Origin of the sequence: Actinomadura sp. DC4 (assembly GCF_030406325.1) — a bacterium.
Lineage (GTDB): Bacteria > Actinomycetota > Actinomycetes > Streptosporangiales > Streptosporangiaceae > Actinoallomurus.
The window spans coordinates 1-56,740 of the sequence record NZ_JAUEQY010000045.1 but is presented as its reverse complement, the minus strand read 5'-3'; the positions used below and the strand labels follow the sequence as shown (position 1 = coordinate 56,740).

Below are 56,740 nucleotides of genomic sequence, written 5' to 3'. Positions count from 1 at the left end.
CCCGGTCTGTTCCATCGGAAGACCCCCATCGTCGAGCGTGTGACGGCCAGTCCATCGCCTCCTCCTTGACGGCGCGTGCAGGCAGGCTGGAAGTTCGCTGTGAACCGGCCTCATGGCGCCGGCCGCGGGCGCGTGGTTCGGCGCGGTGCCGCGGGCTTGCCACAATGGGGCGGATGAGCGAACAGGGAGCACCGCGGCGCTGGGACCGGCCGGACGCCTCCATGTCGCTGCTCGCCGACCTGCTGTCCGGCTCCGGGCTCGACCCCGACTATGAGGCCGCCGCGGCCCGGCGCGCCGCCTCGGGCGAGCGGAGCAGCCGTTCGGGGCGTGTCTCCCGGCTGCTCGCCGCGACGGTGCTCCTCGGGTTGCTGGGCGCGATCGCGGTCGTCCAGGTACGCCGGGGCGCGCCGGTCGCCGAACGGCAGCGCAACGCCCTCATCGCCCAGATCCACCAGCGCACCCAGGAGACCGACACGCTGCAGCGGCAGGCCGACGCGCTGCGCGGGCAGACCGAGGCGCTCCGGAGGTCCGCCCTGGCCCGCAGCGACGCCGGGCAGGACGCCCGGCAGGAGCTCGACCGGGCCGCCGACGTGGCCGCGGCCACGCCGGTCAGCGGCTCCGGGACGGTCGTCACCGTGGACGACTCCCGTACGGCGCGCGGCCGGGAGGCCCAGCAGGACGGCCGGATCTACGACCAGGACCTGCAGCGGCTCGTCAACGGGCTCTGGGCGGCCGGCGCCACGGCGGTCGCCATCAACGGTCAGCGGATGACCTCGACGACCGCGATCCGGTCGGCCGGTGACGCCATCCTCGTGGACTACCGGCCGCTGTCGCCCCCGTACACCGTCTCGGCGATCGGCGGCGACGACCTCGGAGACGACTTCGCCGACTCGGCGGCGAGCCACGCCTTCCGCACCCTCAAGGCCACGTTCGGCATCCGCTACGACATCCGCCAGGATGGCAGCGTGCGACTACCCGCGGCCCCCGCCCTCGACCTCCGCTACGCACGGACGGAGACGCCCAAGTGATCGCGTTGATCGGCCTCGTCGCCGGGGTCGTCCTCGGCTTCGTGCTCCATCCCGGGGTGCCGCTGTGGCTGCAGCCGTACCTCCCGATCGCGATCGTGGCCGCGCTCGACGCGATGTTCGGCGGCCTGCGGGCCCGGCTCGACGGCCTCTTCGACGACAAGGTCTTCGTCGTGTCGTTCCTCAGCAACACGATCATCGCCGCGCTCATCGTGTTCTTCGGCGACCAGCTCGGCGTCGGCTCGCAGCTGTCCACCGGGGTCGTCGTCGTGCTCGGCATCCGCATCTTCTCCAACGTCGCGGCGATCCGGCGGAAGCTCTTCCAGGCATGAGCGAACCCGCGGAGGAGGAGAAGGAACGCGCCGGCCTGCTGCGCCCGCGCGTCAACCGGGGGCAGCTCATCGTGGCCCTGCTGTGCGCGCTGCTGGGCTTCGCCGTCGCGACGCAGGTGCACTCCAACGACAAGGGCACCAAGTTCGCCACCGCGCGCCAGGACGAGCTCGTCGGCATCCTCGGCGACCTGTCCCAGCGCTCGGACCGGCTGCGCTCGGACATCCGCGACCTGGACGACACCAGGGCCGGCCTGCAGCACGACACGCAGGGGCAGGCGGCGATGGAGGACGCCCGGCGGCGCGCGGAGACGTACGGCATCCTGGCCGGCACGCTGCCCGCGGCCGGCCCGGGCATCGAGCTGACGGTGAACGACCCGCAGGCGAAGGTGCACGCGGCCTCGCTCCTCGACACGCTGGAGGAGCTTCGCGACGCGGGGGCCGAGGTCGTCCAGGTGGACGACGTACGGGTCGGGGTCAGCACCTATTTCACCGACGAGCCCGGCGGCGGTGTCATGGCCGACGGGCACGCGCTCACCCGGCCTTATCGTTTTCTCGCCATCGGCGACCCGCACACGCTCGCGACCGCGTTGAACATTCCCGGCGGTGTACTCCGGACGCTGCACACCAGCGGCGCCCAAGGGGTGGTCACACAGCGGCAGAAAATCACTATTCAAGCGGTAAGATCACCTTAGGCGTGTCCTTATTAACTTCTGGGGCAGCGCGTGTTTCATCCGGTTCTTCCCCCGCGCGGCGGCATGGACCGGGGATCAGTGCCACCGGTAGCTTGAGGGCATACGACGCCTGTCGCGGTTGACCCCCTCGGGCATTGCCGCGTAAGTTGCGGCAACCGTCGTTGTGGCGGGTGAGGGACGAAAACGGGCGTCATCGCCCGGCGGCGCTCGAAGGGGGGATCGCGTGCTGGGGACATGCCGGACGTACGGCGCCGCTAAGGCCCGTCAGTCCTCGACTTCCGCGCCGTACGGTGCCATAGGCACACTCGAGGCCATAGGTAGGAGGCCGAGCCGATAAATGCCGAGCGTCTTCTGCACGCAGTGCGGTCACGCCAATCCGGAGGATGCCCGCTTCTGCTCGAATTGCGGTACGCCGCTGACCCGGGGCGTTCCGCCGGTGATGGGCGATCCCGGCGATTCTTCGACGTCGACCATCTCGCTGGGCGCGGTGGATGCCGCCGACGGCGAGCCGGGCGACGAGCTACCGGCTGATCACGCCGGTGTCGAGGCCCTCCCGCCGAACACCGCGTTGCTCGTCGTCAAGCGAGGGCCGAACGCCGGGAGCCGGTTCCTCCTCGACAGCGATACGACCACCGCCGGCCGCCACCCCGAGAGCCACATCTTCCTCGACGACGTGACGGTGTCGCGGAGGCACGCCGAGTTCTACCGCCGCGGCGCGCAGTTCTCCGTACGCGACGTGGGCAGCCTCAACGGCACCTATGTCAACCGCGAGCGCATCGACGAGGCGGGCCTGTCCGGTGGCGACGAGGTCCAGATCGGCAAGTTCCGGCTGGTGTTCCTCACCAACCCGGCTCAGCACAACGCCGCCGACGGCCGGCCTCCAGGAGGGCTGTGAGGGCGTACGAGCGATTCCCCGGGGCGTGGCTCGGCCACGCCTCCGGGGACGCCGTGGGCGAGCGGCGGGGGCGCGGATGAGCGCCTCGGCCGCCCGTGCCCACATGAGCATCGGTGAGGTGCTCGGGCTCCTGTCGGCGGACTTCCCCGACGTCACCGTCTCCAAGATCCGCTTCCTCGAGTCGGAGGGGCTGATCGAACCGGAGCGCAGCCCGTCGGGCTACCGGAGGTTCGGTCCGGGCGACGTCGAGCGGCTGCGCTTCATCCTGACGGCGCAGCGCGACCACTACCTGCCGCTGCGGGTCATCAAGGAACACCTCGACGCGGCCGGCCGGGGCGAGACCCTGCCGCCGCTCGAAGCGCGGGCCCGGCGCCGCCGCGAGCCGCGCGGTCTGGTCGCCACCGACAGCGTGTACGAGGACGCCGGCGACGTGCGCCTCACCCGCCGCCAACTCCTCGACACCACCGGCGTCGACCCGGAGGTACTGACCGAGCTGGAGGAGTTCGGCCTCGTCAGCCGGACGGGCGGCCAGTACGACGGCGACGCGCTGACGGTCGCCCGGGCGGCGGCCGAACTCCGGGCGTTCGGCTTCGAGGCCCGCCACCTGCGGGCGGTCAAGGCCGCCGCCGACCGGGAGATCGGCCTGATCGAGGCCGCGGTCGCCCCGACGCTGCGCCAGCGCAGCCCGGGCGCGCACGGGCGGGCCGCGGAGACGGCCAAGGAGATAGCGTCACTGTCTTTGAAGCTGCACGCGGCCTTGGTGTCAAGCGGCCTGCGCGCAGCGCTGGACCCCTGACCTGCACCTGTTCGCGGCGGTGTGCGGTGGTTCGCTCTGGTGGCCAGCGCGGACCCCTTGTCTGTGGCCGGTCGGCGCATGCGTGACCCGCTGTGTCGGGAAGACCGCCGCATCGGCGGAGCCCGCATGCATGCGCGGGCTGCGGGGACGGTTAAGGAGATGGCGTCGCCGTTCTGAAACTGCATGATGTCAAGCGGCTCGCGCGCCGCGTTGGACTCCTGACCTGCACCTGTTTGCGGTGGTGTGCGGTGGTTCGCCCTGGCGGTCGGCGCGCGCATGACCCGCTGTGGTCGGCAAGATGGTCGCGTGGAGGTCGGCGCCGGCCAAGCCTGGGCGCGCGTGCGTGGGCTGCGGAGACGTGCCCGGCCCGTGCCCCGGGACGGCGAAGGAGATCGTGTCGCTGCCGCTGAGCCTGCGCGCCAGGCGCGTGTTGCGCGGCTCGCGTGGCGCTCGATCCTCGAGCGGCACCTGCTCACCGCGCGGGCGGTGATCGCGCCGGCGGTCCGCCGGCCTGGAGCGGTCGGCGTGCCCGGGATCCGGTGCGGTCGCAAGGAAGACCGTCGCGTCGAGATTCGCGTCGGCGTGGCCCGAGCGCGGATGCGCGGGCCGCAGACGCGGCGGAGGGGATCGTGTCCTCGCCGCTGAAGCCGCATCCCGCACTCGCACCGAATGGCCCGCGCACGACGCTGGACCGTCACCTGGGCTCCGTTCGCCGTGTCCTGCTCCGGTACCTCGGCCGCCGGCGCGTGCCCATGGCCGCACGGTCGAAAGGAGATCGTCGCGTCGGCGCGGCTGGGGCGCGCATACGCGGGTGCCCCGGACGGCCAGGGGAATCGCGTCGCTGTCGCCGGCCTGTACGCCGCTTGTGTCGAGTGGTCTGCGCGTGGCGCTCGATCTCTGCGCGCCTACCGGCCGTGTGGGCGGTGATTCGCCCTGGCGGTCTGCTCCGGCCCTCGGCCGAGAGGTAGTCCGCGCAGCGGACCTGCGCGGTCCCAAGGAAGATCATTGCGTCGGCGTGGTCCGGGCGCAGCTGCGCGGGTCGCTCATACGGCCGGTCCATCGCTGCCGCTGCGTCGGCGCGGCCTGGGCGTGCATGGGCGGGCCGAGGAGACGGCCAAGGAGATTGCCTCGCTGTCCCCGAGTCCGCAGGCAGGCCCGCCCTGAGCGGCCCGCGCACGGCGCTCGGGCCCGCGTACCGGAGCCCGTTCGCCGGGTGAGCGGTGTTCGGGCATCGCGCGGTGTTCGCGGCGGCGTCCGGCGTTCGTCGGGGCGGCCCGGTCCGGCCACGGCCGGGGGCGGTCGGCACGCCCGGGACCGGTGTGGTCGGGGCGAAGATCATCGCACCGACCCCCGTGCCCGACGTCGCTCTGGGCTGCTGAGGTACCCCTCCGGTACGCGTCGCGGGATCCTGTTTGGGCCTTCCACAGGGCCCCGTCGCGGCCGTGCCGGGGTGTACGTTGGGCTAAAGGGTTTCAGGAAAGCCGTCTCAGCAGGGAGCCGCAGTGAAGCAGATGGAGGTCGTCGGCGTACGGGTCGAGATGCCCTCCAACCAGCCCATCGTGCTCCTGAAGGAGACGGATGGGGACCGCTATCTGCCCATCTGGATCGGAGCGGTGGAGGCCACCGCCATCGCCTTCGCCCAGCAGGGTGTGCTGCCCGCCAGGCCGCTCACCCATGATCTCTTCCGTGACGTGCTGGACGCGTTCGAGGTCCAGCTTCGCACGGTGAACATCACCGCCCTGCGCGAGGGCATCTTCTTCGCCGATCTGGTCTTCTCCAACGGCGTCGAGGTGAGCGCCCGGCCGTCCGACTCGATCGCACTGGCCCTGCGCACCGGTGCGTCGATCTTCGCCAGCGAGGACGTGCTGGAAGAGGCCGGCGTCGCCATCCCGGACGAGCAGGAGGACGAGGTGGAAAAGTTCCGCGAGTTCCTCGACACCATCTCGCCCGAGGACTTCGGCCGCGCCACCTGACCCCGGGTCTGAAGAGCCCACGCGTCACGGTCCGCCGCCGACGGTCACATGCGGACGCCCGGCGTCCGACTTTTCATGCCCCGACGGCAATCCGGCGGGAAAGTTTCTTTTCCCCACTCATGGGCATAGCTTGTGTCCAAGCGCCGGTGGTACGTGGGCAGATGCCTCATTGACAGCGACTGCGGTGTTTTGGAGACGTAGTAACGGTTTGCAGTCGCGTGCGACGCGCCGAGGGCGGACGTTGACCCTGGTCTGGCCGCGACCTACCGTGCTGCTTGAACACCTGCGGTGTAATTCCGTCAAACCCCCTTGGTGGATCACTGCGGGATGATAGAGCCGGAGGTCCGCGTGGCGGCAAGCAGCGGCGAGGGCAAGGCGGCCCGCGACAGGCGCGATGCCTCTCAGCGCGCCGGTGAACAGGGACTCCTGTTCGGTGGCGTGGTGTCACCCCTGCCCGACGACGTCGGGTACCGCGGTCCCACGGCATGCGCTGCCGCCGGCATCACGTACCGCCAGCTCGACTACTGGGCACGTACCGAGCTCGTGCAGCCGAGCGTGCGCTCCGCCCACGGTTCGGGCTCGCAGCGCCTCTACAGCTTCCGCGACATCCTGGTGCTGAAGGTCGTGAAACGGCTGCTCGACACGGGGGTGTCGTTGCAGCAGATACGTACGGCCGTGGAGCACCTGCGGGATCGGGGGGTCGAGGACCTGGCGCAGATCACGCTGATGTCCGACGGCGTGAGCGTCTATGAGTGCATGTCGGCCGACGAGGTGGTGGATCTTCTCCAGGGCGGCCAGGGGGTCTTCGGCATCGCGCTGGGCAGGGTCTGGCAGGAGGTGGAGGGCAGCTTGGCGGAGCTGCCCGCTGAGCGGGCGCACAGCGACGACGACGGCCCCAGTGACGAGCTCGCCCACCGCCGCCGCGCCCGGCGTACGGGCTGACCCCCGAACGACCCCGAACGACCCGCAAGGGGCCTCAGATCGCCTCTTGCCGCTGAAGGTGGGAGAACGCCGCCCAGCCCGGCAGCACCGGCAGCCAGAACGTCAGCAGGCGGAACATCAGCACCGCCGAGGTCGCCGTCCCGGCGGGCAGGCCCGCGAGCGTCAGGCCCAGCGACAGAGCGCCCTCCACGGCGCCCAGGCCGCCCGGAGTGGGCGCGGCCGAGCCCAGCGCGTTGCCGGTGAGGAACACCACGGCGACCGTCGCCAGGCCGAGTGAACCCCCGAACGCCCGGATCGAGGCGTCGAGGCACAGGACGAACGCGGCCGTGAGCATCAGCGTGCCGCCCAGCCCGGTGGCGATCTTCTTCGGCGACTGGAGCACGTCCAGCAGCCGGGGGATCACCCCGGCGAACAGGGACCGCGTACGCGACGTGATGAGCCGCCGGATCGGCCCGATCGAGAAGACGACGATCGCGAGCACGGCCGCGGAGAGCAGCGCGACGATGATGATCCGCGACGGCGGCAGCGCCGGCCCCGAGGTGTCGCTCCCGGTGACGTAGCCGAACAACAGGATCAGCAGCACGTGGCAGCCCATCCCGGTGACCTGGGAGGCGCCGACGCTGGCCGCCGCCTGCCCCGCCGGGACCCCGGCCTTCTGGAGGTAGCGCGTGTTGATCGCGATGCCGCCCACCGCGGCCGGCGCCACGAGCTTGACGAACGACGCCGCGAGCTGCACCAGCACCGTACGGGACAGCCGCAGCCGCTCGGGCACGAAGCCGATCAGCATGAACGCCGCCGCCAGGTAGCTCAGCGCCGAGCCGGCCACACCGACGCCGAACCACCGCCAGTCGGCGTGCGAGGCGAGGGCGACGACGTCGACGTTGCCGAGCTGGGACAGCAGGAGGTACGCCCCGAGCATGCCGGCGATCACGCTGACGAGCGTGCGCGGGCTGAAGCGGTCGAGCTGGGCGGGCTCGGCGGCGATCTCCGGGCGGAGCACGCGGATCCGCTCGCGTATCCCGCTGAGGAGGCGCTTGTCCCTGCGCAGCGCCGTACGCGTGCTGCGGGCGAGCACGACCTTCTGCAGCAGCGGCACGGCGGAGGCGAGGGACTCGGGGCCGAGCACGCCCGCCGCCGTGCGTACGGCGCGCTCCGGCCCCACCCGGAGCGCGACGTCGGTCAGGAGCTGGGCCAGGTCGATGCGCAGGGCCAGGTCGCCGGCGGCGGTCTCGCCGGTGCGCAGGTCGATGAGGTACGGCTCGCCGCCGGCGTCGATGAGGATGCTGTCCGCGACGAGCCGGCGATGGGCGAGCCGGTGCTTCTGGAGCGTGCCGAGGAGGGTCCAGACGGCCGTGAGCAGCTCGTCGGTCAGCTCCTCGTCGGGCAGCCCGGCGAGCGTGCGCCCGGGCACGTCCTCGTACGCGAGCAGCGCCGCCTCGCTGCCGACCTCGGAGGTGGCCAGGAGCCGTGGCGTCGCCGCGCCCGCCGACGCGGTGGCGTAGGCCATCAGCGACTCCTGCTCCAGCGACCGGCGCAGCGATCGGATCGTGCGCCGTGGCGTGCCGCCGCGCAGCCGTACGCGCCGCCACAGCCGGTAGAGCAGGTCGGAGGTCTGCTGGTCGCGGTCGAGCACCGTGACGTGGATGGTGCGGCCGTCGGCGAGCGTCGCGCCGTACCCGCGTGAGTCGTCGTGGTCGCCGGAGGTGCGCGTGGCGTGGACCGGATCGAGCCCGAGCCGCCGCAGCGCCGCCATGACGGCCCGGCCCGGGGGCCGCGTGTTGGGCGACCCGGCCGCGTACAGGGTGCCGTAGCCGATGGCGCGTCCGATGACGTAGGTCGTGACGATGGCGAGCGGCGTGATCCCGCCCGCCGCGAGCGCGGCCACCGCGTCGAGGCCGATGACGAGCCAGGTGACGAGCTGCCAGCGGGTACGGCCGCCGAGCCGCACGGCCGTGACGTACGCGATGACGGGCGTGATGTCGATGTGCGCCGGGCCGGGGAACCAGCCGCCGTGCCGCTTCCACGTCAGGTACCAGGCGAGGTCGCGCATGCCGGCGGCCGTGACCCACGAGTCGACGGCGAGGGACACGCCGAGCGCGACGACCGCCGCGAGCACGCCGATCGCGATGCGCAGGCCGTCGCGGTGGATGAGCCGGTCGACGCCGAAGGCGACCGGGACGGCGAGGACGCCGATCCCGGAGGCGAGCCCGGCGAGCGTGAGCAGCAGGTGGGGGGCCTGTTCGGTCCCGTGCGTGATGTCGGAGGCGAGCCCGCTGGTCGTCTGCCGCGCGATGTGCGCGAGCCCGAGGATCACGACGATGATCCCGACGGACAGCAGGAACCGGATCGCGTCGGCCGGCCGGCGGATGCGCGCCGGGAGAGAGGGCTCCTCGACGAGCGGATCCGGCGCCGCGTCGCGGGCGGCCGCGTCCGGGGCCCGCGTCAGCATGTCACCGTCGCGGGGCGGGCCGGGGGATTCGTTGGCGGGCACGAGAGGAATCTTCCCAGCCCGGGTCCCGGCTCACCCGGGGGACACCCGCCGGAGGCCGAAAGCGGGCCTCGCGGAGCCGTCCGTTCAGATGCCGAGGCGGGCCGAGATGCCGTCCAGGACGCACCGCAGGCCGAACTCGAACTGCCACTCCGCGTCGTCCTCGTTCGAGCCCTCGATGATGTAGCGGCTGAGGGTCGGATAGCGCCCGGTGCCGAACATCCAGCGCACCCAGGGCAGGTAGGCCATCCGCACGTCGTCCTCGTCCGCCCAGCCGCGGCGCTCCAGGGAGTCGAGCTGGGCCACCTCGGCGACGATGGCGCCGCGGGCGAAGGAGCCGACGGTGCCGAAGACGGCCATCATCGTGTCGACGTCGAGGCCGAGACCGTCGATGGAGCCCAGCGCCCTTTCGGTCAGGGCGAGGTTGGCCGGGGACAGCGCGGACGGCACGCGGGTGTAGGCCTGCTGCATCCAGCGGTGCTGGAGGCTCAGCGCGCGAAGCTGCCGCGCGTACGCGTCGGCGACCTCGCGCCAGCCGGCGTCCGGCAGCTCGACCTCGGCGGCCACCGCGTCCAGCATCAGCTCATAGACCTCGTCCTTGCCGGTGACGTAGCGGTAGAGGCCCATCGTGGCGACGCCCAGGCGCTCGGCCAGGTGCCGCATCGACACCGCGCTCAGGCCGTCGGCGTCGGCGATCTCGACGGCGGCGCGGGCGATCTGGTCGTGCGTCAGAGCCGGGCGCGGGCCACGGGAGGAGCCCTCGACGCGCTCCCATAGCACGGGCTTCAGGCGAGGGTCCTTCGCCCGCTGCTCCTCGTACTCATCGGCCAGCTTGCGCAGGACCGCGTCCGGGCCCTCACCTGCCGAATCCGCCGAATCTGCCATACCGCCCTCTCATCCGGAACCCGCGTACAACCTACCAGCGGTTGTACAACGTACGCAGTCGTGCGTACGGTGTACCCACTGCGCGTACAAGGTACGCAGTAAGAGGAGATCCACGATGAACAGTTCCGAATCGGCCGTCTGGGCCGAGGGCTTGCGCAAGCGCTTCGGGCGCACAGAGGCGCTGCGCGGAGTCGACCTGGAGGTGCCGCGGGGGAGCGTCTTCGGGCTGCTCGGCCCGAACGGCGCCGGCAAGACGACGACGGTGCGGATCCTGGCGACGCTCACGACGCCCGACGCCGGTCAGGCGCGGGTCGCCGGTTACGACGTGCTCCGCGACGCCGACAAGGTGCGCTACCGCATCGGCCTGGCCGGGCAGCACGCCTCGATGGATGAAAAGCTCAGCGGCCGGGACAACCTGCGCCTCTTCGGCCGGCTCTACCACCTGCCGGCCAAGGCCGCCGCCCTGCGTGCGGACGAGCTGCTCACCCGCTTCGGCCTCGCCGACGCCGGCGACCGCCCGGTCCGCACCTACTCCGGCGGCATGCGCCGCCGGATCGACCTGATCTCGAGCCTGATCACGGCGCCGCCGGTGCTGTTCCTGGACGAGCCGACGACCGGGCTGGACCCGCGCAGCCGGGGCGAGATCTGGGAGACGATCAGGGAGCTCGTCGCCGAGGGCACGACCGTGCTGCTGACCACGCAGTACCTCGACGAGGCCGACCAGCTCGCCGACCGCATCGCCGTCGTGGACACCGGCACGGTGATCGCCACGGGCTCCCCGGACGAGCTCAAGGCCGAGATCGGCAGCCGGATCGACGTCGTGGTGCCCGAGACGCAGGGCCTGCCGGAGGCGGTCGCGGTGCTGGCGCGGATCGGCGAGCCCGACACCGACCCGGTGGCCCGGCGGGTGAGCGTGCCCGTCGGCGGCGAGTCGATGAGCCTCCCGGCCGTCGTACGGGAGCTGGACCGCGCGGGCGTCGCGGTCGAGGACGTCGCGGTGCGCCGTCCCACGCTCGACGAGGTGTTCCTCCGCCTGACCGGAAAGATCGAAGAGAAGGTGAGCGGCTGATGGCGTTCGAACTCCCCGCACCCCCGGCGACCGTGGCCGGCCGCGTCCGCTGGGCGCTCGCGGACGGCACCACCGTGGTCTGGCGCAACCTCGTCCAGCTCAAGTCCCAGCCCGGCGAGCTCGTCGGCGCGGTCGTCTTCCCGGCCATCATGATCGTGCTCTTCGGCTATGTCTTCGGAAGTGCGATCAAGGTGCCGGGCGGCGGGAACTACCGGGAGTACCTCCTGCCGGGGCTGTTCGCCATGACCACGCTCACGAGCCTCATGAGCACGATGATGGCGGTCGCCACCGACGCCTCCAAGGGCGTCATGGACCGCTTCCGCTCGATGCCGATGGCCCGGTCCGCCGTGCCGTTCGGGCAGGTCGGAGCGGACATCCTGGTCGGTCTCGTCGGCATGGTCATCCTGGCCGCCTGCGGCCTGGCGGTCGGCTGGCGCATCCACCACGGCATCCTGTCCGCGCTCGCCGCGTTCGGCCTGCTGATCCTGATGCGCTACGCCCTGTCGTGGGCCGGCGTCCTTTTCGGTCTGCTGGTGAAGAACGAGGAGACGGCGGACCAGCTGGTGCCGCTGATCTTCCCGTTCTCGATGCTGTCCAACTCCTTCGTGCCCACCGCGGGGATGCCGGCCTGGCTGCGGACCATCGCGGACTGGAACCCGGTGAGCGCGGCCGTCGCCGCGGCTCGCGACCTGTTCGGCAACCCCGGCGTGCCGCGGTCCGGGCACATCGCCCTGCCGCTGCAGCATCCGGTCGCGGCGACGCTGGTCTGGTCCGTGGGACTGATCATGATCTTCGCTCCGCTGGCGGTCCACCGCTACCGCACGGTCGAGCGCTGAGCCTTTCGGACGGCGGCCGAGCGCTTTACGCTCGCGCAACAAGCCTCCGGTAGGCTGGAGATCGCCGTCGAACCCACGCGGGAGAGACTCCGGCACAGCCAGCGCCGGAGCGCCGAAGGAGCAAACCTCCCCGGAACCTCTCAGGCAAAAGGACCGCGTGGGCCAGGCACCTCTGGAAAGCGGGGTTCGCGGTCATCCGGCCGCCTGCCCTCACCGAAGGTGCAAGCCGCGGCAACCGCGGCGAAGCTCTCAGGTCCAGGTGACAGAGGGGGAGACCGGCCATCGGCATGCCCGGTGGTGCCCGCGCCCGCCCTCTCTGGAAGGCTCCCGATGACCGAGGTCCCCTTCGCCCGCCGCCATATCGGTCCCTCGGCGACCGACCGCGCCGAAATGGCGCAGATCGCCGGATATGACGGTGTCGACGCCCTGATCGACGCCGCCGTGCCCGCCCGGATCCGTACCGGCCGCCCGCTGGAGCTGCCCGCCGCCCTCAGCGAGGTGGACGCGCTGGCGCGACTGCGCGAACTGGCCTCGGGCAACCAGGTCCTCACCTCGATGATCGGCCTGGGCTACTACGGGACGGTCACCCCGGGCGTGATCCTGCGCAACGTGCTGGAGAACCCCGGCTGGTACACCGCGTACACGCCGTACCAGCCGGAGATCTCCCAGGGGCGGCTCGAGGCGCTGCTCAACTTCCAGACCATGGTCGCCGACCTCACCGGGCTGCCGGTCGCGAACGCCTCGCTGCTGGACGAGGGCACCGCCGCGGCCGAGGCGATGACGCTGGCGCACCGGGTGGCGCCACGGGGGAGCGGTGACACCTTCCTCGTCGACGCCGACGTGCTGCCCCAGACGATCGAGGTGATCCGCACCCGCGCGCTGCCCCTCGGCATCGGCGTCGTCGTCGCGGACCTGTCCGGCGGCCTGCCGGAGGAGGACTTCTTCGGCGCGCTGCTGCAGTATCCGGGCGCGAGCGGCGCCGTACGCGACCTGACCGGGCTCGCCGAGGCCGTGCACGACCGCGGCGCCCAGGTCGTGGTCGCCGCCGACCTGCTCGCCCTGACGCTGCTGCGGGCGCCGGGGGAGTTCGGCGCCGACATCGCGGTCGGCACCACCCAGCGCTTCGGCGTGCCGTACGGCTTCGGCGGCCCGCACGCCGGCTACATGGCCGTACGCGACGGCATCCAGCGCCAGCTCCCGGGCCGCCTCGTCGGCGTCTCGCTCGACGGCGACGGCGGCCGGGCGTACCGGCTCGCGCTGCAGACCCGCGAGCAGCACATCCGCCGGGAGAAGGCGACCAGCAACATCTGCACCGCCCAGGTGCTGCTCGCCGTGATGGCGAGCATGTACGCCGTCTACCACGGTCCCGAGGGCCTGACGGGCATCGCCGAGCGCGTGCACGGCCACGCCGCCCGGCTCGCCGCCGGGCTGCGGGACCTCGGATCCGAGGTGGTCCACGAGGCGTTCTTCGACACGGTGCTGGCCCGCGTGCCGGGCCGTACGGAGGAGATCGTCCAGGCCGCCCGCGAGCAGGGGATCAACCTGCGCGCCGTCGACGCCGACCACGTCGGGGTCTCCTGCGACGAGACGACGACGGACGAGCACGTCGCCGGGGTGCTGCGGGCGTTCGGCGGGGCGTCCGCCCCGGACGGGGAGTCCTCGGCGCTGCCTGCGGAGCTGCGGCGCGACAGCGACTTCCTGACCCACCCGGTGTTCCACGCGCACCGCTCGGAGACGGCGATGCTGCGCTACCTGCGCCGGCTCCAGGACAAGGACATCGCGCTGGACCGGTCGATGATCCCGCTCGGCTCCTGCACGATGAAGCTGAACGCCACGACCGAGATGGAGCCGATCACCTGGCCGGAGTTCGCCCAGATCCACCCGTTCGCCCCGCTGGAGCAGGCGCGCGGCTACGTCGAGCTGATCGGTGAGCTGGAGTCCTGGCTCGCCGAGATCACCGGGTACGCGAAGGTGTCGGTGCAGCCGAACGCCGGCTCCCAGGGTGAGCTGGCCGGCCTGCTCGCGGTGCACGGCTACCACGAGGCGCGCGGCGAGGCCCACCGCAACGTGTGCCTGATCCCCTCCTCGGCCCACGGCACCAACGCCGCGAGCGCGGTGATGGCCGGGATGCGCGTGGTCGTCGTCAAGAGCGTCGAGACCGGCGACATCGACCTGGACGACCTGCACGCCAAGATCGACAAGCACCGCGACGACCTTGCCGCGATCATGGTGACCTACCCCTCGACGCACGGCATCTACGAGGAGACGATCAGCGAGGTCTGCAAGAGCGTCCACGACGCCGGGGGACAGGTCTACGTCGACGGCGCCAACCTCAACGCGCTCGTCGGCCTGGCGCGCCTGGGAGAGTTCGGCGCGGACGTCTCCCACCTCAACCTCCACAAGACCTTCTGCATCCCGCACGGCGGCGGCGGCCCGGGCGTCGGCCCGGTGGGCGTGCGCGAGCACCTGGTGCCGCACCTGCCCAACCACCCGCTGCGGCCCGAGGCCGGTCCGGAGACCGGCAGCGGCCCGATCTCGGCGGCCCCGTGGGGCTCGGCGGGCATCCTGCCGATCTCGTGGGCCTACATCGCGATGATGGGCCCCGACGGCCTGCGCGAGGCGACGGAGGCGGCCGTCCTCGCCGCCAACTACGTGGCCAAGCGGCTGGCCGACCACTACCCGGTCCTCTACTCCGGCCGCGGCGGCCTCGTCGCGCACGAGTGCATCATCGACATCCGGAAGATCACCAAGGAGACGAAGGTCACCGCCGAGGACGTCGCCAAGCGGCTCATCGACTACGGCCTGCACGCCCCGACCCTGGCCTTCCCGGTGGCCGGCACGCTGATGATCGAACCGACCGAGAGCGAGGACCGCGCCGAGCTCGACCGCTTCTGCGACGCGATGATCGAGATCCGGCTGGAGATCGAGCGGGTCGCCGCGGGGGACTATGACCCTGACGACAACCCGCTGAAGAACGCCCCGCACACCGCGGCGTCGTTGCTCACCGTCGACTGGAAGCACTCCTACACGCGTGAGGAGGCGGCCTACCCGCTCGCGTCGCTGCGGGAGAACAAGTACTGGTCGCCGGTCCGCCGCATCGACCAGGCGTACGGTGACCGCAACCTCGTCTGCTCCTGCCCACCACCGGAGGCGTTCGAGTCCTGACCGCGCGCCGCCGGGCCGGGCCCTCCGGGGATCCCGGCCCGGCGTACGGAGCAGCGCGCCTCGCGGACGATCGAGACCGCGCGCGCCGGGCCGAGGGCGGATGGGTCTGGCCGGCGCGGCGCGGCGGCGACCTCACGCCGGCGGAGGCCGCCCTGAGCGACTCCCGCGGCGCCGCGCTGATCACGGCCAAGACCGCCGTCACCCTGTACGCGCCGGTGGCCTTCGGCCTGCGGCGTCCGGGTCCTCCCCGTGCGGCGGCGCGACGGGTCGCGGCAGCCCGCTCGATTCCCGACCGCGCGCTGCAGGGGTCGGAAGGCCACCCGCGCGTACGGGGTGGCCGCGGTCAGCCTGCGGCGTTGGTCCCGGGCGTCCGCATGCGGCGGCGCGAGGGTCTCACGCCCCGCCCGACGGCGGCCGTGAGCGGGCGGCCGCGGTCGACGGGCTTGCGTCCGCCTCGCGGTCGGGCCGGCGGCCGACCGCGGACCGGTCGCCGCGGGCGGTCGTGGCCGCGAAGTCCGCGCACCGGCCCGGGACACCTCCCTTCACCGTACGGCGGCGGCGGTTCTCGGTGGCCCGTGCCGGACATGGCCGCGGCGCTGCGGGACTTGACGGCCTTCGTCCCGTTAGGCTCGTCCCACACGCCGCCTACCCCCAAGGGCACGGAAATGAGTGCGAACGACGCCTGTGAGGCGCCGGTGAACACGTCCGGCGACGGGACCCCCCAGAGCTGGAGCGAGTCATGACGACCCCGCCGGACGAGACGGCCGCGAGTCCGTCCACCCGCCTCGACGAGGCACGTGGGCACGCGGAGGGTGGCCGGTTCGACCAGGCCGCCGAGCTGTTCCGCGAAGTGCTGGAGACCGGCGAGGACTCCGAACGGGCGCAGGCGGCCCTCGGCCTGGCGGTCGTGCTCGAAGGCACCGGCGACCATGACGGCGCCCGCGCGGCCGACCGGGTCGCGATCGAGACCCGCGATCCGGAGTACGGCGCGCGCGCCGCCTACCACCTGGCGCTGTCGTGGGAGCGCTCCGGCGAACGCGATGCGGCGCGGGAGGCCTGGCAGGCCGTCGTCGACTTCGGCAACGCCGCCTACCTGCCGCCCGCCCTGCTCGCGCTCGCGCAGCTGGCCGACGAGGACGGCGACGCGGCGCAGGCCTGCGAATGGTGGGAGCGCGTCATCGCCACCCGCGACGAGCGCTTCGCCCCGGTCGCCGCGCACGACCTCGCGCTGCGGCTGCTCGACTGGGGCGAGCCCGCGCGGGCCCAGCGCGCCCTCGACGGCGCGCTGGAGGTGTTCGACCGAAAGCAGGACCCGCAGACGCACGCGCGTCTCGCGGTCAACCTCGGCATCGCCCACCTGGAGCAGGCGATCGCGGCCTTCGGCAGCGTCACGCCGACCGACGAGGCCGACCCGGAGGTCGTGCCGCTCGCCATCGAGCTGCTGGCGCGCACGCTCCCGCTGCGCGGCCGTGACGAGTCGGCGCAGGAGGTGTGGCGCCGCGGCCTGGCCGACCCCGAGCTCGGCGAGCACGTACGCGCCCGGCTGCGGCGCACGTTCGCCGCGGACGGCGGCGAGCACCTGTGGTGGGAGGACGACATCGAGGCCGCGCTGCGCGCGGGCGCACTCCCGGTGCTGACCGGTGAGGTGTTCGGCGCGCTCGACCACATCTACGCGCTGGCCGCCATGCGCTACGCGGAGGGCACGGACGGCCTGCCCGAAGACGTCCGCGACCTGCTCGAGCAGCTCGTCGGCGTCCCCGCCGGCTACCCCTGGGGAGAGGCCCTGCGCGAGAGCTTCGACGCGCGGCTCGGCGAGGCCGCGGACCCGCGGCCACCCGCGCTGCCCTCCAACTGGCCCGAGGGCGAGTGATCAGTCGGCGATGTCCCGCAGCGCGACCACCTTGGTGATCCGTACGCGGACGAGCAGCTCGCCGGCCACGCCGTTGCGCGTGCCGAACTCCTCGGCGCGCTCGGCGCCCATGTAACGCCCGCCGAGCGCGGTCGCCCAGCGCCGCAGCTCACCGGGGTCCGACGACAGCGACGCGGTGCCCCACAGCGCGACGAAGGAGTACGGCGGCTCGTCGTCGTCCACGCACAGGCTGACGCGCGGATCGCGACGCAGGGCGACGCCCTTGGCGCCCGACTTGTCCGTGGTGAAGACGAGGTCGTCGCCGTCGAGCAGGAACCAGATGGGGGTGACGTGCGGCGCGCCGTCGCCGGTGGTGACCCCGACCTTGCCCGTACGCGTCCCCGCCGAGACGAACGCCCGCCACTCATCCGTGGTCATCTTCGCAGCCATGATCACATTGTGTCCCGTACGGCGGCGGGCCGCACCGGCGAGCGGCCGGACCTGGGGTAGTACGGTGCGTGACATGGAGCCGACGTGGAGATCGTGACGCCGGCCGGGCCGGCCGAGGTCGCGCTGGACCATCCGCCAGACCGCGAGGACGCGGCGTTCCTGCTGTTCCTCACCCACGGCTCGAACGGCGGGGTGGACGCGCCCGACCTGCTCGCCGTGCGCGAGGAGGCGCTACGGCTGGGCGGCGCGGTGGCCGGGGTCACACAGCCCTACCGCCTGGCGGGCCGGCGCTCGCCGGGGGCGGCGGACGGGCAGGACGAGGCGTGGCTGCGCGTCGTCGCGCAGGTACGTGAGCCGTTCGGCGACGTGCCGCTGATCCAGTGCGGGCGCAGCAACGGAGCCCGGGTGGCGTGCCGTACGGCACTGAAGGCCGGCGCGCGCGGCGTGCTCGCGCTGGCGTTCCCGCTACGTCCGCCGTGGAACCCGGCGAAGACGAGAGAGGGCGAGCTGCGCGGCGCGGGAGTGGAGGTCGTGGTCGTCAACGGCGACCGCGACCCGTTCGGAGTCCCGGATCCGGCCGACGCGACGTGCGTGCACGTCGCGACAGGGGAGCGGCACGATCTCGCCCGAAACCCGTCAAGGGTCGGAGCGGTCGCAGCCGAGTGGCTGGGTCGGTGGAGCGGTCAGAGCTGAATCCCCCGAGGATGATCACCTGAAAGAACTAGTCCCCCGTGAACGAGGAACGAGTCAGGCCGCCGATGGAGCAGGAAGGTCCGTCGGTCGGTGTGGAGCGATGATTTCCCCGTCAGGAAGCAGCTCGCCAGTGTCCTCGAACAGCACGATGCCGTTGCAGAGGAGACTCCACCCTTGTTCGGGGTGACACGTGACGGTGCGTGCGGCCTCACGGTCACGCGCCGTCGCGTTAGGACATGGCGGCTGATGTTGGCACATCCGCGTGCCTCCGGTCTTGACTACTGGGTCGATGTGCGGTGTGTGTCTCTTCCAGTGAGACGTTGTCAAGTGTGCTGTGGTTCACCTCGCGGCGACATAGCACGGCCGGGGGGTTTTCCAGTTGGCCCCTTCGCCTCCCAGTACTCACCGGTGACACAGATCACTTTACGGCTTATCGGTCCACACTCGCATCAATAACGGCCAAAGAACAACTCTTGGTGCAGACCGCGACTCTGTTCGAGTTTCCATGATCAGTCTTGAATCTCCGCCCTAGGATGCTGTACTGCGTCGGAGGGAAGGGGAGCCCGCGTGCGCATCGCCGTGTTCGTCACGTGCTGGGGGGATGCGCTGTTTCCCGCCACCGGACGGGCCGTCGTCGGTCTGCTCGAACACCTCGGACACGAGGTCACCTTCGAGGCGGCGCAGACCTGCTGCGGTCAACTGCACTGGACCACCGGATACCACCCGGAGGCGACCGCGCTCGCGCGCCGGTTCGCCGAGATCTTCCGCGGTCACGACGTGGTCGTGACCCCGTCCGCCTCGTGCGCCGCCACGGTGCGGACGGCCTATCCGCGCATGGACCCGGCCCTGGCCGGGTTACCCGTCTGCGAGCTGTCCGAGCTGCTCATCGACGTGCTGGGCGTCACCGACGTCGGCGCGTCCTACCCGCACCGGGTGACCTACCAGCCGACGTGCCAGTCGCTGCGCGCGCTCGGTGTGGGCGACCGGCCGCTGCGGCTCCTGCGCGCGGTCCGCGATCTGGAGCTCGCCGAGCTGCCCGACGCCGGCGAGTGCTGCGGATTCGGCGGAGCCTTCGCGATGAAGAACGCCGACATGTCGGTGGCGATGGTCGCCGACACGATCGCGCGGATCCACGAGACCGGCGCCGACGTCGTGTGCGCCACCGACGACTCCTGCCTCACCCACATCGGCGGTGCGCTGTCCCGTCTGCGCAGCGGCGTACGCGCCGTGCACCTCGCCGAGATCCTCGCGTCGGGGCTCGGCACGGGCGAACGGGCCGACATTCCGGCCGCTTTTCGGTCATCCGATATTGCACCGCGGACGGACGTGCCATGAGGTTCTCCGACGCGGCCCGGCCCGAGCTCGGCGACCCCCGTGGCCGCCGCGTCCGGCGCCGTGCGGCGGCCGACGCGCGGGCGCGCCGCACGGAGGCGGTCAAGGAGGCGCCCGACTGGGAGCTCCTGCGCGAGGCGGGCGCGGCGATCCGCGACCGCACGCTCGGCGACCTCGGCACCCATCTGGAGGCGCTCGAGGCCGCGGTGCTCGACGAGGGCGGGCACGTGCACTGGGCCCGCGACGCCGGCGAGGCGCGCCGGATCGTCCATCGCCTGCTCCCGGCCGACACCGAGGCCGCGCTCGTCCGTTCCGACGTCACCGACGAGATCGGCCTGGCGGGCGGCGAGCCCGGCCCGCACACCAAGGCGGCCGTCGTCGGGGCCGGGTTCCTGGTGGCCGAGACGGGCACGCTCGTCGTCGCCGACCGCGGCGAGGGCCTTACCTTCCCCGCCGCGCTGGTCGTGGTGGCGGGCCTGGAGGACATGGTGCCGGACTGGGCCGACCTGGAGGTGCTGCTCCAGCTGCTGTCCCGCGCGGGCGCCGGCCGCCCGATGCACCCGGCCGTCGCGACCCGCACGGGAGAGTTCGAGCTCGTGCTGGTCGACAACGGCCGTACGAAGGTGCTGGCCGACCCCGTCGGGCGGGAGGCGCTGCGGTGCGTGCACTGCTCGGCCTGCAGCGACGTGTGCCCGGTCTTCGAGCGCGCCGGGCCGCGCCCCTACTCCCCGGGCCGCCCCGGGCCGATCGGCGCGGTGCTCACCCCGCAGGTCCACGGCGTCGAGGCGCCGCTGGCGGCCTCGCTCCCGTTCGCCTCGACGCTGTGCGGCGCCTGCGGCGACGTGTGCCCGGTGAAGATCGACATTCCCGGGCTGCTCGCGCACCTGCGCGGGCGCGTCGTGGAGTCGCGCCGCGCCCGTCCGGTGCCGACGCCCGAGCTGCTGCTGATGCGCGGCGTCGCGTGGAGCATGGCCGACCAGCGCCGCTACGAGCGCACCCTCGTGCGCCGGGCGCGCTGGGCGCGGTTACTCGCGCGCGACGGGAAGATCCGCCGGCTGCCGGGCCTGCTGGGCAAGTGGACCGACGCCCGCGACCTGCCCGCGCCGCCCCGCCAGACCTTCCGCGCCTGGTGGCGCGCGCGATGAGCGCGCGCGAGGAGATCCTGCGCCGGGTGCGCGCCGCCGCTCCCGGCCGGGACGGCTGCGGCGTCCCCGTGCCGCGCGGCTACCGGCGGCACTCGGAGCTGGCGCGCGGCGACGTGATCGCGCGGTTCGGCGAGCGGGTCGCGGCGGGGCAGGCCGCCGTACGCCACGTGGCCGCCGACGAGCTGGCCGTCGCGATGGCCGCCATGCTGTGGGCGCGCGAGGCCAAGCGCGTCGCGGTCCCCGCCGACCTGCCACGCGCCTGGCTCACCGGCCTAGACGGAGTGCGCCCGCTCGCCGACGACCCGCCGCTCGACCCGGCCGCGCTGGCCGAGATGGACGGCGTGGTCACCGGCTGCGCGCTCGCCATCGCCGAGACCGGCACCGTCGTGCTCGACGGCGGGCGCGGGCAGGGGCGCCGCGCGCTCACCCTGATCCCGCGCCACCACCTGTGCGTCGTGCACGCCGACCAGATCGTGGGCACCGTGCCGGAGGCGGTCCGGCGCCTCGACCCGTACCACCCGCTGAGCTGGATCAGCGGCCCGCCGGAGGGGCGGACGCTGGAGATCCTCATCGTCGAGGACTGAGTCGAGGACTGAGTCGAGGACTGATCAGTGGGCCCGTGCCGCGTGCTCGCAGGCCCAGGCCGGTCCGAGCTCGCCGAGCGTGTAGCCGCCGGGGTAGGTGCGCGGCCGCGGCCGCTTCGGCAGGAACTCCGGGCGGGCGGGCATCAGCCGTACGAGCAGCGCGCGGGCGCGCAGCCCCCGGTCCGCGGCGACCTCCATCGCGCGCGGCGCGCTTCCAAGGCCGAGGGCCTGCCGCAGGGGCGCGTCGGTCATGGCGAGCACGCCCTGGCGCGCGAGCGGCCGGGCGAAGCGGGGGAACCAGCCCTGGAAGATCGCGATCGTCGCCTCGGCCACCCGCCGGTTCGGCTCGCTGTAGGCGTAGTGCTTGCGCTCGTAGTCGTCCATGAGCGAGGAGAACTCCTCGTAGGTGCGCGGGACGCCCTTCAGCCCCATGAGACGGCCCATGTGGCGGAAGTTGTTGACCGTGGCCCGTACCTCGTGCCGGCTGTAGGGCCGCCAGCCGTACTTTGAGATCCAGCGCACCGGCACGACCACGAACGTCGACAGGACGTACAGGAAGTCGTCGTTGCTGATCGGATAGCGGCCGTGGATCTTGTTCATCCGGCGGACCGCGGCCCGGCCCTGGGTGGAGTCCATGCCGCCGTCGCGCGTCGTCTCGTACAGCAGGACGACGGTGTCGTCGTAGCGCTTTTGCCCCCGGTCGGTGAACTCACCGGTGCGGTCGAGCAGGCCGCCGATCGAGGGCACCGCGTAGGTGCGGAACAGCGCCAGCTCGAGCGCCCGGGTGACCTCCCAGGGGAACTCGTACTCCGCGCTCAGCCGGTAGATCTCCTGGTAGTCGCGCTCGGGGTCGAGCCGCTGAATCCGCCGAAGCCGGGAGTATCGCGCCATCCAGCCCCTCCGGGGTGAGTGTCTCGGCGAGCCGATCGTACGGGAGAGGCCCGGCCCTGTGCAGTGGCATGGCTCACAGTGACGGAACGGATGCTCTTCGTGTGTCGGACTCAGGCGAACCCGGCGAGGACGCCGTCGAGGCCCGCGAGGAAACGGGCGTCCTGGTCGAGGCCGGCCGGCGTCGTCTCGGCGGCGCGTTCGCGCGCCTCGAGGGCGACGGTGCCGAGCAGGTAGCCCAGCACCGTGTGCGCGCCGACCGCCGCCTCGGCCTCGGTCCGGCCGGCGGTGCGCAGCAGGTCCTGGACGGACTGCGTCGTGGCGGCCAGCGCGCCCGGGTTGCGGCGCGTCACGATGAGCGGCATCACGCCGACGTGGTCGAGGAGGCGTTCGCGGTAGCCGCCCGCCCAGGACCGCAGCCGGTCCCGGGCGCTGCCGGCGCCCGGCGGCACCGGATGCGCGGCGACGTAGGCGATCAGCTGCTCCAGCAGCTGCTCCTTGCCGTGGGGGAGGTGGTGGTAGATCGCCATCGCCTCCACTTCGAGGGCGTCGCCGAGCCGGCGCATGGTCAGGCGGCTGAGGCCCTGTCCGTCGATGAGATGGAGCGCGGTCTCGATGATGCGCTCACGGGTGAGCGGCGGTCTCTGGGACATGGACGCACCTTACTATGTAAAGGCGACGGCCCGGAAGTGTCCCAACCGCATGTCACCCCCCGCCACCCTCTACTCTTGGGCACGGACCGCAACAAGGGAGAGGAGCGCCGTCATGAGCCTGGGTCGCAAGACGAGCCCGGAGGTCGCCGAGCGCTACGCCGCCGACAAGGAGCTTGCCGCCGGACTGAGCGACAGGCTCGACGGCGCGCAGGAGGCGGAAGCCCGCCTCCGCTCCGCCCAGGCCGAGCGCCGCCCGTCCGGCGAGGTGCGACCGCTCGCGATCGGCTTCGAGCGCGCGCTCTACGACGCGATCGCCGCGGCCGACGCCGCCGAGCGCGTCGCCATGGGGACCAAGACCTACGAGCACGGCGACGCCAAGCAGCGCCGTGCCGCCCAGATCGCCGCGCGCCGGGCGCGCGCCAAGCCGTCCGTCCGCCCCTACACGGACGAGGTCGACCGCCTGCGCACGCTCCGCGAGACGCACAAGCTGACCTTCCGCACCAGCCCGTCGGTCGCGAGCTGAGACCGGGCCGTTCGCCGTTGCCCGCCGTCTCGTAGATCGTTCGCTTGCATCGGGTCATCAGCACGGTGACCTGACCGCACACCATGCCGCCCGGTGTGCACACTGGGCGGCAGACGTTGATCGTCTCGTGCGCGCGACCAGCGTGAACACGGCTCGATGGCATGGGCCGTCCGGCTCTGAGAACCCACCAGCTCAGGGAAATCGTCGTGGGCCACGGCGCCCGGTCCGCTTGCGGCGAAGCGAGTCAGTAGGAAGTGCTCTGTCCGGGGGGATCATTTGGAGCGCAGGCCGCCGCCAGACCGGCGCGACCTCCTGCACGCGTGCAGAGAGGGCGTCGTCGCGATCTGTGAGCTGGCCGCGCACTTCTCGGACTGGTCGGTGCCGACGCCCTGCCGGGAGTGGGCCGCGATCGACCTCGCCGGGCACCTGCGCTGCGTCGCGGAGAACTTCCATGAGTACCTCAACGACGCGCCGGACAGCCGCCTTTCCCGCCTGTTCGCCCAGGACGCGCCCGCCGCGCTCCTCGTACGCCAGTTGTCCCGGCAGAACGCCGCCGAGCTGGCCGTGCTGTCCGCCGCCACGGGACGCGAGCACATCGTGGCGTTCGCGGTCTCGGCTGAGGCGTACGCCGACCGGTTGCCGGACGTATGGGACGAACCCTACCTGTCCTACCGCGGCACCAAGCTGACAACGGGCGACTACGCCGGCGCGGTGTGCGTCGAATGGCACCTGCACGCGTGGGATCTGGCCCGCGCGCTCGACAAGGACCACCGCCCGAGCCGCCCGGACGTCGTCGAGGCCGCCTGGCGTACGGGCGTGCCCCACCTGCCCGCACCCATGGGCGGCGACCGCTGGGAGGCCGTCCTGCGCGCCTCCGGTCGCGCCCCGGACTGGCAGCCCGCCTGAGCGGCGTCTCGCGCTCGCGGCTTGCGCGCAGACCGGTGTTTCATCGGCGTGTCGCGCTACGCTCGAAAGCGTGGGCGGACACGTCAAGTGCGGGTGTGGTACAAGAACCGTCACCTGTTTCTTGTAACGCCCCCGCACCGACGCATCGGGAGGTGAGGCGTCAGACTGTCGGGCACCCCTCGGTGGAAGGCTGGACCGTGTTCTTCTGGTTGCTCAAGCACATCCTGCTTGGTCCGTTCCTGCGCCTGCTGTTCCGGCCCAAGGTCTCCGGCACGGTCCCCAAGGGGCCGGGCATCATCGCCGCCAACCACCTCTCGTTCTGCGACTCGCTCTTCCTGCCGCTCGTCGTGCCGGGACAGCTGGTCTTCATCGGCAAGGACGACTACTTCGTCCGCAAGGGGATCAAGGGCCGCGTGATGGCCGCCTTCTTCCGCGGCGTCGGCACGATCCCGGTCGACCGCCGGGGCGGGTCGGAGGCCGCCGACGCGCTGGAGACCGCGCTGCGCGTGCTCAAGGAGGGCCGGCTGTTCGGCATCTACCCGGAGGGCACCCGGTCACCGGACGGGCGGCTCTACCGCGGCAAGACCGGCGTGGCGCGCCTCGCGGTGGAGTCCGGCGCTCCGGTCCACCCCTGCGCCCTCATCGGCACCGACGACATCCAGCCCACCGGCTACCGGATGCCGCGCAAGATCATGCGCCCGGTGATCCGGTTCGGCGAGCCGCTGAGCTACTCCGAGGGCGCCGACCTGCGCAAGGCCACCGACGAGATCGTGGCGGCCATCCAGGCGCTGTCGGGGCAGGAGTACGTCGACGTCTACGCCTCCTCGGTGAAGAAGGGCGACGTCAAGACGGACTGACGAAGCCGGACTCGTAGGCCAGGATCACGGCCTGCGTACGGTCGCGGGCGTGGAGTTTGGCCAGAAGGTTGCCCACGTGCGTCTTGACCGTCTCCACGCTCACCACGAGCTCGCCGGCGATCTCGGCGTTCGACCGGCCCCGCGCCATCAGCTCCAGCACCTCGCCCTCGCGGTCGGTCAGGCGGGCCCGCCGCAGCCGGTCGGCCTCGCGCCCGCGGTCCGCGTGCCGGGCCGCGAGCCCGCGGATCGCGGCCGGGAACAGCAGTGAGTCACTGACCGCGACGGTGCGCAGCGCCTGGAGGATCTCCTCGGGGCGGGCGCGTTTGAGCAGGAAGCCGCTCGCGCCGGCGCGCAAGGCCTCGTACACATAGTCGTCGTTCTCGAACGTCGTGATGACGAGGATCCGCGGTGGGTCGGGGACCGCGCCGAGGATGGTCCGCGTCGCCTGGATGCCGTCGACCGCGGGCATCCGGACGTCCATCATCACCACGTCCGGGCGCAGGCTGCGCACCATCGGCAGCACCTCCGCGCCGTCGCCGGCCTCGCCGACGACCGTGAAGCCGGGCTCGGCGTCGATGATGGCCCGCAGCCCGGTGCGGATCAGCACCTCATCGTCCACGATCAGAACGTCCGTCACCGGTCCCTCACACTCCCGCACGCCGATTGTCGTCGTCCGCCGGGGTTTCGCCGCCCGACCACGGCACCACGGGGATGGCGACGAAGACCCGCCAGCGCCCGTCGTCGATCCCGGCGCTCATCCGGCCCCCGAGGATGGTGACACGCTCGCGGACGCCGCGCAGCCCGCGACCGCCGCCGGCGCGGGCCGGGCCCGCGCCGGCGACCGGGTTGACCATCTCGAGCTCGAGGCGGGAGCCGGTGACCGCCAGCCGTACGGTGACCCGCACCTTGCCGGCGTGGCGGAGCGCGTTGGTCAGGCCCTCCTGCACGATCCGGTACGCCTCGCGCGACACGACCGGCGGGACCTCCTCGACCGGCCCGATCCGCGCGTCGACCTCGACGCCCGCCGACCGGGTCTGGCCGAAGAGCCCGCCGAGGTCGGCGAGCGTACGCTGCGGCGTCTTGGCGCTCACGTCCTCGCGCAGCAGGCCGAGGACGTGGTCGAGGTCCTCCAGGGCGGTGCGCCCGGTCTCCTCGATCGCGGTGAGCGCCCGGCGGGCGAACTCCGGGTCGGTGTCGAGCAGCCGCGCGGCCGCGGCGGCCTGCAGCGTGGTGACGGTCAGCGCGTGGCCGACCGAGTCGTGCAGGTCCCGCGCCAGCCGGTTGCGCTCCATCAGCTGCTCGGCCTGGCGTTCGAGCCGGGCCAGCCGGTCGGCGGGGGAGGGCCCGAGCAGGATCGGCGCGAGCCGCGCGAACAGCGCGCCGACGCCGGCGCCCAGGTAGACGATCGCGGGCAGCACGACCAGGGCGAGCGTCACCGACCAGACCGGCTCGAACGTCAGGGGCCGGCCGAGGAACCGCCGGCCGAGGTCGTGCTCGGTGAACGGCGCCTCCAGCAGGTAGATCACCGCGGGCACGCCGACCACCACGGTGAACCCGGCCGAGCCGCCGAACCCGATGTGCAGCAGCCACCACACGGCCGTACGCCGCCGCGAGCGCCACGAGCGCAGGCCCTCCGGCGTCTCATGCGGAAGCGCCACGCCCAGCAGTGTCTCGGCCGCGGTCCGGCACAGGACGCGTACGGCCGGGAGGAAGGCCACCGCGCCGGAGATCACCATGAAGGCGAACAGCATCGACAGCCCCTCGAAGAGGCTGTGGGTGGTCTGCTGACGGTAGGAGTCCATGACCGACGCGAACGCGGCGTAGATCAGGAGGTAGGGGACGAGGAGCGCGGTGCCGCCGAGCAGGAAGGTCCAGCGCCGGTACGTGACGACGCTGACCAGCGGGCGGACCACGGATCTCATGCCCCAGATCCTCGCAGAGCGCGCCGCGTGTCACCTCCCCCGGACGAGCGAGGTAGACGGGCGCGCCGGACTGGCGGAATAACGGCGCCGTGTTATACGCTTACCGTAGCGCTGAAGATTCCGGATTACTTCGGATAGGCGTTTCCCGGCCGTGAGGCTGAGGTCTGTACCCCCCACATCACTCCTCGCGGGCGGTAAATCTTCCTCCTGAGATCGCTCTCGTGAACCTCTGGCGTACGCAGGGCGTACGCGTTCCCGGGTCGCCTTTTCTCTTCCCTTGTGACGGCGCGCGTTGCCGCGTGCCCTTTTCGGCCTTTCTTCGCGAAGGCTTCTCTCCGAAAGGACCCTGATGACCACCATTACCACCGAAAGGCCCGCCGCACCCGATGGGACGGCCGGCCAGGAGAACCCCTCGACCCCTGTGTCGGGCATCGTCGACATCGACGACAAGCACGCGTTCGTACGGACCTCCGGCTATCTGGCCGGCCCCGGCGACACCTATCTCTCCCTCGCCCAGGTCACGAAGTACGGCCTGCGCCAGGGCGACCACGTCGAAGGCATGGCACGCGGCCCCCGGCCGGGGAACCGCCGGGAGAAGTTCCGCACCATCGTCCGCCTCGACACCGTCAACGGCCTGCCCGCCCACCGCGCGGCCGCACGGCCGAAATTCGCCGAGCTCACGCCTCTCTACCCGCAGGAGCGGCTGCGCCTGGAGACCGCCCCGAACGAACTCATCGGGCGCGTCACCGACCTGGTCGCGCCCATCGGGAAAGGCCAGCGCGGCCTCATCGTCGCCCCGCCGAAAGCGGGCAAGACGATGATCCTGCAAGCCATCGCCAAGGCGATCCGGGCCAACGACCCGGACTGCCACGTGATGATCGTGCTGGTCGACGAACGCCCCGAAGAGGTCACCGACATGCGGCGCTCGGTCGACGCCGAGGTCATCGACTCGACCTTCGACCGCCCGGCGAGCGACCACATCGCCCTGGCCGAGCTCGCCATCGAGCGGGCAAAGCGGCTGGTCGAACTCGGCCACGACGTCGTCGTCATCCTCGACTCGATCACCCGGCTCGGCCGGGCGTACAACATCGCGGCGCCCTCCAGCAGCCGCATCCTGGCCGGCGGCGTCGCCACCACGGCCATCCACCCGCCGCGCCGCTTCCTCGGCGCCGCCCGCAACATCGAGGACGGCGGCTCGCTGACCATCCTCGCGTCGGTGCTCGTGGAGACCGGTTCACGCATGGACGAGGTCTTCTTCGAGGAGTTCAAGGGCACCGGCAACATGGAGCTGCGGCTCCGCCGCGACCTCGCCGACCGGCGCATCTTCCCGGCGGTCGACATCGCGCCCTCCAGCACCCGCCGCGACGACCTGCTCATGTCCCCCGCCGAGCTGGAGACCGTGGGCCGGCTGCGTCAGGTCCTGCACGCGCTCGGCCCTCAGGAGTCCCTCGAACTCCTTATCGGCAAGCTCCGCGACACCTCCTCCAACGCGGAGTTCCTCACCCAGATCCTCCGCGAGGTCGCTCGTTAGTCGACCGTCACGCTCTTGGCCAGGTTGCGGGGCTTGTCGACGTCGTGGCCGAGGGCAACGGCGGCGTGGTACGCCAGGAGCTGGAGCGGGATCGTCAGCAGGATCGGATCGAGCTCTGGCTCGTTCTTGGGCACGACGACCGCGTCCTCGCCCGCCGCGCGATGGCCGATGGTGATCACCCGGCCCTGCCGCGCGCGGATCTCCCCGAGGGTCGAGCGGTTCTTGTCCGCCAGCTCGTCGTCCGGGACGATCGCGACCGTCGGCAGCTCGGGACTGACGAGCGCGAGCGGTCCGTGCTTGAGCTCACTCGCCGGATATGCCTCCGCGTGAACGTAGGAGACCTCTTTCAACTTCTGCGCCCCCTCGCGGGCGACCGGCCAGCCGCGTACGCGGCCCACGAAGAGCATGCTGCGATATTTCGCCAGATCCGTGGCCAGGCCCGCGATCCGGTCCTCCTGCGCCAGAATCTCCTCGATCTGGCCCGGCAGCGCCCGCAGCCCCTCGGCGATCCGCCGCCCGTCGGCGGGCGACAGGTCGTGGATCCGCCCCAGGTGCAGCGCGAGCAGCGCGAACACCACCGCCGTCGAGATGTAGGCCTTGGTCGAGGCCACCGCGATCTCCGGCCCGGCGTGCAGGTACACGCCGCCGTCGCACTCACGGGCGATCGCGCTGCCGACCGCGTTGACGACGCCGAGGACCCGGCCGCCCTTGCGCCGCAGCTCCTGCACGGCGGCGAGCGTGTCGTACGTCTCGCCGGACTGGCTCACCGCGACGTAGAGCGTGTCCGCCTCGACCACCGGGTTGCGGTAGCGGAACTCCGAGGCCGGCTCCGCGTCCGCCGGGATGCGCGCCAGCTCCTCGATGAGCTGCGCGCCCATCTGTCCCGCGTAGTACGCCGAGCCGCAGCCGAGGATCTTCACCCGCCGAATCGCCCGCGCCTCGCGCGGGTCCAGGTCGAGCCCGCCCAGGTGCGCCGTGTGGAACCGCGCGTCGAGCCGCCCGCGCAGTGCCCGCTCGACCGCCGCGGGCTGCTCGTGGATCTCCTTGCGCATGAAGTGCGTGTAGCCCTCGGCGTCGTAGGCCGCCTCCTCGGTCTCGATGACCGACGGCTCCTTGCTCGTGGCCCGCGCGTCGAGCGTCGACGTGCGGAACCCGTCGGGCCGGATCGTGGCGAGCTCGCCGTCGTCCAGGTGCACGACCTGACGCGTGTAGCGGACCAGCGCCGCGACGTCGGAGGCCGCGAACATCTCCTTCTCCCCGATGCCGAGCACGACCGGGCTGCCGTTGCGGGCGACGACGAGGACCCCGGGGTGGCGCGTGTCCACGACGGCGATGCCGTACGTGCCGACGATCTGCGACAGCGCCTCGCGTACGGCGTCCTCCAGATCGGCGGCGTCCGACCGTGCGATCAGGTGCGGCAGGACCTCGCTGTCGGTCTCGGAGACGAGCTCGATCCCGTCGGCGGTGAGCTTGGCACGCAGCTCGTCGGCGTTCTCGATGATCCCGTTGTGCACGACCGCCACGGTTCCGGCGACGTGCGGGTGGGCGTTCGCGTCGCTGGGCTCGCCGTGCGTGGCCCAGCGCGTGTGCCCGATGCCGGCGTTGCCCTTGAACCGCGCGGGCAGCCCGGCCGCCATCGCGGCGACGCGCCCCTCGGCCTTGCGGACCCGGAGGTCACCGGAGCGGCCGGTGACCGCGAGCCCGGCCGAGTCGTACCCGCGGTACTCCAGGCGGGCCAGTCCCTCGGTCAGGATCGGGACGGCGTCCCGCGGTCCGGTGTAAGCCACGATTCCGCACATGGAGTCTCCTTCATCCGTAGACGATCCGCCGCAGCTGCCGGAGCGACAGCTCCGGGGGAGCGAACCGGCGCTGGGGCAGCTCGGCCGCGACGTGTTCGAAGATCTGGTCGTTGGTCAGGCCGCGCGTCCGCAGCTCCGCGTGCCGCCGCCGTACGAACTCCTCCGCGGGCTCGGCGAAGTAGGCCAGAACGTCGGCGACCACGCGTGCCGCCTCACCCGGGCTCAGCGAGGTCGTCCGGCTGAGGTGGAGGAGGAGATCGTCGTACGCGGCCATGCGCCCTGATCCTGCCGGACTCCAGTGCGGTAAGCCAAGTTTCCTGCCCGACATCGGGCAGGAAACAGGTCTTACGTCCTCACGCGGTGGCGCCGCCGTCGACGGTCAGCTCGTGGCCGACGACGAAGGCCGCCTCCGATGAGGCCAGCCACAGGACGGCCGCCGCCACCTCCTCAGGCGTGCCGACGCGGCCCGCGGGGACGCGTTCGCCGACGCGGGCCGCACGGCCGGCCTCGGTCTCGCCGGGCCGCATCGACATCGCGGTGGCGATCGGGCCGGGACTGACCACGTTGATGCGGACGCCGTCGGCGACGGCCTCCCGCGCCGCCGCCTTGGTCAGGGCGACGACGCCGGCCTTGGTCGCGCCGTACGCGCCCAGGCCCGGGACGGCGGTGACGCCGATCGAGGCGGTGTTCACGATGACGCCGCCACCGTGCGCGCTCATGTACGCGACCTCCTCCTTCAGCGAGAGCCAGACGCCGGTCAGGTTCGTGCCGACCATCGCGGCCCAGGTGGCCTCGTCGATGCCGGTCACCGGGCCGGCGGCGAGCACGGCGGCGTTGTTGAACGCGATGTGCAGGCCGCCGTGGCGTCCGGCCGCGGTCGCGACGAGACGGGCCACGTCGGCGGCGCGTGAGACGTCGGCGGTCACCGCGCTCGCCGTGCCGCCCTCCTTCTCGGCCAGCCGTACGGTCTCCTCGAGCGGCCCGGGGGTACGGCCGGCGACGACGACGGCCGCGCCCTCGCGGGCGAACGCCAGCGCGGTGGCCCGCCCGATGCCGGAGCCGCCGCCGGTCACGAGCGCGACCTTGCCGGTGAAACGTGCGGTCATTCCATCTCTCCTTGGTGTGGGCGCCGGAGCGCGATCAGGGTGGTGACGATGAAGACGAGGGCGGTGCAGCGGAGCGCGAACGCGTACCCGGCGGCGGCGTCGCCCGCGCGCGCGGAGGCCAGCGCGACGGCGGCGGTCAGGCCGAGCGGCGGCCCGACCTCCATCGCGGTGTTCAGCGCGCCGCCGGCCAGCCCGGCGCGCGCGGGCGGCACGCCGGCCAGGGCGGAGACCGTCGCGGCGGCGAACGCCGTCCCGGCGCCCAGGGGGAAGACGACCAGCCCGGCCCAGGGCAGGCCGAAGCGGCTCAGGAGGTACAGCCCGGCCGCCGCGACCGCGAGCCCGCCGGCCAGCACCCTCCGGGCGCCGAACCGGGGAATGAGCCGGCCGGCGAGCGCACCGGCGGCCACGAGGGCCGGGGCGGGCAGGAGGAAGACGAGCGAGGTCCGCAGGGGCGAGAGCCCGCGTACCTGCTGGAGGTAGAGCGCGACCATGAAGCAGGCGGTGGCCATGGCCGCCGCGCACAGGGCCGTGGCGAGGAGCGGCAGCGCCCGCTCGCGCAGGAAGGCGGGCGGTGCGAGCGGGTCGGGGGAGCGGTGCTCGGCCAGGGCGAACAGCCCCAGCAGTACGAGGCCGGCGCCGGCCGCCCATGCCGCGTGCTGCAGGCCGTACAGGAGCAGGGCCAGCCCGCCGGTGCCGAGGCCGGCGCCGGTCCAGTCGATCCGCGCCGGATCGGCCGGTCGAGGGCCGGTACGGCGCGGGACGGCTCGCCCTCGGCGGCCGTCGCGGTGTCGGCGCGGAGTCTCCGGCCGGCTGCTCGCCGGTTCGTCCGATGCCCCGGGCCGGGGTGGTGTGCCCGGCCGGGCGGCAGGAGCCCCGGTTCGTGTCGGGCTCTGCGTCGTGACCGGTCTCCTCCACCGTGGTGGCCGGCCCGTCCCCGGCCGGTCGTCCGGCAGCAGGTGGCGGGCGGCCGTCACGGCGATCACCGACACGGCCAGCGGGGCCAGGAACAGGGCGCGCCACGGCAGCCAGGTGATCGCGACTCCGGACAGGACGTTCCCGGCGGTCGCTCCCGAACTGCTCAGCACGCCCCAGACGGCCATCGCGCGGCCGTGGCGGCGTGGATCGCGGACCACGTCGCCGAGCAGCGCGAGCGCGGACGGCGCGGCCAGCGCGGCGCCCGCGCCCTGGGCGAGCCGGGCGGCCAGCAGCGTCGCCAGGCCGGGGGCCAGGGCGGCGGCGGCCGAGGCGGCGCCGAAGACGGCCACGCCGGCGACGAAGGTCCGCCGGCGGCCGAACACGTCCGCGAGCCGTCCGCCGAGCAGCAGCAGGCCGCCGAAGGACAGGCCGTACGCGGAGGCGACCGGCACCAGGTCCGGCGGGGCCACGCGCAGAGACCGCTCGACCGCCGGCAGGGCGACGGTGATGAGGGTGATGCTCGCGATCAGGGTGACCTGGACGCCGCCGAGCAGCACATGAGCCGCCCTATCCAGACCGATCGTTCTGTTATCGGGACGCGCGAACGCCTTTTTCGTCATCACAGGCGGCCTCAGCCCAGCAGCGACAGGGCCTGGGCGGCCGCGTCACGCAGGCGGGCGGGGTCGGGGTCGGTGCGGCCGAGCACCCGGATGCCCTGCAGCAGCACGAGCAGGAAGCGCGCCAGGGCGTGGGGGTCGCGGTCCCCGGACAGCTCGCCCTGGGCGCGTGCCCGGATGAGCGCCGAGGTCAGCGCCGTCTCCAGCGTGTCCCAGCTCGCCGCGACCTGCCGTGCCGTACGAGGGTCGCGCGCGGCGAGCTCGACGGCGCTGTTGACCACCAGGCATCCGCGCCGGCGCTCGTCCCCGATGGACTCCTCGGCGTAGGCGTTGACCAGCCCGCGTACGGCGGGCAGGGCCGGGCCCGGCTGGGAGAGCAGTTCGACGACGCCGGGGTCGCGGCTCTGGACGTACCGTTCGTGCGCCTTGAGGTAGAGCTCGTGCTTGCCGCCGAACGTCGCATAGATGCTCGCGCGGGCGATGCCCAGGTGTTCGACGAGGTCGGCCATCGAGGTCGCCTCATAGCCGCGTTCCCAGAACAGCTCCAGCGCCTTTTGCAGCGCGGCGTCCGGGTCGAACTGCTTCGTACGTGCCACGCGCCGTACGCTAGCTCTATCGAGATCGATCGGTCAATTAACCGGCTCCAGATGGACCGTGCCGTCCTCGTCGACCCGCCAGCCGGGGTTGTGGCAGACCTCCCAGACCACGCCGTTCGGGTCGGCGAAGTGCCCGTGGTAGCCGCCGAAGGCCGCGGCCTGCGGCGGTTTGACGAGCGTCGCGCCTGCGGCGACCGCCTTCCGCACGGTCTCGTCGACCTCGGCGGGAGAGCCGACGTTGTGCGAGAGGGTGAGCCCGCCGACCCTGCCGTCGGCGGCCGTGCCCTCCATGTCCTTCACGAACTGGTCCCGGTCGAAGAGACCGAGCACCATCGCGGGCGCGACCTGGAAGAAGATGATCTCACCGGGTACGTCGAGGAGTGCCGTCCAGCCCAGCCCGTCGCGGTAGAAGGCGCGCGCGGCGTCGAGGTCGGGCGTCGACAGGGTGATGAAATGAGTGCGTTGTTGCATACCCTGACTATGCGCCCACCAGGGGAAGGCCGTCTTGAACGCATCGGACACCGCGTCGTTCTACCGGGAGTTCCACCCGGCCGCCGGGCATCCGTTCGTCGAATGCTGGTGGGAACAGAGCGTGGACGAGCGGGCGGGCGGATACGTGCAGCGCGTCCTGCCGGACGCCTGCGCGGACGTGATCGTGTCATCGGACGGCCGCGCGACCGTCGTGGGGCCGGCCACGTCCGTCCAGCTGCCACGCCTGGCCGCCGGGACGAGCCTGCGCGGGCTCCGTCTCCGTACGGCCGCCATCGGCACCGCCCTGGGCCTCCCCGCGGACGAGATCCGCGACCGCGAGCTGCCGCTGTCCGACGTGTTCCCCGCGAGTGAGGCCGCGAGAATCGCCGAGCGGGTGTGGCAGGGCGACCGCACCGCGGCCGTGCCGGTGCCGGATGAGAGGGACGAACGGGTGGAACACGCCCTGAACGCCCTGCGGCGCCCGGCGGCCAGGGTCGCGGACGTGGCCGCGGACCTCAACCTGTCCGAACGCCACCTGCGCCGGCTGGTCCTGTCCCACACCGGCCTGGAGCCGAGAACCCTGCGAAGGGTCGTACGCCTCCAGCGGTTCCTGAGGCTTTCGGCCGGTCGGGAGCGGTCCCTGGCCGACCTGGCAGCACGCGCCGGCTACGCGGACCAGGCCCACCTGAGCCGGGAGGTACGCGCCCTGTCGGGCCTGACGCCCACCGCCCTGCTCGCCGAACGCCTCTAATGAGCGGCGCGGTGCGTGTCCTCGTGATCCTGCCGCCGGGGCGGCTCGGCGGGTGCGCCGTGGCCGCGTAGGCGGTCCATCTCGCGCCACTCGGGGCGGAGGCCGGCCAGGTTGGTGGTGAGGAAGTAGGCGGCGCCGCCGGCCACGAGTACCGGTGCGAGACCGAAGGCGGCGATCAGCGCCCCGGCGAGCAGACCACCGAACGGGACCCCGGCCCAGGCCACCGAGTCACCGAGCGCGTGGACCCGGCCCCACAGGCGGCGCGGTACGCGTTCGAAGGTGATGGCGCCGAGGATCGGGTTGAGGAGGCCGGCCCCGATCCCTCCGGCGGCGAACGCGGCCAGTACCACCCACATCGGCACCCCGAGGGCGAGCACGAAGAACCGCGGCGAACCGGCGATGAGAAACCCGGCGAAGAACACCGCCCGCCGTCGCATCCGGTGGGCGACCACCGCGGCGACGAGACTCCCGCCGACCGCGGCGGCCCCCCAGACGCCCTCGGTAAGGCCGATGGCGGCCGGTCCGCCGCCGGAGGTCCGCGCCCAGACCGGAACGAGTACGGACAGGAATGCCGCGTCCAGCAGGTTGGTGAGGCCGATCATGATGACGAGGGAGAGCATCAGCGGCTCGCCCCGCAGGAACACGAGGCCTTCGCCGAGGCGCCGCCAGTAGCCCTCGCCTTGGTGGCCGGCGTCGTCGCCGTCGCGGTCCGGCCGTGCGGCTCCGCGGCCCATGCCGCGGGGGAGGGCCAGCGCGATGATCAGTGATCCGGCCGCGAAGCAGGCCGCGTTCACGGCCAGACCGGTGAGGGGGCCGAGCAGCGCGACGAGCGCCCCGCCGACGGCGGGACCGACGCCCGACGCGAGTCGTTCGGTGACGCCGGCGAGGCCGGTGGCGCGCTCCAGGGGTACGCGGCCGGCCTCGGCGGCTTCGGGGACCATGACCTCCTTGGCCAGGTCACCGGGCCCGCGCGCCGCGCCGATCAGTACGACCAGGCACGACAACGGCCAGAACGGCAGCAGGTGCGTGACGTACAGCGGCGGAACCGCTCCGGCGGCGCACGAACTCACCAGGTCGGCGGTCCAGGACACGGTCCGCGGGCCGACCCGGTCGACCAGCGGTCCGGTGAACGCCTTGACCAGCACGTACGGGGTCATCTCGCAGAAGGCCACGACCCCCGTCAGCGTGGCGCTCCCGGTCGTGCTCAGCACGAACCAGGGCAGCGCGACCGCCGAGACCCGCGTCCCGGTCGAGGAGACCGCGATCGCCGCCAGCACCCCGGCCAGCGGCCGGAGACTCCGCCCACCGGCGGCGGCCGAGGGGCCGGTGGACAAGAGCTCAGCGGTCGCCGGGGCGGCACCCCGGTCAGGCGGTCCAGAGGTGGGCTCCGTCATGGCGCCGGCCTTCCGGACGGGGCTGCCGGCGTGTCGAGTTCGGGGAGTACGTGCATGATCACTGAGACTCGTTCGGCCTGCGCGGGGGCGTCGGCGGCCGCCGGGGTGTCATGGCGGTAGCGGTCGATGACCTCCCGCAGCTCCGACCGCAGAGACGCCGCCTCGGCCGGAGTGAGGCGCATCGGCCAGCCGCTCATCTCGAGGACCTCCCGCCACGGGCGGGGCATCGCCGGGAAGTCCTCCAGCGCCCGCTGGGCGCACAAGGTGTAGAAGGCGGCGACCGACCGCAGGTACGACAGAGCGGCGTCCGGTTCGCGTTCGGCCAGGTCCGGGTCGTCGAACCAGGTCGCGTGGTACACCGAACGCCACCAGCGCTCCCGGGAGTTCCCGCGTTCCTCGTCCTCCTCGACGAAGCCCGCCGCGCCCAGCCGGCGCAGGTGATAGCTGGCCGTGGCCGAGTTGACGCCCAGCCGTTCGGCGAGCCGGGTGGCGGTCGACGGGCCGTGCTTGCGCAGCAGCCCGATCAGCCGTACGCGCACGGGGTGGGCCAGCGCGCGCAGTCCTTTGGCGTCCAGCACGACCGCACCGGCTTCCGCCACCCGGCGCGCCTCACCACTCAGATCGGCCATGACCGACAAAATATGACTGCAAAGGGTTCTTTGCAAAGAACCCTTTGCAGTTGGGTCGCGGCCTCGACGGCGCGCCCATCCGGAGGCCGGACGCGTGGGAGGCGAACCCCGGTAAGGGTCGCCTCCCGGCGCTCAGGCGGCCTCCTCCAGTACGGGCACGGGCTCGCGGCGGCGGCGGAAGGCCAGTGGTACCACGGCCATGAGCAGTCCGCCCACCGCCACGAAGGTCGCGAACACCAGCCCCGGCCGGTAGTCGGCGAGCACGTCCGCCGCCGACCGGGCCGGGCGGCCGTCGCCCGCGATGATCGCCGTCGTGATGGCCAGCACGAGGGCGGCGCCGACCTGGGCGGCCGTCTGCACGAGGCCGGCCGCCAGACCCTGTTCGTCATCCGAGACGCCCGCCGTGGCCTGGACGTTGATGGAGGGGAATCCGAGCGCGAACCCCACCCCCAGCAGGATCGCCGTCGGCAGGATCGCCACCACGTACACCGGGTGGGTGTCGATGCGCAGGAACAGCAGGTACCCGACGGACATCGCGGCCAGGCCCCCCACGATGAACCTCGCCGTGCCGTACCGGTCGATCATCGTCCCGGCGAACGGGGCGCTGAGGGCCACCAGCAGGCCCGTCGGCAGCAGGGCCAGGGCCATCTTCAGCGGCGCCCAGCCGAGCACGTCCTGCAGGTACAGCGTGATGATGAACTGGAACGCCGTGTACGACCCGAACAGCGCGACGATCGCCAGGTTGGCCCGTACGAGCGTGCCCTTGCGCAGGATGCCCAGCCGGATCAGCGGGTGCCGTACCCGGCGTTCCACGAGCACGAAGGCGACCAGCAGGACGATCACCGCGGCGAACAGGCCGAGCGTCGCCGGGGACGTCCAGCCCCGGGAGGGCGCGGAGACCAGGCTGTACACGAGCAGCAGCATCGCGCCCGTCGAGGTCAGTGCGCCGAGGACGTCGTGGCCACCGGAGGCGGCGGGCATTCCGCGGGGGAGCAGCACGTAGCCGGCGGCGAGCGCGATGAGCGCGATCGGCACGGGCATCAGGAACGTCCACCTCCACCCGATCCCGGTCATCAGGCCGCCGAAGATCAGGCCGGAGGAGTATCCACTGGCGCCGAAGACCGTGTAGATCGACAGGGCCTTGTTGCGCATCCGGCCCTCGGCGAACGTCGTCGTGATGATCGACAGGCCGGTCGGCGCGGTGAACGCCGCGCTGACGCCCTTGATGAAGCGGGTGGCGATCAGCAGCGGGCCCGAGTCGACGAGGCCGCCGAGCAGCGAGGCCACGGCGAACACCGCCAGGGCGATCAGGAACACCCGGCGGCGGCCCAGCAGGTCGGCGGTGCGCCCGCCGAGCAGCAGCAGGCCGCCGTAGCCGAGGACGTAACCGCTGACGATCCACTGGAGGCTGGACGTCGCCAGGTGCAGCTCGGTGCCGATCGAGGGCAGTGCGACGCCGACCATCGACACGTCCAGGCCGTCGAGGAACAGCACGAGCGAGAGTACGGCGAGGACGCCCCACAGGCGCAGCGGCCAGCGCTGACGTCGCGGAACGTCGGGGTGGGCGAGCAGAGAAGGGGGAGCGGTCGTTGTCACCGGACCGAAGTTACATGCACATGCATTCAATGTCCAAACATTAAATGTGTTTGCAACTAATGTGAGGGCATGCTATGGTCCGCGGCATGACCGGTGCGCGTGAGGACGTGATCGTCCAGAGGTGGCGCGACGTGCTCGCGTGCTACAGCAACGTCTCCTGCGCCCTGGACCGTGCGCTCCAAGACGCCCACGGCATCGGCATGAGCGAGTTCGAGGCGCTGGACCGCCTCGTCGACGCGACCTGCGAGCAGCGGCGCATGCACGACCTGGCCGGCGACATGTACCTCAGCCAGAGCGCGCTCTCGCGCACCGTCGCGCGCCTCGAACGCGCCGGCCTGGTCGAGCGCGGCATGTGCGACGACGACCGCCGCGCCATCTTCGTCACGCTCACCGACGCGGGCCGCGAACGCCACACCGAGGCCCGCCGCACGCAGCGCGCCGTGCTCGCCGAGCACCTCTGAGCCTCAGCGCGGCGGTACGGCGGCGATCTCGGACGGCGCCGGCCCGGAGTGCAGGATGCCGAGGCGCCGGGTGGTCCGCGTCATCGCCACGTACAGGTCGCCGCGCCCGCGCGGCGACTCGGCGAGGATCGCGGCCGGGTCGGCGATCAGCACCGAGTCGAACTCCAGCCCCTTGGCCTGCCGCACGCCCAGCAGCACGACCCTGCTCGTCAGGTCGGGTTCGTCGCCGGAGGCGGACGGCACCGCCACGCCCAGCTCGGCGGCCCGGCTGTCGGGGACGATCACCGCGAGCCTGCCGTCGCCCAGGGACTCCACCTCTTCGGCGGCGACCTCGGCCAGCCTCGACGGCAGCGCGCCGGCCGCGACGGCGAGCCGCCACGGCCGTACCCCCGTCTCGCGTACGGACCGGGGCGGCTCCTGGTCCGGGTCGATCGCGGCGAGTACGTCCTCGGTCGCCGTCATCACCTCGGCCGGGGTGCGGTAGTTCACCGACAGCCGGGCCAGCCGCCACCGGTCGCCGGCGTGCGGCGCCAGGACATGGCCCCACGACGTGGTGCCCGCCGCGCTGCCGGTCTGGGCGACGTCGCCGACGATCGTCATCGACCGGCTGGGGCAGCGCCGCATCAGCAGCCGCCAGGCCATCTCCGACAGCTCCTGCGCCTCGTCCACGATCACATGGCCGAACGCCCAGGTACGGTCGGCCGCCGCGCGCTCGGCGACCGTACGGTGGTCGCGCTCCTCGTGCCGGTCGGCCAGGTCCTCGGCGCCCAGCAGGTCGGCGGCGCTCAGCGCCTCGTCCGCGGACCACGAGCCGGCCGCGATGTCGAGCACGCCCTGCGCGTACGCGACCCGCTGCTCGCGCGCCCGCGCCGCCCGGCGTTCGGCCGCGCGCTCGTCACGGCCGAGGAGTTCGGCGGCCTCGTCGAGCAGCGGCACGTCGGCGGGGCTCCAGCCGCCCGGAGGACGCAGCAGCGACGCGCGCTCGGCCGGGGTCAGGTCCGGGGCGGCCGAGGCGAGACGGTCCGCGTCGGCGAACAGGTCCGCCAGCAGCCGCTGGGGCGTCAGCGCGGGCCACTGCTCCTCGACGGCGGCGCGTACGCCCGGGTCCTCCCACAGCTCCGGCCGCAGGTCGAGATCGCCGGTGTCCTCCTCGAACGCGGCGGGCATGCTCGCCAGGTCCTCGGCGATGGCGTCCTCGGTGCCGGCGAGCACGTCGGCGACCTCGGCCTCCAGGCGTGCGGTGAGCCGTCGCGTCGAGTCGGCCAGCAGTGCGGCGAGCTCGGCCACGACCTCCCGCTGGAAGATCGGCCGGGCCTGGTTGTGGGGGAGCCGGGTCGCCCGCGCGCGCTCGGCGGCACGCAGCAGCGTCTCGCGTTCGATCCGGAGCGTCTCTCCGCCGAACTCCACCTCCAGCGGCCCGGGCGCCTGCCGGGCCCGTACGGCCGAGGCCACCACCTCCGCCATCGCGGCCCGGCCCTTGACCTCGGCGGCGGCCGTGGACTCGTGGCGGTCCGCGGTGACCCCGGGGAACAGCTCGGCGACCGTGGAGAGCAGGACGTTGGTCTCGCCCAGGCCCGGCAGCACCTGGCCGATGTAGGTGAGGAAGGTGGCGTTCGGGCCGACGACCAGCACGCCGCGGGCGGCGAGCCGCCGGTGCGTGTAGAGGAGGTACGCGGCGCGGTGCAGGGCCACGGCGGTCTTCCCGGTCCCCGGGCCGCCCTGCACGACGAGGATCCCTCGGTGGGCCGAGCGGATGATGTCGTCCTGCTCGGCCTGGAGCGTCGCGACGATGTCGCGCATCCGGCCGGTCCGCCCGGCCTCCACCGCGGCGAGCAGCGCGGCCTCCCCGGTCAGCCCGCCCGCGTCCGCGAGGCCGTCGCGGTCCAGCACCTCGTCGTCCAGGCCGACCACGCGGCGGCCACGGGTGGCGATGTGGCGCCGGCGGCTGACGCCCTGCGGCGCGCCGGCGGTGGCGACGTAGAAGGGCCGGGCGGCCGGGGCACGCCAGTCGATCAGCAGCGGCTCGCCCTCGGCGGACTCGTCGAGCAGCCCGATCCGGCCGATGTGGCGGCGTCCTCCGTCCCGCAGGTCGATGCGGCCGAAGCACAGTCCGCTCTCGGCCGCGTCGAGCCGGGCCACCCGCTCGGCGTAGCGGGTGACGGCGACGTCCCGCTCGATCCTGGCCTGCGGGGTGCCGCCGTTCTGCTCGAGAGTGCCGGCGAGGCGTGCCGACGCCTGCTCCCGCATCAGGTCGACGCGCTCGTAGAGCCGCGCGACGTACTCCTGCTCCCGGTCGATCTCACTGGTGATCACGTGCTTCCTCTCGCCCCCGGGCCGATCGCCCGCCCCGACTGTCCAGGCTGCCGCCTGAGACCGGGAAAACACAGTCTTGTTCTCATCCCGTGCTTCAGCCGCCCCGGATAATCCCTGGTCAGGGCAGTGGTGAGCGGCTTGTAGCACAGCGGTAACAAGCGGGACCCAGGCCCGAAACGCCCTGTCGTAAAGATCGTGGTCAAGTCGTTGTCGGGGAGAGGGGAACAGATGGCCGGCGTCGTCGCCGGGTGCGGCCCGTCACCTCGCCGAAACGACGGCCGGGCCAACGGCTCGTACGAACCTTACTTTGTCAAGGCATCCGGCCGGAAGACCCGGCCGGATGTTCTTCGGCGATGGCCCGGCATTCTCGATCAAGCCGCTGGTGCTGGAGGTGGCGCGGTGACAATGACCACGACGCGGTGGGCATCCGTACGCGCGGAGGTGGCCGAGCCGTGAGCGACGAGCCACTCGCCGGTTTCACGGTCGGGGTCACGGCCGCCCGTCGTCGTGAGGAGCTCTCAGCGCTGCTGGAGCGCAGGGGGGCGCGGGTGGTGTACGCCCCGGCGATCCGCCTGGTGCCGCTCGCCGACGACACCGAGCTCCTCGACGCGACGCGAACGATGCTGTCCAAGCCGGTGGACGACGTGATCGTCACGACCGCCGTCGGTTTCCGCGCGTGGCTGGAGACCGCCGACGGCTGGGGTCTGCACGAGGACCTGGTCAAGCTGCTCGGCGACGCGCGCATCCTGACGCGCGGGCCGCGGGCCAGGGGAGCGGTGCGCGCCGCCGGCATGGCCGAGACCTGGTCGCCCCTGTCGGAGAGCTGGGAGGAGGTGCTGCGGCACCTCCTGGAAGAGGACCTGACCGGCCGGCGCATCGCGGTGCAGCTGTACGGCGAGCCGACCCCGCAGCTGACGAGCACGCTGCGGCGCGCGGGCGCGGAGGTGGTCGAGATCCCGGTGTACCGCTGGGCGCGGACCGACGATCCGACGCCGCTGCGCCGCCTCGTCGGGCAGGCGGTGGCCGGGACGGTGGACGCGATCACCTTCACCAGCGCCCCGACGGTCGCCGCGACGCTCGCGGTGGCGGCCGAGGACAGCCTGGAGGAGATGCTCCTGGAGGCGCTGCGCACCCACGTGGTCGCCGCCTGCGTGGGTCCGGTGACCGCCGCTCCGCTGGAGGAGCGGGGAGTGCCGACGATCACCCCGGAGCAGGCGCGGCTGGGCGCGCTCGTGAGCGAGTTGGCGGTGGAGCTGCCGGCCCGCCGGGCGAGCCGGGTGGCGGTGCACGGGCACGCGCTGGAGCTCCGCGGGCACGCGGTGGTCCTCGACGGGCAGCTGAAGCCGATCGCGCCGGCGCCGATGGCGATCCTGCGGGCACTGGCCCGCCGGCCGGGACACGTCGTCTCCCGCGCCGAGCTCTGCGAGGTGCTGCCCAGCCGGTCCCTGACCGGGGGAGGGTCGTACGGCCGCCCGCAGCCGGACGAGCACGCGGTGGAGATGGCGGTGGCGCGGCTGCGCCGGGGCCTGGGGGGTGGCGGGCTGGTGGAGACCGTGGTCAAGCGCGGCTACCGCCTGGCCTGCGACCCGCTGTTCACCGAGAACACGCCCGCGCCGCCCCTCGCCGGTGCCCCCTGAGCGCCGCCCTTAAAAATCTACAATGTAAAGGCGCCGGGCCTGGACCTCCCCCCACACGGGCCCCACGAGAAGAGGACCCGCCACCGGCGGGGCCTCTTCTCGTTCGGGTGTCAGCTGGCGAAGTCCAGCAGCGGCTGGGCGTTGCTCGGGTGCCGCAGCTTGGACAGCGACTCCTTCTCGAGCTGGCGGATCCGCTCGCGGGTCAGGCCCAGGTGCTTCCCGATCTCGTCCAGCGTGCGCGGGGTGCCGTCGTACAGGCCGAAGCGCATCGCCATGATCTTCTCTTCGCGGGCCGACAGGACGCCCAGCGCACGCCGTAGCTGGTCGGCCATGAGCTGCCGGTCGACCAGTTCGGAGGCCTCGGGGGTGTCGGTGTCCTCGATGAGGTCGCCGATCCGGGTCTCGCCGTCCTCGCCGATCGTGGAGTCGAGGCTGATCGGCTGACGGCTCGTACGCAGGAGCTCCTGCACCTGCGCCGGGCTCTTGTCCAGCTCGACGCCCAGTTCCTCCGGAGTCGGCTCGCGGCCGAGGCGCTGGTGCATCTCGCGCTCGACGCGGCTCAGCTTGCTGAGCATCTCCAGGACGTGCACGGGCAGCCGGATCGTACGGGCCGAGTCGGCGAAGCCGCGCTGGATGGCCTGGCGGATCCACCACATGGCGTACGTGGAGAACTTGTAGCCCTTGGTGTAGTCGAACTTCTCGACGGCGCGGATCAGGCCGAGGTTGCCCTCCTGCACGACGTCCAGCAGCGACAGGCCGCGGTCGGCGTACTTCTTGGCCACCGAGACGACGAGCCGCAGGTTGGCCTCCAGCATGTGGGCCTTGGCCCGCTGGCCGTCCTCGGCGATGAGCCGCAGGTCCTCGCGGGCCCGTGCGGTCAGCTTCGTGCCGCTCTCCAGCTTGTGGTCGGCGTAGAGCCCGGCCTCGATGCGCTTGGCGAGGTCGACCTCCTGCGCCGCGGTCAGCAGCTGCCGGCGGCCGATGGCCTTGAGGTAGGTGTGCACCGAGTCGCCCATGACCGATGACTGGTCATCGAGGTCCGTCGGCGCGTCCACCTCGAAGTCGTCGGACTCGACCGTGGTCGCTCCGGCGGGCGCGACCTCGTCCTGGGCCGGTCCGTGCTCGACCTCGGCCGGCTCCACGGCCTCGGCGGGTTCGGCCTTCTTCGCCCGTGAGGTGCGGGTGGTCTTCGTACGGGTCGCCTTGGTCTTCGGCTTGGCCGTCGACGCGTCAGGCTTTGCGGGCGGGGCCTTCTTGACAGTGCCCGTACCCTTTTTCTTGGTGGACGTGGCCTGCTCACCGGCGGCCTTGTCCCCGCTGGCCAGCCGGACCCCGGCGTCGGTCAGCTCGCGGATGATGGAGCGGCCTTGCGCGGGGGTGATACCGGCTTCCTGAAAGGCGTGACGCACCTCGTCGAGCGAGAGGTGCCCCTGGAAACGGCCACGGTCGAGAAGCTCCTCGAGAGGCGTCGTGGTCGGCGCTGCAGACGCTGCAGCGGCGGCGTTTCGCGGCATGAGGACACCTCCCTCCCTTCGTAGCTTGGCGGCATGGGACGTGTGTCGTTCGCATATGCGCGCACTATCCGAAACGCGCGGTTGTGGCTGGGTTGTTCCCGCAGGGCGGAAACTTTCACGCACAAGCGGGCCGGTCCACCGTAAAGCCTGACGTTCCGATCGTCCTCTCAGCAGCGTGTCCTGGCCGGTGACGGCGCTGTGACACTCGCTCTGTACGGGTCCGGCGGCCCTGGTCATCGCCGCCTCGCCGACTCCCCATGTGACAAGCGCCACTCTTGCGGACCAAGCGCCCAGCGCGGCCCGGCGGAGCGGACAGCAGCGATGGCGGCGACCCGTACGGCGGCCTCAGCCGTCGATCTCGACCTCGGCCTCGATCTCCACGGGGATCGAGAACGGGAGCTCGGCCATGCCGACCGCCGACCGGGCATGGCTGCCCGCCTCCGGCCCCCACAGGCGAAGGATCAGGTCCGAGAAGCCGTTGATGACGCCCGGGGTGTCGGTGAACCCCGGCGCCGCGTTGACCATGCCGAAGACCCGCAGCCAGGCCGTCACCCGGTTCAGGTCGCCGAGTTCGCGCCGCAGGCTGGCCAGCACCGCGAGACCGGTCAGGCGCGCGGCCTCGTACGCCTCACCCGGCGTCACCTGGTCCCCGACCTTCCCCAGCGGACCGGCCAGGGAGCCGTCGGCGAGCAGCGGGCCGTGCCCGGAGACGAACGCGCGCCCGCCCCGGATCCGTACCCAGGGGAACGGGAGGGTGAGGCCGGGCTGCATCCGCATCGGCTCGGGCAGCGTCAGCCCGAGCTCGCGCAGGCGGTTCTCGATGTCCAACCGTGATCTCCTCTCACGAGCGCGCCTGGATCGTCGTGGCTCTGAGTGTGCAGGTCGAGACCTTCAGGCGGCTCTCGCATGTCCAGCGGTCGATGACCGCGAGGCCCGCGGTGCCCTCGGCGGGCGTCGCCGGGTCGCTGTACTTGCGGAAGACGCGCAGCGCCTCGGCGCACGTCGTCCGTCCCCGTACGACGACCACGCGGGCCGGGGCCCCGGTGACGGTCGTGACCCGGCCGCAGACCGTGCCCGCGCCGACCGGGCGCGGCCGCCCGGTGGGCGCGGCGGAGGGCTTGGGGATGACCAGGGGCGGGCCGGAGGGCTTCTGCTGCCGCGTAGGCCCACCACTTGAGCACCCGGTGAGTGCGAGCAGCGCCACCAGCGCGAATCCATGACGTACGACCACGGTGGGGGATTCTCTCAGAGGGGGCGGCGGAGCCGTACGCGGTCCGGCTTTCCCGATGGGAGCAGCGGGATCTCGGGGACCAGTTCGAGGGCGCGCGGGGCGGCGTGGGCGGGCAGGGTCGCGCGTACGTGGTCGCGCAGCTCGCCGAGGGTGACCGACCCGACGACGACGGCGGTGACCAGCTCGCCCCACTCCTGGTCGGGCCGGCCGACCACGACGACGTCCTGGACGGCCGGGTGGGAGCGCAGCAGGTGCTCGACCTCGCCGGCGACGACCTTCTCGCCGCCGGTGTTGATCACGTCGTCGGCCCGGCCGCGGATCCGCAGGGTGCCCTTCTCGATCACGCCGAGATCGCTGGTGACGAACCAGTCGCCGTCCAGGACGCCGGCGGTCAGGTCGGGCCGCAGCCGGTAGCCGCCGAACAGCACCGGGCCCGCGAGGCGGATCCGCCCGTCGTCGCCCACGGCGGCGGAGACCCCGTCGAGCGGCACGCCGTCGTACACGCAGCCGCCGCACGTCTCGCTCATGCCGTACGTGGTCAGGACCCGCGCGCCCGCGGCCCGTGCGGACGCGAGGAGGTCCGGGGGAGCGGCGGCCCCGCCGAGCAGGATCGAGGAGAACACCGACAGGTCGTGGTCGAGCATGCGGCGCAGCTGGGTCGGTACGACGGAGATGTGCTGGGCGCCGCTCGCCAGTGCCTCGGCGGGGGAGAAGCGCTCCTGGATGATCGGGGTGGTGCCCGCGACGACGGAGCGGGTGAGCACCTGGATGCCGGCGATGTGGTCGGTGGGCAGGCAGCAGAGCCAGCGGTCGCCGGGGGCGGCGCCGACGCGGTGGAGCGTCGCGTTGGCGGAGAACCGCAGGGCCTCGGCGGACAGCTCGACGATCTTGGGTCGCCCGGTCGAGCCCGAGGTGGCGATCAGCACGGCGGCGTCCGTGGGACGGCCGGACTCGCGGGCCGCCGTGCCGTCGGGGGTCTCGACGGCCGCCGGGGCCAGGGCGTCGAGGACGGCGCGCAGCGCGGGTTCGGGCAGAGCGGGGGAGAGGGGGCAGATCGCGGGGCCGCTGCCGTCGAGGGCGGCTTCGAGGCGGCGGGCGAGGAGCGGGCCGGGTGGCAGGACCACGGCGTGGAGGGTTCGGCTCATGACAGGGGCCAGGCTATTCCAGGCCGGCGGCCCGGGTACTTCACGGTTGAACTTACAATGTAAAGGCGGGCGGCTGGAAACATCAAATCTCCCCATCCACGAACACCACCCCACCCTCCACCACACGGGCGGCAGCCGCTTGAATGGCAGGGCGCCTCACCCCACGAAAGGACACGGCATGGTCTCCGAGCTGTTCGACGCGGACGCGTGGAAGGCGGTGGAGGGCTTCGACCTCACCGACATCACCTACCACCGGGCCGTCGACCACGGCACCGTACGCGTCGCGTTCAACCGGCCCGAGGTCCGCAACGCGTTCCGCCCGCACACCGTGGACGAGCTGTACCGCGTGCTCGACCACGCGCGGATGTCCAGCGACGTCGGCTGCGTGCTGCTCACCGGGAACGGGCCCTCGCCCAAGGACGGTGGCTGGGCGTTCTGCTCGGGCGGTGACCAGCGGATCCGTGGCCGCGACGGCTACCGGTACGCCGAGGGGGAGACGGCCGAGACGATCGACCCGGCGCGCTCGGGGCGGCTGCACATCCTGGAGGTCCAGCGGCTGATCCGGTTCATGCCCAAGGTGGTCATCTGCGTGGTGCCGGGCTGGGCCGCGGGCGGCGGGCACAGCCTGCACGTCGTGGCCGACCTGACGCTGGCGAGCCGCGAGCACGCGCGCTTCAAGCAGACCGACGCCGACGTCGCCAGCTTCGACGGCGGTTTCGGCTCGGCGTACCTCGCGCGGCAGGTCGGGCAGAAGTTCGCCCGGGAGATCTTCTTCCTCGGCGACACCTATGACGCGGAGGCGGCCCATCGCATGGGCATGGTCAACGCGGTCGTGCCGCACGCAGAGCTGGAGCGGACCGCGCTGGACTGGGGCCGGAAGATCAACGGCAAGAGCCCGACGGCGCAGCGGATGCTGAAGTTCGCCTTCAACATGATCGACGACGGGCTCGTCGGCCAGCAGGTCTTCGCCGGTGAGGCGACCCGGCTGGCTTACATGACCGACGAGGCCGCCGAGGGGCGTGACTCCTTCCTGCAGAAGCGCTCTCCGGACTGGGGTCGTTTCCCCTGGTACTACTGACCTCCGGTGCGCGCTCCGGCGGCGCGCGGTCGTAGGGTTGGGCGGACGCGAGAGTCGAGGATTGAGGGGTCAGGCCATTGCGGGTGTTCGCCATCCCGATGCGCACGCGGTTTCGCGGCGTGACGCTCAGAGAAGGAGCGCTCGTTCGTGGCCCGGCCGGGTGGGGGGAGTTCTCCCCGTTTCCCGAGTACGGCCCGGCCGAGTGCGCCCGTTGGCTGGCCGCCGCGAACGAGGCCGCCGATGAGGGCTGGCCGGCGCCGTTGCGGACGCGGATCCCGGTCAACGTGACCGTGCCGGCCGTGGGCCCGGAGGCCGCCCACGCGATCGTGGCGGGCTCGGGGTGCCACACCGCGAAGGTGAAGGTCGCCGAACCCGGGCAGGACGAGGTGGACGATCTCGCGCGGGTCGAGGCGGTACGCGACGCGCTGGGGCCCGGCGGGCGGGTGCGGGTCGACGCCAACGGCGCCTGGTCGCCGGACACCGCCGTACGGATGATCAAGGCGCTGGGCGAGCTGGAGTACGCCGAGCAGCCGTGCGCGACGCTCGGCGAGCTGGCCGACGTACGCCGGCGGGTGGACACGCCGATCGCGGCCGATGAGTCGATCCGCCGGGCCGAGGACCCGCTGCGGGTACGCGCGGCGGACGCGGCCGACGTCGTGGTGCTGAAGGTCCAGCCGCTCGGCGGCGTGCGCGCGGCGCTGGCGGTGGCCGAGGCGTGCGGGCTGCCCGTGGTGGTCTCCAGCGCGGTGGAGACCTCGGTGGGGCTCGCGGCCGGGCTGGCGCTGGCCGCCGCGCTGCCGGAGCTGCCGTACGCCTGCGGGCTCGGCACGCTGTCGCTGCTGGAGGGTGACGTCGTGAGTGAGCCGCTGGCGGCGGTGGACGGCGTGATCGAGGTGCGCCGCCCGGAGGTCGACGAGGCGGCGCTGGGCCGTTACGAGATCGACGGCGAGGCGTGGCGGCGGCGTGCCGCCGCGGCGGCGCAGGCGGGGGCGGCCCGGTGAACCCGGCGACCGCTCTGGCGACCGTCCTGGTCGACGAACTGCTGCGTTGCGGGCTGACGGACGTGGTGCTGGCGCCGGGGTCGCGGTCGGCGCCGCTGGCGCTGGCGCTGTACGAGCAGTCCAAGATCCGGCTGCATGTGCGGATCGACGAGCGTTCCGCGTCGTTCCTGGCGTTGGGCATCGCCAAGCGGAGCGGCCGTCCGGTCGCGGTGGTGTGCACGTCGGGTACGGCGGCGGCCAACTTCCATCCGGCGGTCGTGGAGGCGCACGAGTCCGGGGTGCCGCTGCTGGTGCTGACCGCGGACCGGCCGCCGGAGCTGCGTCAGACGGGCGCCAACCAGACGATCGACCAGATCGGGCTGTACGGCTCGGCGGTGCGGTGGAGCTCTGAGGTCGGCACGCCGGAGGAGCGCCCGGGGATGGTGGCGTACTGGCGGTCGCTGGCGAGCCGCGCGTGGCACATCGCGCTCGGCCCGGATCCGGGCCCGGTCCACCTCAACCTCGCGTTCCGCGAGCCGCTGACCCCCGATGAGGACGAGTCGTGGTGTGAGCCGCTTGACGGCGACGCGACGGGCCCGTGGACGAAGATACGGGCGGCGACGCCGGGTTCGGTGCTGCACGTGCCGCCGACGCGGCGCGGCGTGCTGGTGGTCGGCGACGGCGCGGTCAACGTCAAGCGTTACGTCGCGTCGGCGTCGATGGCGGGCTGGCCGGTGCTGGCGGAGCCGAACGGCAACGCGCGTTACGGCGACCACGCCCTGTCGGCGCATCACTTCCTGCTGGGGGTGCCGGAGTTCGCCGAGCGTTATCGGCCCGAGGTCGTGGTGACGCTGGGCAAGCCGGGACTGTCGCGGCCGCTGCTGTCGTTCCTGAGGCGTGCGGAGGAGCACATCGTGGTGACGCCGGCGCTGTCGCGGTGGCCGGATCCGGTGCGGTCGGCGACGCAGGTGGCGCAGGAGGCGGAGATCCCGGTCGTGTCGGGTGACGACGCGTGGCTGAAGGGGTGGCGGACGGCCGACCTGGTGGCGCGCAACGCGGTGGACTCGGTGCTGGATGAGTCGAGCGAGCCGTCGGAGCCGCGGCTGGCGCGTGACCTGGTGTCGGCGATGCCGGGTGGGTCGATGCTGCTGGCGGCGTCGAGCATGCCGATCCGTGACCTGGATCAGACGATGCATCCGCGGCGGGGGATCCGGATCCTGGCCAACCGCGGGGCGAGCGGCATCGACGGGCTGGTCTCGACGGCGATCGGCGCGGCGCTGGCGCACGGCAACCGGGCGTACGCCCTGCTGGGTGACCTGGCGTTCCTGCACGACCAGAACGGTTTGATCATCGGGCCGCAGGACCGGCGTCCGGACCTGGCGCTGATCGTGATCAACAACGCGGGTGGCGGGATCTTCTCGTTGCTGCCGCAGTCGGCGTTCCCCGAGCCGTTCGAGCGGGTCTTCGGCACTCCGCACCAGGTCGACCTCGCCTCGGTGGCGGCGGCGCACGGTCTGCCGTACGCGCGGCTGGAGACGATGGACGGGCTGTCGAAGGTCATCGCGGGGGAGGGCCTGCGGATGGTGGAGGTGCGGACGGACCGGGCGGCGAACGCCGCACTGCACGCGCGGATGCGTGAGGCGGCGCACGAGGCCGTACGACGGTCGCTGCACGCCTAAGCTCAGGCGGGCGGCCGTAGAGGCGCCCGGTCGGTCACGGTGTTCTCCGTCGGTCGAGGCGGGCGGGGATGAGGGCGAGGAACAGCACGGCGGCGGTCAGCGCGAATCCCGCCGGGTAGCCCACGAGCCCGGCCATCAGGCCGAAGCCGGTGGCGCCGATGCCCATGCCGCCGTCGTAGGCGAGGTTCCACAGCGCGCTCACCCGGCCGAACTCCGTTTTCGGCGATCGCTGGAACATCAGGGTCAGGGTGACGTTCTGGGCGGCGCCGAAACCGATCCCGAACAGCGCCGCGCCGGTGACCAGCGCGTACGGGTTGTGCAGCCAGATGAGGCCGGTGGTGCCGAGGGCGGCGGTGAACACCGAGGGCAGGAGCAGGCGCGCGGTGCCGTGGCGGTCGCCGTACCGGCCCGCGAGCCAGCGGGCGAGGGGCATGGTGGCGGCCTGGACGAGGAGTGCCAGCGCGGCTGTGCCGCGGGAGGTGGCGGGTACGGCGATGGGGAGGAAGGTCAGGAGGATCCCGGCGGCGAGCGTGATGGCGGAGAAGATCGTCGCGGGCCGGGCGAGGGCACCGTCGCGGAGGCCGGCGAGGACTCCGGCGTGCTTGTCGATCCGTCCTCGTGCGGCGGGCAGGCCGACGAGTGTGGCCAGCGCGGCGAGTGAGGCCGCGGCTCCGGCGGCGAACACGGGTCCGTAGCCGAGATGGACGCTGAGCCACAGGCCGAGGGGGAGTCCGACGATGGCGGGGACTCCGACGGCGAGGCCGTACAGGCCGAGTGCCTCGCCGCGGCGTTCGTCGGGCACGAGTTCGGCGATCATCGCGGGGCCGGCCACGACGACGATCCCGAGTCCGGCTCCGCGGGCCAGGCAGACGGCCAGTACGAGGGGGAGCGCGGGGGAGGCGGCCAGCAGGGCGGACGGCACGCCCAGGAGCAGCAGCCCCAGACCGAACCCGGCGCGGTATCCGAAGCGGCTCAGCAGGGTGGGCGCGGCGAGCTCCATCAGCACGGTGGCCAGCATCATCACGCCGGTCGACAGTCCGGCGCCCATACCGCCGGCTCCGCTCGTCGCCGCGTACAGCGGAACCACCGAGATCAGCAGGTAGAAGCTGCCGGTCGACCCGATCGAGGCCACCAGCAGGAAGATCATCTGGCGGGTCAGCAGGGTCGGCCGCTTCGCGGTTCTCACGTCGAGATCGGTCACGGGGACAGCGTCCCGCGGCGGGCGGTTCGCGTGAATCGGGCGAGTTCCCTATCCGCCATCCCTAGATGCCGGATAAGGCATCCCCATCTGGGAGTCTGTGGGGCGTGAACGAGGTCTTCGTGGGGCGCGAGGCGGAGCTCACCATGCTCGGCGAGGCCTGTGAACGGGCGGGGGAGGGGGCGCCCGCCGCGGTGCTCATCGGCGGTGAGGCCGGGGTGGGAAAGTCCCGGCTGGTGGCGGAGTTCACCTCGCGGCTGCCCGGGGGCGTGTACGCCGGGGGGTGCGTGGAGCTGGGCGCGAACGGGCTGGCGTTCGCGCCGTTCACCGCGGTGCTGCGCGGTCTGGTGCGGGAGTTCGGGGTGGCCGGTGTCGCGGCGCTGCTGCCCCAGGGCGAGGTGCGGGAGCTGGGCCGGTTGCTCCCGGCGCTGGGACCGGCGGGCGGCGACGGCGGTATGGCCCGCGCGCGGCTGTTCGAGGAGTTCCTGGCGCTCTTCGCGGGCCTGGCCGAGCGGCAGGGGCCGGTCGTGCTGGTCGTGGAGGACATGCACTGGGCGGATCGGTCCAGCCGGGAGCTGGTGGGGTTCCTCGCCCGCAACCAGCACGCCGCGCCGGGCCTCGTCATGGTCGTCACGCATCGCAGTGACCATCTGCACCGGTCTCATCCGCTGCGCCGGCTGTGGGCGGAGCTGGACCGGCTGGCGTGGGTGACGCGCCGCGAGCTCGGCCGGATGACCAGGAGCGAGGTCGTCGGCCAGCTTCGCGGTCTGCTCGGCCGCGAGCCGGACGCGGGGCTCAGCGAGGAGATCTTCCGGCGCAGCGCGGGCAACCCGCTGTTCGTGGAGGCGCTGTCGGAGCGGGCCGGCGCGCCGGTGCCCGAGTCGATCCGTGACCTGCTTCTCACGCCGTTCGAGCGGCTGCCGGCCCGTACCCGCGGGGTCGTTCGGGCCGCTGCGGCCGGCGGGCCCGGTGTCGGTCACGGGCTGCTGTCGGCGGTCACCGGGCTGGACGACGCGGCGCTGACGGAGGCGCTGCGGCCGGCGGTGGCGTCGAACCTCATGCTGGTCGAGGAGAACGCCTACGTCCTCCGGCACGCGCTGGTCCGCGAGGCGCTGTACGAGGACATGCTGCCGGGCGACCGGGCCGTGCTGCACGCGCGCTACGCCGGGGTGCTGGAGACGGACCCGGCCCTCGCCCCGGGCGGTCTGGCGGCGGTCGAGTCCGCCCATCACTGGTACGCCTCAGAGCGCGATCCGGGCCGGGCGCTGGTGGCCTCGTGGCGTGCCGCCGGCGAGGCCCTGGCCTCGCTCGCGTACGCCGAGCAGCTGCACATGCTCCTGCAGGTCCTGGAGCTGTGGGAGCGGGTCCCCGATGCCATCGCGGCCTCGCGCGCCGAGGTGGTCGAGGCGGCGGTGCACGCGGGCATGGCGGCCGGTGAGGGCGCGCGGGCCATGGAGCTGATCGCGGAGGGCCTCGCGGAGGATCCCGGTCCGGTCCGCGCGGGCCGGTTGCTCGCGTGCCGTGGTGAGCTGCGCGTCGCGCTCGGGCTGCCGGGCGACCTTGAGGACCTGCGGGAGGCGGCGCGGCTCATCCCGGCCGGGCATGAGGCGCGGGCGCCTGTGCTGAACAGGCTGGCCAACCGGCTGCTGACCATTCCGCGTGAGGAGGAGGGCCGGGCGGCCGCGCGGGAGGCCATCGCGGCGGCGCGGGCGGCCGGTGACCGCGGGTCCGAGAGGATGGCCGCCATCAACCTCGCCTACGCCGAGGCGCGGGCCGGCGACGTCGACGGGCGGCTGCCGGACCTGGTGGCCGCGCGCGAGCGGGCCGGCGGCGATCACGAGGCCGTCATGCACGCCTGCCGCTGTGAGGCGGACGTGCTGCAGGGCGCGGGCCGCTACGAGGGGGCGGCCGAGGCGGCCCGGCGGGGGTTGCGTACGGCGGCCGGGGCCGGGCTGGCCCGTACGTCGGGTCCCACCCAGGCCGGCAACCTCGCGGAGGCGCTGATCGCGCTGGGCCGCTGGGACGAGGCGGGCGACGTGATCGAGCACGCGCTCGGCCTGTCGCCGACGCCGAGCCTGCACGCGTATCTGCTGGTCCTGCGCGGGACGATCGCGCTGGGCCGGGGCGACCTCGGTCTGGCCGGTACGTGCGCGGGTTACGCGCGGGAGGTCTTCACGCGGGGCACCTCCTACGCCCAGGACCACCTTCTGCTGGTGCACCTGGAGGTCGATCTGCGGCTCGCCGAGGACCGGCGGCCGGAGGCCGTGCGTCTGGTGGAGGAGGCGCTGAGCACCGGTGAGACCGAGACGAGCGCGCGTTACCTGTGGCCGGTGGTCGAGGCCGGGGCACGGGCGGGCGCCGGAGGCCTGGAGGAGACGGCGGCCGCGCTGCCGGTCATCGGCCCGGTCCAGCGCGCCCACCGGCTCGCCTTCACCGCCGAGGCGGGGCGGCCCGATCTGTGGGACGGCGTCGCGGCCGCGTGGGCGGACCTGTGCCAGCCCTACCCGGAGGCCCTGGCGCTCGTCCGGGCGGCGGAGGTGGCCGCGGAGGCCGGGGACCGGGCTTCGGCCCGTACGCGCCTGAGCCGCGCGGCGTCTCACGCGGACCGGCTGTCCGCCCGGCCGCTGCGCGCCCGGATCGACCGGCTGGCGCGGCTCGCGCGCGTCTCCCTGGCCTCAGGCGGCGGGGAGCCGGCGGAGGACGGGGAGGGCTTCGGCTTGACGCCGCGTGAGCGTGAGGTGCTGGATCTGATCGCCGAGGGCCGGACGAACCGCCAGATCGCGGAGGAGCTGTTCATCTCGGTTAAGACGGCGGGGAACCACGTCTCCAGCATTCTCGCCAAGCTCGGCGTGACCGGCCGTCTTCAGGCCGCGACCACCGCGCAGAGGCACCGGCTCATCCGGGCGGACGGGCGCGGCTGACGGATCCCCTGGCGGAAACGGAGATGTCTCCGGTAGTGTTCCGGTGGTCATAACGGAGAACTATCCGTTTCCCTCGGCAACCTGTGAGGACGGGATTCCCATGCCCTCCACCGACACCCCCTCGCCCCGCCCCGGGGGCCCCGGCCTGCTCGCGGGCCGCACCGTCTCCCGCGTCGGCTACGGGGCCATGCAGCTGCGTGGACTCGGCGACCGTGCCGCCGCCGTCGCGATCCTGCGGCGTGCGGTCGAGCTCGGCGTCGACCACGTCGACACCGCCCAGATCTACGGCGCCGGTTTCGTCAACGGCCTCATCCGGGAGGCGATCCGCCCCGATGACGGCGTCATGGTCGTCAGCAAGGTCGGCGCCGACCCGGCCTCGGGCGGCCCTCTGCCGATCCGTATCGCGCAGCGGCCCGAGGAGCTGCGGGCGAGCGTCGAGGACAACCTCAGGAGCCTCGGCCTCGAGCAGATCCCGCTGGTGAACCTGCGCCGCGCCGATGCCGGGCCCGGCCCCCGGGCGGAGGGCGACCAGGTGGTCGATCTCGACGACCAGCTCGCGGCCATGGCCGCGATGCGCGAGGAGGGCAAGATCGGCGCGATCGGGCTCAGCGCGGTGAGCCTGGACCTTCTGCGGCGGGGGATCCCGGCGGGCATCGCCTGCGTGCAGAACGCCTACAGCCTCGTGGCGCGCGAGGACGAGGACCTGCTCGGCCTGTGCGCGTCCGAAGGCATCGCCTGGGTGCCGTACTTCCCGCTCGGCGGCGCCCTTCCCGGCCTGCCGAAGGTCACCGGCCGGCCGGCCGTCGTGGCCGCGGCGCGGTCGCTGGGCGTGGCTCCGTCGCAGGTCGGGCTGGCCTGGCTGCTCCACCGCTCCCCGAACGTCCTGCTCATCCCGGGTACGGCCGATGCCGGGCATCTGGAGGAGAACGTCGCCGCGGGCGCGATCACGCTCGGCGAGACGACGCTCGCCGCACTGGACGCCGTCCCGTCCTAGTCCGGGGCCACGGCGCGGTCCTTGGGCGCCGGCGCCTGGAACGAGGCGAGGAGGCCGAGCCTGTCGGCGTCGCCGGTGCCGGGGTCGGCGTGGAAGACGACGAGGAGCTGGCCGTTCGACCCGCCGACGGCGAGTTTCTCGCGGTTCAGGGTGAGTTCGCCGACCTGCGGGTGGTCGAGCCGTACGGACGCGCCCTCGCGTACCTGGACGTCGTGGCGTGCCCACAGCCGGCGGAATCGGTCGCTCGCGAGGGACAGCTCGCCCACGAGCTCGATGAACCGGGGGTCGTCGGTGTCGGTGCCGACCGACTCGCGGAACCCGGCGACCAGGCCGGCGGTGGCGGCCTCCCAGTCGGGGTAGAGCGCCTGCTCGGCGGGGTCGAGGAACACGTCGCGCAGGCGGTTGCGGCCGATGGCGAGGCGGGGTGAGAGCGCCGCGGCCAGGGGATTGGCCGCGAGCACGTCGAAGTAGCGGCCCTCCAGGAAGGCCGGCAGCGCGAGGGAGCCGAGCAGCTTGCCGATGCCGGGCGGCACCGCCTCCCTGCGCGGCCGGCGGCGCTTGCGGCGAGGCGCCTCCGACCCCAGGCCGAGCAGGTAGGCGGTGCCGGCCTCGTCGAGCCGGAGCACGCGGGCCAGGGATTCGAGCACCTGCACCGACGGGTTGCGGTCGCGGCCCTGTTCGAGGCGCAGGTAGTAGTCGGCGCTGATGCCGGCGAGCATCGCGACCTCCTCGCGCCGCAGGCCGGGCACGCGGCGGACGCCGAGCTGGGGGAGTCCGACACTGCCCGGCGTGACGAGCTCGCGCCGGGCGTGAAGGTAGTCCCCGAGCATGTTCGTGTCCTCGCCCATGGATGAAAGCCTAGGCGGGCCCCGGGCCGGGAGCCTGGCCCTGTCACCCCCAGGCTCTCAGGCGCAGCAGCGGGGACCGGTCGTGCGGGGTGGGACGGTGTCCAGGATGAGGTCGAAGCGGTCGCCCGCCCGCTGGGTCTGCTTCTCGTCGGTGGTCAGGAGCACGTCCGCGGCCCCGCGTTCGCGGGCGTCGCCGGTCTTGTCCGGGGTGCGGCCGAGGACGGTGACCTCGGCGCCGAGGGCGGCGGCCGGCTTCACTCCGAGGTGGCCCCGGCCGCCGAGGCCGGCCACCGCTACCCGGCCGGCCGGCCCGACGCCGGCGGCCCGCAGGGGCTCCCACCTCGTGATCCCGGTGCACATCAGCGGGGCGGGTGCGGCCGGGCCCAGCCCGCCGGGCAGGGGGCGTACGCCGCGCGCAGCACGTTCTCGCGGCGCC

General features: G+C 72.9%; 51 protein-coding genes, 2 pseudogenes and 1 riboswitch (1 of these 54 cut by a window edge). Of the genes and pseudogenes, 27 read left to right on the top strand and 26 right to left on the bottom strand.

The annotated features are described in order from the left end of the window. Positions 1 to 15, bottom strand: partial view of a hypothetical protein gene (locus QWU11_RS43385; protein WP_290120436.1) — the 5' end (the start) only. The gene continues 390 nt to the left of window position 1, outside the view; only the first 15 of its 405 coding nucleotides appear in the window; the start codon lies at positions 13 to 15; its stop codon lies beyond the left edge, outside the window. A 158-nt stretch (positions 16 to 173) separates the two neighbouring features. On the opposite strand from QWU11_RS43385, the gene QWU11_RS43380 reads away from it, so the two are divergent. The 7 genes from QWU11_RS43380 (at position 174) to QWU11_RS43350 (ending at position 6,655) form a co-directional block, all read left to right on the top strand. Next, positions 174 to 1,028 (top strand): DUF881 domain-containing protein, encoded by an 855-nt coding sequence (locus QWU11_RS43380; protein WP_290120435.1) that lies wholly within the window; start codon positions 174 to 176, stop codon positions 1,026 to 1,028. Next, positions 1,025 to 1,357 carry a small basic family protein gene (locus tag QWU11_RS43375; protein WP_290120434.1) on the top strand — a complete coding sequence of 111 codons (333 nt, stop codon included), beginning with the start codon at positions 1,025 to 1,027 and terminating at the stop codon, positions 1,355 to 1,357. Before QWU11_RS43380 ends, QWU11_RS43375 begins: the two co-directional genes overlap by 4 nt. Further along, complete coding sequence (locus tag QWU11_RS43370) at positions 1,354 to 2,049, top strand: DUF881 domain-containing protein (RefSeq protein WP_290120433.1); 696 nt, start codon at positions 1,354 to 1,356, stop codon at positions 2,047 to 2,049. The genes QWU11_RS43375 and QWU11_RS43370 overlap by 4 nt, the downstream gene beginning before the upstream one ends. A gap of 337 nt (positions 2,050 to 2,386) precedes the next feature. After that, on the top strand, positions 2,387 to 2,944 hold the full coding sequence (locus QWU11_RS43365; protein ID WP_290120432.1) for an FHA domain-containing protein: 558 nt from the start codon (positions 2,387 to 2,389) through the stop codon (positions 2,942 to 2,944). Positions 2,945 to 3,047: 103 nt separating this feature from the next. Next, the gene (locus tag QWU11_RS43360) at positions 3,048 to 3,740 is read left to right on the top strand and encodes a MerR family transcriptional regulator (RefSeq protein ID WP_290120431.1); all 693 of its coding nucleotides are present in this window, start codon (positions 3,048 to 3,050) and stop codon (positions 3,738 to 3,740) included. Positions 3,741 to 5,242: 1,502 nt separating this feature from the next. Continuing rightward, entirely contained in the window at positions 5,243 to 5,713 is a 471-nt protein-coding gene (locus QWU11_RS43355; protein WP_285576096.1) for a bifunctional nuclease family protein, read from the top strand. Positions 5,714 to 6,061: 348 nt separating this feature from the next. Then, entirely contained in the window at positions 6,062 to 6,655 is a 594-nt protein-coding gene (locus QWU11_RS43350) for a MerR family transcriptional regulator (protein ID WP_290120430.1), read from the top strand. 34 nt (positions 6,656 to 6,689) lie between these two features. Here the strand turns inward: QWU11_RS43350 and QWU11_RS43345 are convergent, their stop codons facing one another. Further along, positions 6,690 to 9,146, bottom strand: a complete 2,457-nt coding sequence (locus tag QWU11_RS43345) for a lysylphosphatidylglycerol synthase transmembrane domain-containing protein (RefSeq protein WP_290120429.1) — start codon at positions 9,144 to 9,146, stop codon at positions 6,690 to 6,692. Positions 9,147 to 9,230: 84 nt separating this feature from the next. Continuing rightward, positions 9,231 to 10,028 carry a TetR/AcrR family transcriptional regulator gene (locus tag QWU11_RS43340; protein ID WP_290120428.1) on the bottom strand — a complete coding sequence of 266 codons (798 nt, stop codon included), beginning with the start codon at positions 10,026 to 10,028 and terminating at the stop codon, positions 9,231 to 9,233. A 115-nt stretch (positions 10,029 to 10,143) separates the two neighbouring features. Here QWU11_RS43340 and QWU11_RS43335 point away from each other — a divergent pair, with 115 nt between their 5' ends. From QWU11_RS43335 to QWU11_RS43320, 4 genes are all read left to right on the top strand, one after another. Further along, positions 10,144 to 11,097, top strand: a complete 954-nt coding sequence (locus QWU11_RS43335; protein WP_290120427.1) for an ATP-binding cassette domain-containing protein — start codon at positions 10,144 to 10,146, stop codon at positions 11,095 to 11,097. Beyond that, positions 11,097 to 11,933, top strand: coding sequence for an ABC transporter permease (locus QWU11_RS43330; protein ID WP_290120426.1), 837 nt, complete (start codon positions 11,097 to 11,099; stop codon positions 11,931 to 11,933). Before QWU11_RS43335 ends, QWU11_RS43330 begins: the two co-directional genes overlap by 1 nt. Positions 11,934 to 12,001: 68 nt before the next feature. Beyond that, positions 12,002 to 12,099, top strand: a riboswitch (glycine riboswitch). A gap of 164 nt (positions 12,100 to 12,263) precedes the next feature. After that, a complete protein-coding gene (gene gcvP / locus QWU11_RS43325; protein WP_290120425.1) occupies positions 12,264 to 15,098 on the top strand; it encodes an aminomethyl-transferring glycine dehydrogenase in 2,835 nt (944 codons plus the stop codon). Between the two features lie 739 nt (positions 15,099 to 15,837). Then, on the top strand, positions 15,838 to 16,968 hold the full coding sequence (locus QWU11_RS43320) for a tetratricopeptide repeat protein (protein ID WP_290120424.1): 1,131 nt from the start codon (positions 15,838 to 15,840) through the stop codon (positions 16,966 to 16,968). Here QWU11_RS43320 and QWU11_RS43315 read toward each other — a convergent pair whose 3' ends face one another. Then, entirely contained in the window at positions 16,969 to 17,397 is a 429-nt protein-coding gene (locus tag QWU11_RS43315; RefSeq protein WP_290120423.1) for a PPOX class F420-dependent oxidoreductase, read from the bottom strand. 84 nt (positions 17,398 to 17,481) lie between these two features. Here QWU11_RS43315 and QWU11_RS43310 point away from each other — a divergent pair, with 84 nt between their 5' ends. Next, complete coding sequence (locus QWU11_RS43310) at positions 17,482 to 18,090, top strand: alpha/beta family hydrolase (protein ID WP_290120422.1); 609 nt, start codon at positions 17,482 to 17,484, stop codon at positions 18,088 to 18,090. Between the two features lie 54 nt (positions 18,091 to 18,144). Here QWU11_RS43310 and QWU11_RS43305 read toward each other — a convergent pair whose 3' ends face one another. Next, entirely contained in the window at positions 18,145 to 18,348 is a 204-nt protein-coding gene (locus QWU11_RS43305; protein ID WP_290120421.1) for a DUF5999 family protein, read from the bottom strand. Between the two features lie 309 nt (positions 18,349 to 18,657). Between QWU11_RS43305 and QWU11_RS43300 the strand changes: the two genes are divergently transcribed. From QWU11_RS43300 to QWU11_RS43290, 3 genes are read left to right on the top strand one after another with little or no spacing between them, the layout of a single operon-like run. Then, positions 18,658 to 19,425, top strand: coding sequence for a (Fe-S)-binding protein (locus tag QWU11_RS43300; protein WP_290120420.1), 768 nt, complete (start codon positions 18,658 to 18,660; stop codon positions 19,423 to 19,425). Then, positions 19,422 to 20,567, top strand: coding sequence for a 4Fe-4S dicluster domain-containing protein (locus tag QWU11_RS43295; protein WP_290120419.1), 1,146 nt, complete (start codon positions 19,422 to 19,424; stop codon positions 20,565 to 20,567). The genes QWU11_RS43300 and QWU11_RS43295 overlap by 4 nt, the downstream gene beginning before the upstream one ends. Next, entirely contained in the window at positions 20,564 to 21,151 is a 588-nt protein-coding gene (locus tag QWU11_RS43290) for an LUD domain-containing protein (RefSeq protein ID WP_290120418.1), read from the top strand. Before QWU11_RS43295 ends, QWU11_RS43290 begins: the two co-directional genes overlap by 4 nt. 24 nt (positions 21,152 to 21,175) lie before the next feature. Here QWU11_RS43290 and QWU11_RS43285 read toward each other — a convergent pair whose 3' ends face one another. Both QWU11_RS43285 and QWU11_RS43280 read right to left on the bottom strand, forming a co-directional pair. Continuing rightward, on the bottom strand, positions 21,176 to 22,042 hold the full coding sequence (locus tag QWU11_RS43285) for an oxygenase MpaB family protein (RefSeq protein ID WP_290120417.1): 867 nt from the start codon (positions 22,040 to 22,042) through the stop codon (positions 21,176 to 21,178). A 110-nt stretch (positions 22,043 to 22,152) separates the two neighbouring features. Continuing rightward, positions 22,153 to 22,692, bottom strand: a complete 540-nt coding sequence (locus QWU11_RS43280) for a TetR family transcriptional regulator (RefSeq protein WP_290120416.1) — start codon at positions 22,690 to 22,692, stop codon at positions 22,153 to 22,155. Between the two features lie 112 nt (positions 22,693 to 22,804). Between QWU11_RS43280 and QWU11_RS43275 the strand changes: the two genes are divergently transcribed. From QWU11_RS43275 to QWU11_RS43265, 3 genes are all read left to right on the top strand, one after another. Further along, entirely contained in the window at positions 22,805 to 23,215 is a 411-nt protein-coding gene (locus QWU11_RS43275) for a plectin (protein ID WP_290120415.1), read from the top strand. 276 nt (positions 23,216 to 23,491) lie between these two features. Further along, complete coding sequence (locus QWU11_RS43270; protein ID WP_290120414.1) at positions 23,492 to 24,121, top strand: maleylpyruvate isomerase N-terminal domain-containing protein; 630 nt, start codon at positions 23,492 to 23,494, stop codon at positions 24,119 to 24,121. Between the two features lie 152 nt (positions 24,122 to 24,273). Beyond that, a complete protein-coding gene (locus tag QWU11_RS43265; RefSeq protein ID WP_290120413.1) occupies positions 24,274 to 24,978 on the top strand; it encodes a lysophospholipid acyltransferase family protein in 705 nt (234 codons plus the stop codon). Here QWU11_RS43265 and QWU11_RS43260 read toward each other — a convergent pair. Beyond that, complete coding sequence (locus QWU11_RS43260) at positions 24,965 to 25,615, bottom strand: response regulator transcription factor (protein WP_290120412.1); 651 nt, start codon at positions 25,613 to 25,615, stop codon at positions 24,965 to 24,967. The genes QWU11_RS43265 and QWU11_RS43260 overlap by 14 nt on opposite strands. 7 nt (positions 25,616 to 25,622) lie before the next feature. After that, positions 25,623 to 26,900 carry a histidine kinase gene (locus tag QWU11_RS43255; protein ID WP_290120411.1) on the bottom strand — a complete coding sequence of 426 codons (1,278 nt, stop codon included), beginning with the start codon at positions 26,898 to 26,900 and terminating at the stop codon, positions 25,623 to 25,625. Positions 26,901 to 27,300: 400 nt separating this feature from the next. Here QWU11_RS43255 and rho point away from each other — a divergent pair. Beyond that, positions 27,301 to 28,431, top strand: a pseudogene (gene rho / locus QWU11_RS43250) (transcription termination factor Rho); the annotation flags it as partial. Here rho and glmS read toward each other — a convergent pair. From glmS to QWU11_RS43220, 6 genes are all read right to left on the bottom strand, one after another. Then, positions 28,428 to 30,230 (bottom strand): glutamine--fructose-6-phosphate transaminase (isomerizing), encoded by a 1,803-nt coding sequence (gene glmS, locus QWU11_RS43245; protein WP_290120410.1) that lies wholly within the window; start codon positions 30,228 to 30,230, stop codon positions 28,428 to 28,430. The pseudogene rho and the gene glmS sit on opposite strands and share 4 nt — an antisense overlap. A 10-nt stretch (positions 30,231 to 30,240) precedes the next feature. Next, positions 30,241 to 30,504, bottom strand: a complete 264-nt coding sequence (locus QWU11_RS43240; protein ID WP_290120409.1) for a hypothetical protein — start codon at positions 30,502 to 30,504, stop codon at positions 30,241 to 30,243. Positions 30,505 to 30,583: 79 nt separating this feature from the next. Then, positions 30,584 to 31,336, bottom strand: a complete 753-nt coding sequence (locus QWU11_RS43235; RefSeq protein WP_290120408.1) for an SDR family oxidoreductase — start codon at positions 31,334 to 31,336, stop codon at positions 30,584 to 30,586. After that, on the bottom strand, positions 31,333 to 32,808 hold the full coding sequence (locus tag QWU11_RS43230; protein WP_290120407.1) for an MFS transporter: 1,476 nt from the start codon (positions 32,806 to 32,808) through the stop codon (positions 31,333 to 31,335). Before QWU11_RS43230 ends, QWU11_RS43235 begins: the two co-directional genes overlap by 4 nt. A 74-nt stretch (positions 32,809 to 32,882) precedes the next feature. Continuing rightward, positions 32,883 to 33,464 (bottom strand): TetR/AcrR family transcriptional regulator, encoded by a 582-nt coding sequence (locus tag QWU11_RS43225; RefSeq protein ID WP_290120406.1) that lies wholly within the window; start codon positions 33,462 to 33,464, stop codon positions 32,883 to 32,885. A gap of 33 nt (positions 33,465 to 33,497) precedes the next feature. Next, positions 33,498 to 33,935: a VOC family protein gene (locus QWU11_RS43220; protein WP_290120405.1), complete on the bottom strand. Its 438-nt coding sequence runs from the start codon at positions 33,933 to 33,935 to the stop codon at positions 33,498 to 33,500. 34 nt (positions 33,936 to 33,969) lie between these two features. Between QWU11_RS43220 and QWU11_RS43215 the strand changes: the two genes are divergently transcribed. Then, complete coding sequence (locus QWU11_RS43215; RefSeq protein WP_290120404.1) at positions 33,970 to 34,686, top strand: helix-turn-helix domain-containing protein; 717 nt, start codon at positions 33,970 to 33,972, stop codon at positions 34,684 to 34,686. Here the strand turns inward: QWU11_RS43215 and QWU11_RS43210 are convergent. The 3 genes from QWU11_RS43210 to QWU11_RS43200 form a co-directional block, all read right to left on the bottom strand. Continuing rightward, complete coding sequence (locus QWU11_RS43210; protein WP_290120403.1) at positions 34,683 to 36,020, bottom strand: MFS transporter; 1,338 nt, start codon at positions 36,018 to 36,020, stop codon at positions 34,683 to 34,685. The genes QWU11_RS43215 and QWU11_RS43210 overlap by 4 nt on opposite strands. A gap of 56 nt (positions 36,021 to 36,076) precedes the next feature. Beyond that, on the bottom strand, positions 36,077 to 36,709 hold the full coding sequence (locus QWU11_RS43205) for a helix-turn-helix domain-containing protein (protein WP_290120402.1): 633 nt from the start codon (positions 36,707 to 36,709) through the stop codon (positions 36,077 to 36,079). Positions 36,710 to 36,841: 132 nt separating this feature from the next. After that, complete coding sequence (locus tag QWU11_RS43200; RefSeq protein WP_290120401.1) at positions 36,842 to 38,305, bottom strand: MFS transporter; 1,464 nt, start codon at positions 38,303 to 38,305, stop codon at positions 36,842 to 36,844. An 86-nt stretch (positions 38,306 to 38,391) separates the two neighbouring features. On the opposite strand from QWU11_RS43200, the gene QWU11_RS43195 reads away from it, so the two are divergent. Then, positions 38,392 to 38,766 carry a MarR family transcriptional regulator gene (locus QWU11_RS43195; RefSeq protein ID WP_290120400.1) on the top strand — a complete coding sequence of 125 codons (375 nt, stop codon included), beginning with the start codon at positions 38,392 to 38,394 and terminating at the stop codon, positions 38,764 to 38,766. 3 nt (positions 38,767 to 38,769) lie between these two features. On the opposite strand, the gene QWU11_RS43190 is transcribed toward QWU11_RS43195, so the two are convergent. Next, complete coding sequence (locus QWU11_RS43190; RefSeq protein ID WP_290120399.1) at positions 38,770 to 41,079, bottom strand: AAA family ATPase; 2,310 nt, start codon at positions 41,077 to 41,079, stop codon at positions 38,770 to 38,772. Between the two features lie 452 nt (positions 41,080 to 41,531). Between QWU11_RS43190 and QWU11_RS43185 the strand changes: the two genes are divergently transcribed. Continuing rightward, positions 41,532 to 42,716, top strand: a complete 1,185-nt coding sequence (locus tag QWU11_RS43185; protein ID WP_290120398.1) for a uroporphyrinogen-III synthase — start codon at positions 41,532 to 41,534, stop codon at positions 42,714 to 42,716. 110 nt (positions 42,717 to 42,826) lie between these two features. Here the strand turns inward: QWU11_RS43185 and QWU11_RS43180 are convergent, their stop codons facing one another. The 4 genes from QWU11_RS43180 to QWU11_RS43165 all read right to left on the bottom strand — a co-directional run bounded on the left by QWU11_RS43180 (position 42,827) and on the right by QWU11_RS43165 (position 46,606). Then, on the bottom strand, positions 42,827 to 44,230 hold the full coding sequence (locus QWU11_RS43180) for an RNA polymerase sigma factor (protein WP_290120397.1): 1,404 nt from the start codon (positions 44,228 to 44,230) through the stop codon (positions 42,827 to 42,829). Between the two features lie 345 nt (positions 44,231 to 44,575). Continuing rightward, positions 44,576 to 45,058: a RidA family protein gene (locus QWU11_RS43175; RefSeq protein ID WP_290120396.1), complete on the bottom strand. Its 483-nt coding sequence runs from the start codon at positions 45,056 to 45,058 to the stop codon at positions 44,576 to 44,578. Between the two features lie 13 nt (positions 45,059 to 45,071). After that, on the bottom strand, positions 45,072 to 45,461 hold the full coding sequence (locus tag QWU11_RS43170; RefSeq protein WP_290120395.1) for a hypothetical protein: 390 nt from the start codon (positions 45,459 to 45,461) through the stop codon (positions 45,072 to 45,074). Between the two features lie 14 nt (positions 45,462 to 45,475). Then, positions 45,476 to 46,606: an AMP-binding protein gene (locus QWU11_RS43165; RefSeq protein ID WP_290120394.1), complete on the bottom strand. Its 1,131-nt coding sequence runs from the start codon at positions 46,604 to 46,606 to the stop codon at positions 45,476 to 45,478. 178 nt (positions 46,607 to 46,784) lie between these two features. On the opposite strand from QWU11_RS43165, the gene QWU11_RS43160 reads away from it, so the two are divergent. The 3 genes from QWU11_RS43160 to menD all read left to right on the top strand — a co-directional run bounded on the left by QWU11_RS43160 (position 46,785) and on the right by menD (position 50,343). Then, the gene (locus QWU11_RS43160) at positions 46,785 to 47,684 is read left to right on the top strand and encodes a 1,4-dihydroxy-2-naphthoyl-CoA synthase (RefSeq protein WP_290120393.1); all 900 of its coding nucleotides are present in this window, start codon (positions 46,785 to 46,787) and stop codon (positions 47,682 to 47,684) included. Between the two features lie 77 nt (positions 47,685 to 47,761). Further along, complete coding sequence (locus QWU11_RS43155; RefSeq protein WP_290120392.1) at positions 47,762 to 48,685, top strand: o-succinylbenzoate synthase; 924 nt, start codon at positions 47,762 to 47,764, stop codon at positions 48,683 to 48,685. Then, positions 48,682 to 50,343, top strand: coding sequence for a 2-succinyl-5-enolpyruvyl-6-hydroxy-3-cyclohexene-1-carboxylic-acid synthase (gene menD / locus QWU11_RS43150; protein ID WP_290120391.1), 1,662 nt, complete (start codon positions 48,682 to 48,684; stop codon positions 50,341 to 50,343). The genes QWU11_RS43155 and menD overlap by 4 nt, the downstream gene beginning before the upstream one ends. A gap of 34 nt (positions 50,344 to 50,377) precedes the next feature. Here the strand turns inward: menD and QWU11_RS43145 are convergent, their stop codons facing one another. Then, a complete protein-coding gene (locus QWU11_RS43145; protein ID WP_290120390.1) occupies positions 50,378 to 51,544 on the bottom strand; it encodes an MFS transporter in 1,167 nt (388 codons plus the stop codon). Between the two features lie 104 nt (positions 51,545 to 51,648). On the opposite strand from QWU11_RS43145, the gene QWU11_RS43140 reads away from it, so the two are divergent. Both QWU11_RS43140 and QWU11_RS43135 read left to right on the top strand, forming a co-directional pair. Further along, a complete protein-coding gene (locus tag QWU11_RS43140) occupies positions 51,649 to 54,462 on the top strand; it encodes a helix-turn-helix transcriptional regulator (protein WP_290120389.1) in 2,814 nt (937 codons plus the stop codon). Between the two features lie 100 nt (positions 54,463 to 54,562). Further along, positions 54,563 to 55,456: an aldo/keto reductase gene (locus tag QWU11_RS43135; protein ID WP_290120388.1), complete on the top strand. Its 894-nt coding sequence runs from the start codon at positions 54,563 to 54,565 to the stop codon at positions 55,454 to 55,456. On the opposite strand, the gene QWU11_RS43130 is transcribed toward QWU11_RS43135, so the two are convergent. Further along, positions 55,453 to 56,304, bottom strand: coding sequence for a helix-turn-helix transcriptional regulator (locus QWU11_RS43130; RefSeq protein ID WP_290120387.1), 852 nt, complete (start codon positions 56,302 to 56,304; stop codon positions 55,453 to 55,455). The genes QWU11_RS43135 and QWU11_RS43130 overlap by 4 nt on opposite strands. Positions 56,305 to 56,361: 57 nt before the next feature. Continuing rightward, positions 56,362 to 56,740 (bottom strand): annotated as a pseudogene (locus QWU11_RS43125) (hypothetical protein); the annotation flags it as partial.

Bases quoted from the DNA above. Each gene is read 5' to 3' on its own strand.
- gcvP (WP_290120425.1), top strand. From the start codon at position 12,264: ATGACCGAGGTCCCCTTCGCCCGCCGCCATATCGGTCCCTCGGCGACC.
- QWU11_RS43370 (WP_290120433.1), top strand. From the start codon at position 1,354: ATGAGCGAACCCGCGGAGGAGGAGAAGGAACGCGCCGGCCTGCTGCGC.
- QWU11_RS43180 (WP_290120397.1), bottom strand. From the start codon at position 44,230: ATGCCGCGAAACGCCGCCGCTGCAGCGTCTGCAGCGCCGACCACGACG.
- QWU11_RS43195 (WP_290120400.1), top strand. From the start codon at position 38,392: ATGACCGGTGCGCGTGAGGACGTGATCGTCCAGAGGTGGCGCGACGTG.
- QWU11_RS43220 (WP_290120405.1), bottom strand. From the start codon at position 33,935: ATGCAACAACGCACTCATTTCATCACCCTGTCGACGCCCGACCTCGAC.
- QWU11_RS43380 (WP_290120435.1), top strand. From the start codon at position 174: ATGAGCGAACAGGGAGCACCGCGGCGCTGGGACCGGCCGGACGCCTCC.
- QWU11_RS43240 (WP_290120409.1), bottom strand. From the start codon at position 30,504: ATGGCCGCGTACGACGATCTCCTCCTCCACCTCAGCCGGACGACCTCG.
- QWU11_RS43340 (WP_290120428.1), bottom strand. From the start codon at position 10,028: ATGGCAGATTCGGCGGATTCGGCAGGTGAGGGCCCGGACGCGGTCCTG.
- QWU11_RS43255 (WP_290120411.1), bottom strand. From the start codon at position 26,900: ATGAGATCCGTGGTCCGCCCGCTGGTCAGCGTCGTCACGTACCGGCGC.
- QWU11_RS43315 (WP_290120423.1), bottom strand. From the start codon at position 17,397: ATGGCTGCGAAGATGACCACGGATGAGTGGCGGGCGTTCGTCTCGGCG.
- QWU11_RS43285 (WP_290120417.1), bottom strand. From the start codon at position 22,042: ATGGCGCGATACTCCCGGCTTCGGCGGATTCAGCGGCTCGACCCCGAG.
- QWU11_RS43280 (WP_290120416.1), bottom strand. From the start codon at position 22,692: ATGTCCCAGAGACCGCCGCTCACCCGTGAGCGCATCATCGAGACCGCG.
- QWU11_RS43235 (WP_290120408.1), bottom strand. From the start codon at position 31,336: ATGACCGCACGTTTCACCGGCAAGGTCGCGCTCGTGACCGGCGGCGGC.
- QWU11_RS43205 (WP_290120402.1), bottom strand. From the start codon at position 36,709: ATGGCCGATCTGAGTGGTGAGGCGCGCCGGGTGGCGGAAGCCGGTGCG.
- QWU11_RS43290 (WP_290120418.1), top strand. From the start codon at position 20,564: ATGAGCGCGCGCGAGGAGATCCTGCGCCGGGTGCGCGCCGCCGCTCCC.
- QWU11_RS43365 (WP_290120432.1), top strand. From the start codon at position 2,387: ATGCCGAGCGTCTTCTGCACGCAGTGCGGTCACGCCAATCCGGAGGAT.
- QWU11_RS43165 (WP_290120394.1), bottom strand. From the start codon at position 46,606: ATGAGCCGAACCCTCCACGCCGTGGTCCTGCCACCCGGCCCGCTCCTC.
- QWU11_RS43360 (WP_290120431.1), top strand. From the start codon at position 3,048: ATGAGCATCGGTGAGGTGCTCGGGCTCCTGTCGGCGGACTTCCCCGAC.
- QWU11_RS43130 (WP_290120387.1), bottom strand. From the start codon at position 56,304: ATGGGCGAGGACACGAACATGCTCGGGGACTACCTTCACGCCCGGCGC.
- QWU11_RS43275 (WP_290120415.1), top strand. From the start codon at position 22,805: ATGAGCCTGGGTCGCAAGACGAGCCCGGAGGTCGCCGAGCGCTACGCC.
- QWU11_RS43135 (WP_290120388.1), top strand. From the start codon at position 54,563: ATGCCCTCCACCGACACCCCCTCGCCCCGCCCCGGGGGCCCCGGCCTG.
- QWU11_RS43295 (WP_290120419.1), top strand. From the start codon at position 19,422: ATGAGGTTCTCCGACGCGGCCCGGCCCGAGCTCGGCGACCCCCGTGGC.
- glmS (WP_290120410.1), bottom strand. From the start codon at position 30,230: ATGTGCGGAATCGTGGCTTACACCGGACCGCGGGACGCCGTCCCGATC.
- QWU11_RS43160 (WP_290120393.1), top strand. From the start codon at position 46,785: ATGGTCTCCGAGCTGTTCGACGCGGACGCGTGGAAGGCGGTGGAGGGC.
- QWU11_RS43320 (WP_290120424.1), top strand. From the start codon at position 15,838: ATGACGACCCCGCCGGACGAGACGGCCGCGAGTCCGTCCACCCGCCTC.
- QWU11_RS43305 (WP_290120421.1), bottom strand. From the start codon at position 18,348: ATGTGCCAACATCAGCCGCCATGTCCTAACGCGACGGCGCGTGACCGT.
- QWU11_RS43330 (WP_290120426.1), top strand. From the start codon at position 11,097: ATGGCGTTCGAACTCCCCGCACCCCCGGCGACCGTGGCCGGCCGCGTC.
- QWU11_RS43335 (WP_290120427.1), top strand. From the start codon at position 10,144: ATGAACAGTTCCGAATCGGCCGTCTGGGCCGAGGGCTTGCGCAAGCGC.